Origin of the sequence: Janthinobacterium aestuarii, assembly GCF_046113285.1 — a bacterium.
GTDB lineage: Bacteria > Pseudomonadota > Gammaproteobacteria > Burkholderiales > Burkholderiaceae_D > Janthinobacterium.
Window position 1 is genome coordinate 2,631,639 of the sequence record NZ_CP142524.1, and the last position, 57,671, is coordinate 2,689,309.

General features: G+C 64.2%; 39 protein-coding genes (2 of these 39 cut by a window edge). 17 read left to right on the plus strand and 22 right to left on the minus strand.

What is annotated here, in order from left to right; translation table 11 throughout:
• The 3 genes in view from OX462_RS11855 to OX462_RS11865 are tightly spaced (at most 46 nt apart) and all read left to right on the plus strand, a layout consistent with a single transcriptional unit that may run on beyond the window.
• A protein-coding gene (locus OX462_RS11855) for a hypothetical protein (protein ID WP_409028478.1) crosses the window boundary here: on the plus strand, nucleotides 1-114 show its 3' portion. The gene continues 717 nt to the left of window position 1, outside the view; only the last 114 of its 831 coding nucleotides appear in the window; its start codon lies beyond the left edge, outside the window; it ends in the stop codon at nucleotides 112-114.
• 46 nt (nucleotides 115-160) lie between these two features.
• Complete coding sequence (locus OX462_RS11860; RefSeq protein ID WP_409028479.1) at nucleotides 161-811, plus strand: hypothetical protein; 651 nt, start codon at nucleotides 161-163, stop codon at nucleotides 809-811.
• A 16-nt stretch (nucleotides 812-827) separates the two neighbouring features.
• Nucleotides 828-1,562, plus strand: a complete 735-nt coding sequence (locus OX462_RS11865; protein ID WP_409028480.1) for an amidohydrolase family protein — start codon at nucleotides 828-830, stop codon at nucleotides 1,560-1,562.
• Nucleotides 1,563-1,568: 6 nt separating this feature from the next.
• Here the strand turns inward: OX462_RS11865 and OX462_RS11870 are convergent, their stop codons facing one another.
• From OX462_RS11870 to OX462_RS11885, 4 genes are all read right to left on the minus strand, one after another.
• Entirely contained in the window at nucleotides 1,569-2,957 is a 1,389-nt protein-coding gene (locus tag OX462_RS11870) for a sigma-54-dependent transcriptional regulator (protein ID WP_409028481.1), read from the minus strand.
• A gap of 297 nt (nucleotides 2,958-3,254) precedes the next feature.
• Nucleotides 3,255-5,507 (minus strand): arginine/lysine/ornithine decarboxylase, encoded by a 2,253-nt coding sequence (locus OX462_RS11875; RefSeq protein WP_070224452.1) that lies wholly within the window; start codon nucleotides 5,505-5,507, stop codon nucleotides 3,255-3,257.
• Nucleotides 5,508-5,745: 238 nt separating this feature from the next.
• Nucleotides 5,746-6,231 (minus strand): dihydrofolate reductase, encoded by a 486-nt coding sequence (locus tag OX462_RS11880; protein ID WP_070224451.1) that lies wholly within the window; start codon nucleotides 6,229-6,231, stop codon nucleotides 5,746-5,748.
• Between the two features lie 8 nt (nucleotides 6,232-6,239).
• A complete protein-coding gene (locus tag OX462_RS11885) occupies nucleotides 6,240-7,025 on the minus strand; it encodes an alpha/beta fold hydrolase (RefSeq protein ID WP_070224450.1) in 786 nt (261 codons plus the stop codon).
• Nucleotides 7,026-7,229: 204 nt separating this feature from the next.
• Here OX462_RS11885 and OX462_RS11890 point away from each other — a divergent pair, with 204 nt between their 5' ends.
• The 6 genes from OX462_RS11890 to OX462_RS11915 all read left to right on the plus strand — a co-directional run bounded on the left by OX462_RS11890 (nucleotide 7,230) and on the right by OX462_RS11915 (nucleotide 21,545).
• Nucleotides 7,230-7,805 (plus strand): TerD family protein, encoded by a 576-nt coding sequence (locus OX462_RS11890; protein WP_070291613.1) that lies wholly within the window; start codon nucleotides 7,230-7,232, stop codon nucleotides 7,803-7,805.
• Nucleotides 7,806-8,056: 251 nt separating this feature from the next.
• Nucleotides 8,057-9,310, plus strand: a complete 1,254-nt coding sequence (locus tag OX462_RS11895; protein WP_409028482.1) for a TerD family protein — start codon at nucleotides 8,057-8,059, stop codon at nucleotides 9,308-9,310.
• A 9-nt stretch (nucleotides 9,311-9,319) separates the two neighbouring features.
• On the plus strand, nucleotides 9,320-10,657 hold the full coding sequence (locus OX462_RS11900; RefSeq protein ID WP_409028483.1) for a VWA domain-containing protein: 1,338 nt from the start codon (nucleotides 9,320-9,322) through the stop codon (nucleotides 10,655-10,657).
• Between the two features lie 318 nt (nucleotides 10,658-10,975).
• A complete protein-coding gene (locus tag OX462_RS11905; RefSeq protein ID WP_409028484.1) occupies nucleotides 10,976-17,332 on the plus strand; it encodes a YDG domain-containing protein in 6,357 nt (2,118 codons plus the stop codon).
• A 23-nt stretch (nucleotides 17,333-17,355) separates the two neighbouring features.
• Nucleotides 17,356-19,011 (plus strand): ShlB/FhaC/HecB family hemolysin secretion/activation protein, encoded by a 1,656-nt coding sequence (locus OX462_RS11910; protein WP_409028485.1) that lies wholly within the window; start codon nucleotides 17,356-17,358, stop codon nucleotides 19,009-19,011.
• 263 nt (nucleotides 19,012-19,274) lie between these two features.
• Complete coding sequence (locus tag OX462_RS11915; protein WP_070224446.1) at nucleotides 19,275-21,545, plus strand: outer membrane beta-barrel family protein; 2,271 nt, start codon at nucleotides 19,275-19,277, stop codon at nucleotides 21,543-21,545.
• Here OX462_RS11915 and OX462_RS11920 read toward each other — a convergent pair.
• Both OX462_RS11920 and OX462_RS11925 read right to left on the minus strand, forming a co-directional pair.
• Nucleotides 21,542-22,582, minus strand: coding sequence for an SMI1/KNR4 family protein (locus tag OX462_RS11920; protein WP_409028486.1), 1,041 nt, complete (start codon nucleotides 22,580-22,582; stop codon nucleotides 21,542-21,544). The two genes, OX462_RS11915 and OX462_RS11920, sit on opposite strands and share 4 nt — an antisense overlap.
• Entirely contained in the window at nucleotides 22,582-23,556 is a 975-nt protein-coding gene (locus tag OX462_RS11925) for a thymidylate synthase (RefSeq protein ID WP_070224444.1), read from the minus strand. Before OX462_RS11925 ends, OX462_RS11920 begins: the two co-directional genes overlap by 1 nt.
• Nucleotides 23,557-23,761: 205 nt before the next feature.
• Here OX462_RS11925 and OX462_RS11930 point away from each other — a divergent pair, with 205 nt between their 5' ends.
• Complete coding sequence (locus OX462_RS11930) at nucleotides 23,762-26,470, plus strand: bifunctional diguanylate cyclase/phosphodiesterase (RefSeq protein ID WP_409028487.1); 2,709 nt, start codon at nucleotides 23,762-23,764, stop codon at nucleotides 26,468-26,470.
• A 198-nt stretch (nucleotides 26,471-26,668) separates the two neighbouring features.
• Nucleotides 26,669-28,111, plus strand: a complete 1,443-nt coding sequence (locus OX462_RS11935) for an OmpP1/FadL family transporter (protein ID WP_070224443.1) — start codon at nucleotides 26,669-26,671, stop codon at nucleotides 28,109-28,111.
• Nucleotides 28,112-28,323: 212 nt separating this feature from the next.
• On the opposite strand, the gene OX462_RS11940 is transcribed toward OX462_RS11935, so the two are convergent.
• The 9 genes from OX462_RS11940 to wrbA all read right to left on the minus strand — a co-directional run bounded on the left by OX462_RS11940 (nucleotide 28,324) and on the right by wrbA (nucleotide 38,584).
• The gene (locus OX462_RS11940) at nucleotides 28,324-29,424 is read right to left on the minus strand and encodes a threonine aldolase family protein (RefSeq protein WP_409028488.1); all 1,101 of its coding nucleotides are present in this window, start codon (nucleotides 29,422-29,424) and stop codon (nucleotides 28,324-28,326) included.
• 10 nt (nucleotides 29,425-29,434) lie between these two features.
• Nucleotides 29,435-30,109 (minus strand): leucine efflux protein LeuE, encoded by a 675-nt coding sequence (leuE, locus tag OX462_RS11945; RefSeq protein ID WP_070224441.1) that lies wholly within the window; start codon nucleotides 30,107-30,109, stop codon nucleotides 29,435-29,437.
• Between the two features lie 2 nt (nucleotides 30,110-30,111).
• On the minus strand, nucleotides 30,112-31,983 hold the full coding sequence (locus tag OX462_RS11950; RefSeq protein WP_409028489.1) for an ABC transporter transmembrane domain-containing protein: 1,872 nt from the start codon (nucleotides 31,981-31,983) through the stop codon (nucleotides 30,112-30,114).
• Between the two features lie 78 nt (nucleotides 31,984-32,061).
• The gene (locus OX462_RS11955) at nucleotides 32,062-33,138 is read right to left on the minus strand and encodes a lipocalin-like domain-containing protein (protein ID WP_070224439.1); all 1,077 of its coding nucleotides are present in this window, start codon (nucleotides 33,136-33,138) and stop codon (nucleotides 32,062-32,064) included.
• The gene (locus tag OX462_RS11960; RefSeq protein ID WP_409028490.1) at nucleotides 33,138-35,729 is read right to left on the minus strand and encodes an FtsX-like permease family protein; all 2,592 of its coding nucleotides are present in this window, start codon (nucleotides 35,727-35,729) and stop codon (nucleotides 33,138-33,140) included. The genes OX462_RS11955 and OX462_RS11960 overlap by 1 nt, the downstream gene beginning before the upstream one ends.
• Nucleotides 35,717-36,145, minus strand: a complete 429-nt coding sequence (locus tag OX462_RS11965) for a DUF4124 domain-containing protein (protein ID WP_083287885.1) — start codon at nucleotides 36,143-36,145, stop codon at nucleotides 35,717-35,719. Before OX462_RS11965 ends, OX462_RS11960 begins: the two co-directional genes overlap by 13 nt.
• Nucleotides 36,142-37,569, minus strand: coding sequence for an FAD-binding oxidoreductase (locus tag OX462_RS11970; RefSeq protein WP_409028491.1), 1,428 nt, complete (start codon nucleotides 37,567-37,569; stop codon nucleotides 36,142-36,144). The genes OX462_RS11965 and OX462_RS11970 overlap by 4 nt, the downstream gene beginning before the upstream one ends.
• Entirely contained in the window at nucleotides 37,566-37,976 is a 411-nt protein-coding gene (locus tag OX462_RS11975) for a DUF2069 domain-containing protein (protein ID WP_070224481.1), read from the minus strand. Before OX462_RS11975 ends, OX462_RS11970 begins: the two co-directional genes overlap by 4 nt.
• The gene (gene wrbA / locus OX462_RS11980; protein WP_099410250.1) at nucleotides 37,976-38,584 is read right to left on the minus strand and encodes an NAD(P)H:quinone oxidoreductase; all 609 of its coding nucleotides are present in this window, start codon (nucleotides 38,582-38,584) and stop codon (nucleotides 37,976-37,978) included. Before wrbA ends, OX462_RS11975 begins: the two co-directional genes overlap by 1 nt.
• A 67-nt stretch (nucleotides 38,585-38,651) precedes the next feature.
• Between wrbA and OX462_RS11985 the strand changes: the two genes are divergently transcribed.
• Both OX462_RS11985 and OX462_RS11990 read left to right on the plus strand, forming a co-directional pair.
• Nucleotides 38,652-40,028, plus strand: a complete 1,377-nt coding sequence (locus OX462_RS11985; protein WP_227741983.1) for a YihY family inner membrane protein — start codon at nucleotides 38,652-38,654, stop codon at nucleotides 40,026-40,028.
• Nucleotides 40,029-40,148: 120 nt separating this feature from the next.
• Nucleotides 40,149-41,546: an esterase-like activity of phytase family protein gene (locus OX462_RS11990; protein ID WP_409028492.1), complete on the plus strand. Its 1,398-nt coding sequence runs from the start codon at nucleotides 40,149-40,151 to the stop codon at nucleotides 41,544-41,546.
• A 73-nt stretch (nucleotides 41,547-41,619) separates the two neighbouring features.
• On the opposite strand, the gene OX462_RS11995 is transcribed toward OX462_RS11990, so the two are convergent.
• Genes OX462_RS11995 through OX462_RS12010 form a run of 4 tightly spaced genes read right to left on the minus strand, consistent with a single transcriptional unit; the run spans nucleotide 41,620 to nucleotide 47,203 of the window.
• Nucleotides 41,620-43,620 carry a DUF6630 family protein gene (locus OX462_RS11995; protein WP_409028493.1) on the minus strand — a complete coding sequence of 667 codons (2,001 nt, stop codon included), beginning with the start codon at nucleotides 43,618-43,620 and terminating at the stop codon, nucleotides 41,620-41,622.
• A gap of 30 nt (nucleotides 43,621-43,650) precedes the next feature.
• Nucleotides 43,651-45,054 (minus strand): PoNe immunity protein domain-containing protein, encoded by a 1,404-nt coding sequence (locus OX462_RS12000; RefSeq protein WP_409028494.1) that lies wholly within the window; start codon nucleotides 45,052-45,054, stop codon nucleotides 43,651-43,653.
• 24 nt (nucleotides 45,055-45,078) lie between these two features.
• Nucleotides 45,079-45,891 (minus strand): alpha/beta fold hydrolase, encoded by an 813-nt coding sequence (locus OX462_RS12005; RefSeq protein ID WP_409028495.1) that lies wholly within the window; start codon nucleotides 45,889-45,891, stop codon nucleotides 45,079-45,081.
• A 1-nt stretch (nucleotide 45,892) separates the two neighbouring features.
• On the minus strand, nucleotides 45,893-47,203 hold the full coding sequence (locus tag OX462_RS12010; RefSeq protein WP_409028496.1) for an O-acetylhomoserine aminocarboxypropyltransferase: 1,311 nt from the start codon (nucleotides 47,201-47,203) through the stop codon (nucleotides 45,893-45,895).
• A gap of 294 nt (nucleotides 47,204-47,497) precedes the next feature.
• On the opposite strand from OX462_RS12010, the gene OX462_RS12015 reads away from it, so the two are divergent.
• Together OX462_RS12015 and OX462_RS12020 are read left to right on the plus strand one after the other, a co-directional pair.
• Entirely contained in the window at nucleotides 47,498-48,121 is a 624-nt protein-coding gene (locus OX462_RS12015) for a 2OG-Fe(II) oxygenase (RefSeq protein ID WP_070313254.1), read from the plus strand.
• 129 nt (nucleotides 48,122-48,250) lie between these two features.
• Nucleotides 48,251-48,697 (plus strand): CBS domain-containing protein, encoded by a 447-nt coding sequence (locus OX462_RS12020; RefSeq protein WP_010398828.1) that lies wholly within the window; start codon nucleotides 48,251-48,253, stop codon nucleotides 48,695-48,697.
• Nucleotides 48,698-48,766: 69 nt separating this feature from the next.
• Here OX462_RS12020 and OX462_RS12025 read toward each other — a convergent pair whose 3' ends face one another.
• Nucleotides 48,767-51,028: a putative bifunctional diguanylate cyclase/phosphodiesterase gene (locus OX462_RS12025; RefSeq protein ID WP_070291631.1), complete on the minus strand. Its 2,262-nt coding sequence runs from the start codon at nucleotides 51,026-51,028 to the stop codon at nucleotides 48,767-48,769.
• A 560-nt stretch (nucleotides 51,029-51,588) separates the two neighbouring features.
• Between OX462_RS12025 and aroC the strand changes: the two genes are divergently transcribed.
• On the plus strand, nucleotides 51,589-52,683 hold the full coding sequence (aroC, locus tag OX462_RS12030) for a chorismate synthase (protein ID WP_070224428.1): 1,095 nt from the start codon (nucleotides 51,589-51,591) through the stop codon (nucleotides 52,681-52,683).
• 112 nt (nucleotides 52,684-52,795) lie between these two features.
• On the opposite strand, the gene OX462_RS12035 is transcribed toward aroC, so the two are convergent.
• On the minus strand, nucleotides 52,796-54,292 hold the full coding sequence (locus OX462_RS12035) for an HDOD domain-containing protein (protein ID WP_409028497.1): 1,497 nt from the start codon (nucleotides 54,290-54,292) through the stop codon (nucleotides 52,796-52,798).
• Nucleotides 54,289-56,028: a putative bifunctional diguanylate cyclase/phosphodiesterase gene (locus tag OX462_RS12040; RefSeq protein WP_409028498.1), complete on the minus strand. Its 1,740-nt coding sequence runs from the start codon at nucleotides 56,026-56,028 to the stop codon at nucleotides 54,289-54,291. Before OX462_RS12040 ends, OX462_RS12035 begins: the two co-directional genes overlap by 4 nt.
• A 397-nt stretch (nucleotides 56,029-56,425) precedes the next feature.
• On the opposite strand from OX462_RS12040, the gene OX462_RS12045 reads away from it, so the two are divergent.
• A protein-coding gene (locus OX462_RS12045; protein WP_409028499.1) for an isovaleryl-CoA dehydrogenase crosses the window boundary here: on the plus strand, nucleotides 56,426-57,671 show its 5' portion. It continues 437 nt past the right edge of the window; the window shows 1,246 of its 1,683 coding nt (coding positions 1-1,246); it begins with the start codon at nucleotides 56,426-56,428; the stop codon falls past the right edge of the window.

The following is a 57,671-nucleotide window of genomic DNA, read 5'->3' on the forward strand; positions in this document are numbered from 1 at the left end:
CGGCGCCGCATCGAGCAGCGCATCCACGACGACATGTTCGCCAACCAGCGCGGCGTGCTGACCAACCAGCGGCGCGAACTGGAACTGGCCGTGCTCGGTGAAATGTGGAGCTGAATGTGGACCTGGCGTCCACGCCTTGATCATTGCGAAGGAGAGCATCATGCACCAACTCGAATGCGCATGCGCGCAATGCCGGCAGCGGGCCGGCGCCGCGTTTGAAGTGCTGGAATTCGGCCCGGACTGGCCCGGCAAGGGGGCGGCGCCGGCCGTCTTGAGCGAAGAGGAGGAACTGCAGCTGGCCATGGAATTGCTGGAAGTGACCAGCGAAGAGGAGCTGGAGCAGTTTCTCGGCAATGTCTTCAAGAGCGTGTGGAAGGGCGTCAAGAAAGTGGGCTCGACTATCGCCAAGGTGACCAAGCCCCTGGGCGGCGCCTTGAAGGCCGTGGCCAAGACGGCCTTGCCCTTCGTCGGCGGCGCTCTCGGTTCGATGATACCGATACCGGGCGTGGGTACGGCGCTCGGTTCGGCCCTGGGGCGCGCGGCCAGCGATGCGCTGGAGCTGGAAATGGAAGCCGAGGCGCCGGCCGACCGCAAACTGCAGATGGCGCGCCGCTTCGTGCGCATCGCGGGGCAGGCGGCCCGTCTGGCGGCCGACGGCGATGGCAGTGCGCGCGCCATCGAGAGTGCGCTGACGCGGGCCTTGCATCAGCAATTGCCGCATTTCCGCTCGCCTGCGCCGCAGCAGGAAGAGGAAAGCGGGCGCTGGCGCCGGCGCGGCAACCGCATCGTCGTCATGGGCGATTGGAACTGAGCGCAGGGAGGCGGGCATGGCGCTGGTCATCGACTGTCACTGCCATGCGGGACCGGGCGACGGCTTGAACGGGCCGTGGGACAGCGATGCGCCGCTTGATGCTTATTTGCGCCGCGCCCGGGCGGCCGGCATCGCCCGCAGCGTGCTGTTCGCCGCCTTCCACTCCGATTATGCGATTGCCAACCACGGCGTGGCGCGCCTGGCCGCTTCCGATCCGCAGCGTTTTTATGGCTTTGCCTTCGTGCATGCGCGGCGCGACCGGGGCCGCATCATGGACCTGGTGCGCACGGCCGTCGAACGCTATGGTTTTGTCGGCATCAAGGCGCACCGCTTTGACGCGCGTATCAGCGGCGAAGTGTGCGACGCGGCCCGTTTCTTCGGTCTGCCCGTGCTGTACGACCCGGCCGGCGAGGTGGCCGTGGCCGAACTGCTGGCGCAGCAGTATCCCGACGTCAATTTCATCCTGCCCCACCTGGGCAGTTTCGGCGACGACTGGGCGGCCCAGCTGGCGCTGATCGACCATCTGGTACGCCACCGCAACATCCATACGGACAGCTCGGGCGTGCGCCGCTTTGATTTGCTGAAACAGGCCGTGCGCCGTGCCGGGCCGCACAAGGTCTTGTTCGGCTCGGATGGCCCCTGGTTGCATCCGGGGCTGGAATTGCACAAGATTCACTTGCTGGGCTTGCCGCCGCTGGATGCGGCGCTGATCACGGGCGGCAATTTTTTGCGGCTGGCGGGGCTGGCGTGAGACAGATCACAGGGCGGCTGGCGTGGCCAGCGGTGACGCGGCAGTAGCGGCTTGCGCCGTGCAGGCGGCCGCCTTGCGGCGTATCTGCAGGGCGCGGTCCGTCACGCCCAGGCGGGCGGCGGCGCGCTGGTTGTTGCCGTGTTCCTCGGCCAGCACCAGGCGGATGGCCACGTCGGCGGCGCAGCGTGTGATGTGCGACAGCTTGCAGCCTTGGGCCAGGGCCCGCCGCACGGCCGCCTCGAAATGCTGGTCGGGCCAGGCCGGCGCCAGCAGCCGTTCCTCGGGCGGCAGGGCGCCGATGGTGATGGGGCCGGGGCCGCAATGGCGGTGCCAGATGCGCGTGACGGTCTGGCGCAGTTCGCGCACATTGCCCGGATAATCGCGCAGCAGCAGATATTCGAGCACGGCGGCGTCCAGCGGCGGCGGCTCTTGTTGCGCCAGTTCGGCGAGGAAATGCCGGGCCAGCGGCAGGATGTCGTCCTGGCGCTCGCGCAGGGGCGGCGTCTGGCAACGCCAGCCGGCGATGCGGTAATACAGGTCGGCGCGAAAGGCGCCGCGCGCCACTTCGTCTTCCAGTTCGCGGTTGGTGGCGCAGACGAGGCGAAACTGGGTTGGCTGCCAGGTATTGCCGCCCACGCGCTTGTATTTGCGCTCCTGGATGGCGCGCAGCAGCTGCGCCTGCAGCGGCAGCGGCAATTCACCCACTTCATCGAGGAAGAGCACGCCGCCGTCCGCCAGGGCAAAAGCGCCGTCGCGCGCGGCCGCCGCGCCCGTAAAGGCGCCCCGTTCATGGCCGAACAGTTCGCTGCCCGCCAGTTCCGGCGACAGGGTGGTGCAGTCGAGGACGATGAAGCCGCCGCTGCAGTTGCCGAGGCGGTGGACCAGCTGCGCCAGTAAATCCTTGCCCGTGCCCGTTTCACCCGTGATCAGCATCGACGCCTGGCTGAAGGCGGCCATTTCCACCACCTGCAGCAGCAGGGCGCTCCAGGCGGCGCTGTCGCCCACCAGTTGCCGGCGCACGGCGCTGGAGGCCAGCAGCTGCGCCACGGCTTGCCAGCGCTGCAGGCGCGCCAGCACCGGGCCCGCATCGACGCTGCCCGCCGGCCACAGCAGCACGTCGAGCACGCCGGCGGCCATCAGCGCGCGCTGTTGCGCGCAGCTGGGTGGCTGGCCGCAGGCGGCAATGGCCAGCACGCGGGCATGGCAGCACAGTGCCGGCAGTGCTTGCAGCAGCGCGGCATCGGCCTCGGCAAACAACACGATGCCCGCTGCATCTTCCTCACCTTCGTGCCGCCGGGCTATAGTTACCTGAGCCTGCTTCAAGGCCGTCATCAGCAAGGCGCCACTGCCAGCCGCCGCCTGCTGCACGATTTCCAGCCACACCTTGAGCATCATATGCCAGCCATCACAGGGCACGAGTCGCCCATCTTAGAAGCCCGATACCCCAGCCGTTTGATCTGGCACAAGCGTGCGCGGAAGGCGCACAATGAAAAACGCCGCCTGACTCACATCAGGCGGCGCTATTGAATGACGTACAACAAACGTCAGAATTAACCGTTTTTAACGAACGTGACGACGGTGCATCCAATCGTAGCGAGCGGAAGCGAATTGTGGCCGAGAAGCGCAACCGTACTGAAGTACGGTGAGCATCGCAGGCCGCAAGTCGCGACGCGCAGCAGATTGGATGAACCGTTACTGACGGACGCAGTCGACGAAGTAACCGCGCTTGCCATCGACTTCGCGTTTCACCAGACCATGCACATCCGTCTCGAAGCCCGGGAAGCGCTCGTTGAAGTCGCGCGCGAAGCGCAGGTAGTCGACGATGGTCTTGTTGAAGCGCTCGCCCGGGATCAAGAGCGGGATGCCTGGTGGATACGGCGTCAGCAGGATGGACGTGATGCGGCCTTCCAGTTCGTCGATGGCCACGCGTTCGATTTCGCGGTGCGCCATCTTGGCGAACGCGTCCGAGGGCTTCATGGCGGGGATCATGTCCGACAGATACATTTCCGTCGTCAAGCGCGCCACGTCGTACGCCTTGTAGAAATCGTGGATTTGCTGGCACAGGTCGCGCAAGCCCATTTTTTCATAGCGCGGGTTGGCCGCCGCGAATTCCGGCAGGATGCGCCACATCGGCTGGTTCTTGTCGTAGTCGTCCTTGAATTGTTGCAACGCCGTCAGCAGGGTATTCCAGCGGCCCTTGGTGATGCCGATGGTAAACATGATGAAGAACGAGTACAGGCCGCATTTTTCAATGATGACGCCGTGCTCGGCCAGGTATTTGGTGACGATGGACGCGGGAATGCCCGTGTCGCCGAACTGACCGTCCAGCGACAGGCCCGGGTTGACGATGGTCGCCTTGATCGGGTCGAGCATGTTGAAGCCGGGAGCGAGGTCGCCGAAACCGTGCCAGTCATCCTCGGCGCGTATCATCCAGTCTTCCTGCTGGCCCATGCCTTCGTCGTTGAAGGTGGACGGACCCCACACCTGGAACCACCAGTCCTGGCCCCATTCCTGGTCGATCTTCTTCATGGCGCGGCGGAAATCGAGCGCTTCCATGATCGACTCTTCCACCAGGGCCGTACCGCCCGGCGCTTCCATCATGGCCGCGGCCACGTCGCACGAGGCGATGATGGAATACTGCGGCGAGGTCGAGGTGTGCATCAGGTAAGCCTCGTTGAAGGCATCCTGGTCCAGCTTGACCGTGTCCGATTCGCGCACGAGGATTTGCGAGGCCTGCGACAGGCCGGCCAGCAATTTGTGCGTGGACTGGGTCGAGAAGATCATCGATTCCTTGGCGCGCGGACGGTCCTTGCCGATGGCGTGCATATTCTTGTAGAAATCGTGGAAGGTGGCGTGCGGCAGCCATGCTTCATCGAAGTGCAGGGTGTCGATCTTGCCGTCCAGCATTTCGCGCAGGGTTTCCACATTGTAGATCACGCCATCGTAGGTCGATTGCGTGATGGTGAGAATGCGCGGCTTCTTGTTCTTCGCTTCGCGCGCGAACGGGTTCGCCTCGATCTTGCGGGCAATGCTTTCCGGCGTGAATTCATGCAGCGGGATGGGGCCGATGATGCCCAGATGATTGCGCGTCGGCATCAGGAACACGGGAATGGCACCGCACATGATGATCGAATGCAAGATTGATTTGTGGCAATTGCGGTCGACGACGACGATGTCGCCCGGTGCCACGGTCGAGTGCCACACCATCTTGTTCGAGGTCGAGGTACCGTTGGTGACAAAATAGCAATGATCGGCATTGAAGATGCGCGCCGCATTGCGCTCGGACGCGGCGACAGGACCCGTATGGTCGAGCAGCTGGCCCAGTTCCTCGACGGCGTTGCAGACGTCGGCGCGCAGCATGTTTTCACCGAAGAACTGGTGGAACATCTGGCCGATCGGCGACTTCAGGAAGGCCACGCCGCCCGAGTGGCCGGGGCAGTGCCACGAGTAGGAACCGTCGTTGGCGTAGTGCACCAGCGCGCGGAAGAACGGCGGCGACAGGCCGTCCAGGTAGGATTTCGCTTCGCGGATGATGTGGCGCGCGACGAATTCCGGCGTATCTTCGAACATGTGGATGAAACCATGCAGTTCGCGCAGGATATCGTTGGGGATGTGGCGCGAAGTGCGCGTCTCGCCGTACAGATAGATCGGGATATCGGCGTTCTTGTAGCGGATTTCCTCGACGAAGGCGCGCAGCGATTTCAAGGCATGGTCGGTTTCCTCGATGGAACCGCCGCCGAATTCTTCATCGTCGATCGACAGCACGAAGGCTGACGCGCGCGATTGTTGCTGGGCAAATTGCGACAAATCGCCGTAGCTGGTCACGCCCAGCACTTCCATGCCTTCTTTTTCCATTGCGGCGGCAAGGGCGCGAATACCCAGGCCGGACGTATTTTCAGAACGGAAATCCTCGTCAATGATGACGATGGGGAAACGAAATTTCATGCATGTCTCCAAAAAAGCAAGCCGCCCCTGACAGATGTGAAGGGGCGGACTAGGGCGCGACGGTCAGGCGGTCGTACAACCCGGCAGCCGCAGAAAAAAAATAAGAACGGGATTCTCGCAGAAATGCGGCGTCTGCGGGAAAAAAATATCGCATCAAAGCGTCACAAGCGTACGCTAGCGTGACGCATGGGTGTGACAGGGGTATTACAGCAACATGCTGGCGATCGACATCACCTTATCAGGCTTTGCGTTCCAGCGTGACAAAGGCGTAAGGCAGGCCGGATTTCTCCGAAACATGGGCCTCGCGCGCTGTTTCTTGCCATACGGCATGGTCCACTGCGGGGAAAAACGCGTCGCAATCAAAGGTCTGGCCGATTTCCGTGATGATCAAGCGCTGGGCCAGGGCCAGTGACTGCCGGTAAATCTCGGCGCCGCCGATGACATAGCCTTCCGCGCCGTCGAGCAGGGCGATGGCCGCTTCCACCGACGAGACCGCTTCCACGCCCTCATGGCCCCAGTCGGCATTGCGCGTGATGACGATGTTGCGGCGGTTCGGCAGCGGCCGGCCGATGGAATCGAAGGTCTTGCGGCCCATGAGGATGGGGTGGCCCGTCGTCAGGCGCTTGAAATGCGCCAGGTCTTCCGGCAGTTTCCACGGCAAGGTGTTGTTGATGCCGATGCCGCCTTGCTGGTCGGTGGCGACGATGATGGTCAAATGGCTCATTGCTTCTGTCAAAGTGGTGGGGGCATGGCCCGATGCCCGTCATTATCGTTGAAATTGCCGGCAGCCTCCAGATGCGCACGCATGGCTTGCGCCAGCTCGCTTGGTGCTTCCAGCGGAATCATGTGGCCGGTGTTGTCTTTTAGTAAGTGCAAGGTGGCTTGCGGCAGGCGGGCCGCCATGGCGCGCAAATCGTCGGGATGGACGAGCTTGTCGTCTTCGGCGCCCACGATCAGCACGGGGAAATCGAGTTCAGGCAGGCGCGCCATCAGGTCAGGACGGTCGATGGTGGTGAGAAATTGCGCCAGCAGCACGTCCTTGCCCAGGTCCAGGCCCATTTGCCGGATCAGGCCCGTGATGGCGGCATCGTCCAGGTGCGACGGGTGCAGCAGTTCACGCAGGCGCTGGCGCGTGATGCCCGCATAGGCATTGCGCTCGAGCATGGCGACGATGCGCTGGCGCGCTTCGATTTCCGCCGGCAGCAAACCTTTGGCGGAATTGGCGATCAAAGTCAAGGATTGCACGCGTTGCGGGTGGGCCAGTGCGTGTTCGAGCGCCAGGTAGGCGCCCAGCGAAAAGCCCACCAGGTGGGCTTGCGGCGCACTGTGGCTGGCGATCAGCTCCTGCATTTGTGGGCGCGTGCGTGCCTGGTGCAGGGGCACGTGCCGTAGATCGAAGGCGTCGCCCAGGGCAGGCGCCAGGCGTGACCACAGGCGTTCATCGCACAGGGTGCCGGGGATACAGTCGAGTTGTATCTTCTTATTGTGCAAAGACAAGCCCGGGTTCAAGTCGCTCATGAGGGTGAAAATTTTCGTCGAGCGGCATTATCCGTCATTTTGCGTATTGGGGCAGCCGTACGGCATTTTCCGCATGGCATTATTTTCAATAGTGCGCCGCTGACAAGCAGGAACTTTATGGTAGGCTCATGGCTCATCAAGCCGGGGTACCGGCGACGTGACCTGAAACACCGAATGCAACCCACACATTAAAGAGGAAACACCATGGCGATCAGTTTGCAAAAAGGCGGCAATGTCAACTTGAGCAAGGAAGCTCCTGGCTTGAAGAAAATCGTGATTGGCCTGGGCTGGGACCCGCGCGCCACCGATGGCGCCGCTTTCGACCTGGACGGCAGCGCCTTCCTGCTGAAAACGGATGGCAAGGCCCGTTCCGACGCTGATTTCATTTTTTATAACAATCTGAAGTCGGCTGACGGCTCCATCGTCCACGCGGGCGACAACACCACGGGCGGCGGTGACGGCGACGACGAGAAAATCGCCGTCGACCTGGCCAACGTGCCGGCCGACATCGACAAGATCGCCGTGGCCGTCACCATCCACGATGCGGAAAACCGCAAGCAGAACTTCGGCATGGTCGGCAAGGCCTACATCCGTTGCCTGAACGGCGACAACGGCACGGAAATCGCCCGCTACGACTTGTCGGAAGACGGCTCGACGGAAGCGGCCATGATCTTCGGCGAAATCTACCGCGCCGGCAGCGAATGGAAATTCAAGGCCATCGGCCAGGGTTTCAAAGGCGGCCTGGGCCCCTTGGCACGTTCTTTCGGCATCAACGCCTAATAACAACTGTCAAAACCTACTGCGCGTCGCGATTTGCGGCCTCCGATGCTCACTGTGCTAAAGCACAGCTCCGCGTCTCGGCCACAACTCGTTGCCGCTCGCTACGGTTTTGTCAGGCGTTGCAATGTAAAAAAGCGGCCCATGGCGGCGTTGCGCCGCCATGCACGTTCCGTACTATTCGTACTGTCTTCGGACGACGCGCCTTGCCCTGGGCCGTTGTCCGAAGCTCCCACACCTGAATACATCATCCCATGGAAAACCTGATCAAGGGGCAGCGCCTGGCGCTGTCCGGCCTCGTCACGGGCAATGTCGTGCAACTGGGGCTCGCCAGCGCCGGCGTGCCGCTGGATTTCGCCTGTTTCGGCCTCGATGCCGCTGGCAAATTGTCCGACGACCGCTACATGACTTTCTTTAACCAGCCGCGCACGCCGTGCGGCGGCGTGGAAACATCGGCGCCGTCCGGCGATGCGGCAGGCTTCAGCTATCAGCTGGACCGATTGCCTGCTTCCATCGACCGCCTCGTCGTCACGGCCGCCATTGATGGCGCGGCCACCATGGCGCAGCTCGGCAGCAGCTACCTGCGCCTGCTCGACGGCGGGCGCGAACTGGCCCGCTTCGCCTTTGCCGGGTCTGATTTTGCGCAAGAAAAAGCCGTCATGCTGGGCGAGTTCTACCGCAAGGACGGGGGCTGGCGCTTCATGGCCGTGGGCCAGGGTTTCAATGGCGGCCTGGACGCACTGGTCGCGAATTTCGGCGGCGAAGTGGCGCAGGCGGACGCGGCACCGGTGCCGGCGCCCAAGATTTCCTTGTCGAAAATTTCGCTGACCAAGGCGGGGCAGACGCACAAGGTGTCGCTGGAGAAGGGCGCGGGCGCGCCGAGCAAACTGACCGTCAAGGCCACCTGGGTCGATAACGGCGATGGCGATGACGATAACGACGATCTCGACTTGCGCGTCGGTATCCTCTTGCCGAACGGCCAGATGCGCTTCATCCAGGCACCGGACGCGGCCGGCAACTTCGACAGCATGCCTTTCGTGCGCCACCTGGGCGACGTGGCGGGCGCATCGGGCAAGGAACCGGCCACGGAAACGGTGGAAGTCAATCCTGCGCTGGCGCAACACTATGGCGGCACGGTGGGCCTTGTCTTCAGCGTGTATTCGGCAGTGGCTAATGGCGCCGTGTCGGTAGCCTCCATGCGGCCGAAGATGGTCATGCAGTATGGCCAGCAGATCGTCGAGTGCGACTTCGATTTCCGCCTGTCCAAGGCGGCCGACGACGATTCCGTCTACACCTATGTGATCGGCATGGCGCGCGTCACGCCCGACAGCATCATCCTTGAACCGTCGGGCAAGACGTCGGAGCCCGGCAGCGAAGCGACGCCGTGGCTGAGCTGGCAGGGCGAGAGCCTGCAACTGGCCTTCAACGGTCCCGTCGTCTTCAAGGGCGAGGACAAGGAAGATGAAGATGATTGCAATGCGGACAATCCACGCCGCTACATTGCCTAGGAGACACTGATGGAAACCTTGTCCAAGGGTCAGCGCTTGCCGCTGGCCAATCTCGTTCCCGATGGCGTCTTGCAGGTCGGCGTCGCCGCGCAGGGCTTGGCGCTCGACGTGGCCTGTTTCGGCCTCGATGCGGCCGGCAAGCTGTCCGACGAGCGCTACATGACTTTTTTCAACCAGCCGCGCACGCCGTGCGGCGGCGTGGAAGCGCGCGCCGGCAGCGGTGGCGACATGGCCGAGTTTGCCTTGCAGCTGGCGCGCTTGCCGGCCGGAATTGACCGCCTCGTCGTGACGGCGTCCATCGATGGCGGTGGCGTGATGTCGCAGCTGCAATCGGGCCACGTGCGCCTGCAGGCGGGTGGGCGCGAGCTGGCACGCTTTGCCTTTGCCGGGTCTGATTTTGCGCAAGAAAAAGCCGTCATGCTGGCAGAAATTTACCGCAAGGATGGCGGCTGGCGCTGCATGGCCGTGGGGCAAGGTTTCAATGGGGGACTCGATGCGCTGGTGCAGCATTTCGGCGGTGAAGTCGACCAGACAACCCCTGCCGCTCCTGCCGCGGCGGCTTCGGCCGTCATGCAGGCGAAGATCAACCTGGAAAAGCGCGTCGAACGCGAGGCGCCGCAACTGGTCAGCCTGGTCAAGCAGGCGGGCGTGTCTTTGCAAAAAGTGGGCCTGTCCGAGCACCGCGCCAAGGTCTGCTTATGCCTCGATATTTCCGGCTCCATGGGACGGCTGTACAAAGAGGGGCTGGTGCAGCGCTTTGCCGAGCGCATCCTGGCGCTGGGCTGCAAGTTCGACGACGATGGCGAGATCGACGTTTTCCTGTTCGGCAAGAACGTCCACCATCCGGCACCGATGGCCTTGAGTAACTGCAATACCTACGTAGGCCAGGCCATACAGCGTCATCCGCTCGAAGGCGACACGCGCTATGGCGCCGCCATGCAGGCGATCCGCGCGTTTTATTTCCCAGACAAGGCCGGCGGCGAGCGCACGCGGCCCGTCGCGGCCGAGCTGCCCGTGTACGTGATGTTCGTCACCGATGGCGGCACCAGCGACCAGGCGACGACGGAGAAACAGTTGCGCTGGGCCAGTAACGAGCCCATCTTCTGGCAATTCATGGGCATCGGCAAGGGGCGCAAGTCGAAAAGCAAGTTCCTCGCCGCCTTTGCCGATTCCGATTTCCCGTTTCTGGAAAAGCTCGACGAACTGCAGGGCCGCCTGGTCGACAACGCCAATTACTTTTCCGTCAGCTCGCCCGACGAGCACAGCGACGCAGAACTGTATGATTTATTGATGACGGAATATCCGGGCTGGCTGAAACTGGCGCGCGGCCATGGCTTGCTGAGCTAGCGAAGGAGCAGGAGCGTCGCATAGGTGTTGCGCAGATACCGCATCTGACTTGATACCAATCATAAAAGATTGCTCTGAGGCAGCAATTTATGCGATGCTTGAGCATATCGCACCATCCAAAAAGAAGCTGTCATAGACGACAGCCTTCCACATCCGCCCAGACCCGCAGTTGTGCCTGTACGTGTTTTGTCTGCTATTGCCTGGAACTCCCGCCCACATACGTCGAGAGAACTGCGCAAGGCCGCGACAAACTCCTACTATTTTCCGTGTCGCCTCGCTTGGTGGCACGCTGACAAAGCACATTGAATAGAGGTTTGTATGAACCATATCTATCGCGTTGTTTGGAATGCCACGACCGGTTTGTGGCAGGCGGTTTCGGAATTCGCTTCCGGGCGGACAAAATCGACTACGTCGCGCACGCGCCGTCGTCAGACGGCAATTGCGCTGCTGGCAGGTGCCGCAAGTGGTATCGCCGCCGCCGCTGGTCCCTTGCCCACGAACGGGCAGCTTGTAACAGGCCAGGCATCGGTGGCTTACACAGGAAAGACGATGACGGTCAACCAGTCCAGCCAGAAAGCAGCGCTTGACTGGACATCCTTTTCCATTGGACAAGGTCATACAGTCAACTTCGTGCAGCCTTCCGCCTCATCGGTCGCACTGAACCGCGTGGTGGGCGCCGACCCATCGATTATCCAGGGTGCACTGAATGCGAATGGCCATGTGTTTTTGGTCAATCCCAACGGCGTGCTGTTCAGTCCAACGGCACAAGTTAACGTAGGTGGCCTGCTGGCATCCACATTGTCGATGGGCACCGATGATTTTATGGCGGGCCGCTACCAGCTCGCGGGCAAGAGCACTGGCACGGTCGCGAACCAGGGCACCATTAATGCCACTGCCGGCGGCAACATCGTGCTAGTGGCGGCCCGGGTACAAAATAGCGGACAGATCGGAGCCGAACGCGGCAATGTCCTGTTCGGCGCCGGCAGCGAAGTGCTGGTCGATTTTGGCGGCCCCGTCAAGTTGCAGGTGCAGAAGGGCGCAGTTGACGCGCTGGTCGAAAACGGCGGCGCGATCCGTGCAGACGGAGGCAAGGTGCTCATGACGGCCAAGTCCGCCGGCGAGCTCACTGGCTCGGTGATCAACAACAGCGGCATTATCCAGGCGCGCACGCTCGCGACGGGCAAGCGCGGCGAGATTTTGCTGCTGGGCGACATGCAGTCCGGTACCTTGCATGCCGGTGGACTGCTGGACGCCAGCGCGCCGCATGGCGGTAACGGCGGCGATATCGAGACTTCGGCGGCCCATGTCAATACAGCACCGGATCTCGTTGTCAACGCCGGCGCGGCCGCAGGCAAGGGTGGCGACTGGCTCGTCGATCCCTACGATTACATGATCAACCTGGCCGCGGCTACCACCATTACCGGCGCGTTGAACCAGGGCACGAACGTCACCATAACGACCCAGGCACCGGGCGGCACGGGCGTGACGGGCAGCGGCAGCGGCGATATCACGGTATCCAGCCCGATCGCCAAGACCGCTGGCGGCGATGCCAGCCTGACCTTGCGTGCCGACCGCAACATCGTCGTGGGTGCCGACGTCACGTCGACATCGGGGCGGTTGAACCTGACACTGTCGGCAGGCAATGCAGCGGGCGCCACGACGGGCGGCGTCAACGTTGCCGGCAACTTGTCCTCCAATGGCGGCAATATCCTCGTCGGAGGCGCCAACGGCAGCGCGAATGGCAACATCGCCTATGCGCTCAACACCAGTTCCAGCACCCCCGCCATTATTATCGGCACCGGCAAAGCCATCGATTCTGGCGGCGGGGATATCACGATCAACGGTCGCTCGCTCGTCGGCTCAAACAATGGCAGCTACGGCGGCGCGACGGCCGGCGTGTACATCCAGTCGAATGCCACGATCCGGTCGGGCAGCGGCAATCTGCTCATTAACGGCGAGAGCACCGGAGGCATCAAGACGTTTGGCCTGGCATTCCAGGGCGGTTCGAACACGGTGACCACGCTGGCCTCGTCCACTACAGGCGGCACGATGCTGCTGAACGCGGTCAACGCCACGCCAGGCAACTATACGTCTGCCGACCTCAATGCGGGAGCCATTGGACTGGTCTCATATGGAAGCCGTGCCCAAGTCGTATTCCAGGGCCCGTCGGTCGCCGGCTGGCTGGTCTATGTCAACGGCGCGCCCCAGTTGTCGGCCTACACGCAGGCGCCTCAGCTGTCCACCTGTTCGGCACAGCTGCCCAATTGCGGGACGATGGTCGTTCCGGGTTCCAACAACAGCTACCTCTACGCGACGTATCAAGCCGTCGACATGGCCACGCGCGCGCTGTTCATTACCCAAGCCGGTTCCGGCAGCAAGATCTACGATGGCAATACAGCGACCTCCGGCCTGACGTATTCGGCCACCACCGACATTGCTAACTTTTCGGTGTCGAATCTGGTTCCGGCGCCTGCCTTCGCTACCACCAGCAAGAACGTCGGCACGTATACCAAGCTCGTGGCTGCATCGGCCAACCCCACCAATTACACGACGGGCGGCACGACGTATGCGGTCGGGTATTTCAACACCGGCAGCTTTTCCATAACGCAAAAACAGCTGACGCCCAGCGCCGCCGACAAGGTTTATGACGGCAACACGACGGCTGCCGTGTCAGTGGCCGGCGCGATCGCAGGCGATGTCGTCACGGCCAGCGGCACAGGTACTTTCGGTGCCAAGAACGTGGGCACGTACTCCGTCAATATCTCGGGCATTACGCTCGGCGGCGCGGACATGGGCAACTACAGCCTGGCAGCTAACTCCGCCAGCGCTACGGCGCAAATCACTGCGCGCACGGTCACACTTGGCGGCACCAGGACGTACGATGGATCGGCTGCTTTCTCGAGCGTCATCCTCGGCAATCTGGTCGCCGGCGAAGACCTCGGCGTGAGCGGCGCGACCGCCAACAGCGCCAACGCCGCTTCAGCGCGCTGGATCACGACGGCGTCGCTGCTCAACGGCGTGGGCGGCCTGGCCAGCAACTATCAGCTGCCCGGCCTGGGCGCGGCCAGCGCAAGCAATGCCGTGTTCATTACGCCCAAGGCGCTCACCGTCAGCGGTATCAGCGCAACAAACAAGGTCTATGACGGCACCACGGCGGCCACGCTGTCGGGGGGGGCGCTATCCGGCATGGTCGGTAGCGAGACGCTGAACCTGGGCGCTATTGCCGGTGCGTTTGCCAGCAAGGATGTCGGCACGGGCAAGGCGGTGAGCTTGTCGACAATATCGCTAACGGATGGCACGGGTTCGGCCTCGAATTACACGTTCTCGCAGCCTGCAGGCGTCACGGCCGACATCACGCCGAAGGCGCTGACGGTGTCCGGCATCACCGCCGCCAGCAAGGTCTATGACGGCAGCACGGCTGCCACGGTCAATGCATCGAACGTCGTGCTCACGGGCCTGGTCGCCGGCGATGCGGTAACGGTCGGCGCGACTGGCGCCTTTGCCGACAAGAACGCCGGCAACGGCAAGACGGTGATACTGACCAGCTCGCATGGCGGCGCGGACGCGGGCAACTATGCGATCACGGACCAGGCGAGCGGCACGGCCAGCATCACGACGAAAGCGCTGAGCATCACGGGCGTGTCGGCCGCGAATAAAATCTATGACGGCAGCACGGCGGCCACGCTGACTGGCGGCACGCTGTCGGGGCTGGTCGGCAACGAAACGCTCGCCTTGGGCGCATTAACGGGTGCGTTTGCCGACAAGAATGCCGGCAGCGGCAAAACCGTGACCGTCAGCGGCGGCCAGCTGGGCGACGGCACGGGTCTGGCGGCGAATTACAGCGTGAGCGCGCCGGCCAGCGTGACGGCGGCGATTACGCCGAAGGCGCTCAGCATCACGGGCGTGTCGGCCGCGAATAAAATCTATGACGGCGGCACGGCGGCCACGCTGAGCGGCGGCACGCTGTCGGGCCTGGTCGGCAACGAAACCGTGACGCTGGGCGCACTGACAGGCGCATTTGCCGACAAGAATGCCGGCAACGGCAAAACCGTGACCGTGAGCGGCGTCCAGCTGGGCGATGGCACGGGCCTGGCGGCGAATTACAGCGTGAGCGCGCCGGCCGGCGTGACGGCGGCCATTACGCCGAAGGCGCTCAGTATCACGGGCGTGTCGGCCGCGAATAAAATCTATGACGGCGGCACGGCGGCCACGCTGACCGGCGGTGCGCTGTCGGGCCTCGTCGGCAACGAAACGCTCGCCTTGGGCGCATTGACGGGTGCGTTTGCCGACAAGAATGCCGGCAGCGGCAAAACCGTGACCGTCAGCGACGGCCAGCTGGGCGACGGCACGGGCCTGGCGGCCAACTACAGCGTGATTGCGCCGGCCGGCGTGACGGCGGCCATTACGCCGAAAGCGCTCAGTATCACGGGCGTGTCGGCCGCGAATAAAATCTATGATGGCGGCACGGCGGCCACGCTGAGCGGCGGTGCGCTGTCGGGGCTGGTCGGCAACGAAACCCTGGCACTGGGCGCACTGACAGGCGCATTTGCCGACAAGAATGCCGGCAACGGCAAAACCGTGACCGTCAGCGGCGGCCAGTTGGGCGACGGCACGGGCCTGGCGGCCAACTACAGTGTCACTGCGCCGGCCAGCGTGACGGCGGCCATTACGACGAAGGCGCTCAGTATCACGGGTGTGTCGGCCGCGAATAAAATCTATGACGGCGGCACGGCGGCCACGCTGACCGGCGGCACGCTGTCGGGCCTGGTCGGCAACGAGACGCTCGCCTTGGCTGCATTGACCGGTGCGTTTGCCGACAAGAATGCCGGCAGCAGCAAAACCGTGACTGTCAGCGGCGGCCAGCTGGGCGACGGCACGGGCCTGGCGGCCAACTACAGCGTCACTGCGCCGGCCAGCGTGACGGCGGCCATTACGACGAAGGCGCTCAGTATCACGGGTGTGTCGGCCGCGAATAAAATCTATGACGGCGGCACGGCGGCAACGCTGGCCGGCGGCACGCTGTCGGGCCTGGTCGGCAACGAAACCCTGGCACTGGGCGCACTGATGGGTGCATTTGCCGACAAGAATGCCGGCAGCGGCAAAACCGTGACCGTGAGCGGCGCCCAGCTGGGCGACGGCACGGGCCTGGCGGCCAACTACAGCGTGAGCGCGCCGGCCAGCGTGACGGCGGCCATTACGCCGAAAGCGCTCAGTATCACGGGCGTGTCGGCCGCGAATAAAATCTATGACGGCGGCACGGCGGCCACGCTGAGCGGCGGTGCGCTGTCGGGGCTGGTCGGCAACGAAACCCTGGCACTGGGCGCACTGACAGGCGCATTTGCCGACAAGAATGCCGGCAACGGCAAAACCGTGACCGTCAGCGGCGGCCAGCTGGGCGACGGTAGTGGCCTGGCGGCGAACTACAGCGTGAGCGCGCCGGCCAGCGTGACGGCGGCCATTACGCCGAAAGCGCTCAGTATCACGGGCGTGTCGGCTGCGAATAAAATCTATGATGGCGGCACGGCAGCCACGCTGAGCGGCGGTGCGCTGTCGGGGCTGGTCGGCAACGAAACCCTGGCACTGGGCGCACTGACAGGCGCATTTGCCGACAAGAATGCCGGCAGCGGCAAAACCGTGACCGTCAGCGGCGGCCAGCTGGGCGACGGCACGGGCCTGGCGGCCAACTACAGTGTCACTGCACCGGCCAGCGTGACGGCGGCCATTACGCCGAAAGCGCTCAGTATCACGGGCGTGTCGGCTGCGAATAAAATCTATGACGGCGGCACGGCGGCCACGCTGAGCGGCGGCACGCTGTCGGGCCTGGTCGGCAATGAAACCCTGGCACTGGGTGCATTGACGGGTGCGTTTGCCGACAAGAATGCCGGCAGCGGCAAAACCGTGACCGTCAGCGGCGGCCAGCTGGGCGACGCCAGCGGCCTGGCGGCGAACTACAGCGTGACCGCGCCGGCCAGCGTGACGGCGGCCATTACGCCGAAACTTGTTACCGTCAGCGGTCTCGCCGTTGCCGACAAGACGGCTGACGGCACGACGACGGCAATGATTGCAACGCCAGCAACGCTTACAGGGCTCGTCGCCAACGATACCGTTAAGCTCGATGCCAATTCGGCCTCAGCGAAATTCGCACAGGCATCTGCCGGTATTGCCATTCCGGTCAGCGTCACCGGCCTCACTTTGAGCGGTGCAGATGCCGGCAATTACCTTATCCCTGCGTCAAGTTCAAGCACAGGCAGGATACTGACGGCACCAGCCCGGGCAAACTCGACGGCAACGGCAACGGCAACGGCAACGGCAACGGCAACGGCAACGGCAACGGCAACGGCAACGGCAACGGCAGCCGCGGCGACGATTACGCCGCAGGCGGCGGGTATTACGTCGTCGTTTGCCGCGCCCGCGGTCGGCGGGCTGGCCTATGTCGCCGTGGCTGAAAGCGTGACTGCGCCGCAGTCGGGGACAGCACAGACTGCCATGAGCGAGGGGACGGGCGCTAATGCGGCACCGGCCAGCACCACGCAGCGGCGCCAGTCGTCGACCCAAGGCGCTGGTGCCAACCGCGATGCCAAATATCTCGATGTGATGGTCGTATCTGGCGGCATCCGCATGCCTGCCAGCGCAAGCAGCGATACCTCCAACGCCCCGGCGCCGAATAATCTCTGACACCTTCAGGACATGGGTATTCTATGAAGCATCCATCCACTGTTTTGCCGATGACGCTGTTCGTCACGGCCTGCATGCCCGCGCTTGCCCAGCAATTACCTGAGGCGGGTACGCTGCTGCAGGAAAATGCGCGTACGCTGCCGCAACCGACCAGTCGTGCGGCACCCACGCTGCGCGTGCTGCCTGCGCCTCAAACGGCGGCACAGGTTTCCGGTGGCGTGCAAATAACGCTGCAGCGCGTGACGATAAGCGGCAACACGCAGATCCCGAGTACGGAACTGCTGGCCGACCTTGGCCCGGTCACAGGCAAGACATATGACTTCGCGGGACTGTCCGCGCTTGCCGCACACATTACCTCCCGTTATCAGCAAGCCGGCTATCCTTTCGCGCGTGCTTACCTGCCACAACAGGATCTGTCCGCTGGCGAATTACGCATCGAGATCCTCGAAGGTCGTTATGGCCTGGTGCAGGCGACGGGCGATGGCGCATTGACGTCAGGGGCGCAAGGCTTCCTGTCGGCACTGCCGAAGGGCGCCTTGATCGAGGCGCACCTGTTGGAGCGCACGACCCTTTTATTGAACGATCAGCCCGGCGTGATCACGGCGCCGCTGATGCGCCCTGGAAAGGAGGTCGGCACTGGCGACCTGATCGTCGATGTGCAAAGGGATCATCGTTACAAGGGGGAAGCGGGGATCGACAATTTTGGCACGCGGGCGACCGGCCGCACGCGTCTTCACGCGAGCCTGGATGCCGACAGTCCATTCATGCTCGGTGATCAACTCTCGCTGCAGGCGCTCTATACGGATGCCCAAATGTGGTTTGGATCGGTGGCGTATGCGGCACCCATCGGTTACAGCGGCTTGCGCGGACGCGCCAGTTACACGCATTCATACTACGAACTTGCAGGCAGTTTCGCGTCCCTCGGCGCGCGCGGCACGGCGGACGTGGCGAGCGTCGGGATGAGCTATCCGATCGTCCGCTCGCAGTCGCGCAACCTGATCGTCTCGGCCAGCATCGATCACAAGTCCCTGCAGGACCGCCAAGGGGCGACTTCGTCGTCAAGTGACAAGCGAAGTACAGTCGTGCCGGTCAATTTGTCCTTTGACGTGCGCGATCAGTTCATTTACGCCGGCATCACCTACGGTGTCGTCTCGTGGGTGCATGGGCGCCTCGGACTGGATAAGGCAAGCGAGACCATCGACAGCGCGAGCGCCCGCACGGCCGGTGCGTTCTCCAAGCTGAACATCGATCTGGCGCGCGTTCAGTCCCTCAATAGCAAGATTGACCTCTATGGTCGCCTGTCCGCGCAGCGCGCGGGGAATAACCTCGACCCGTCCGAAAAGCTGGGCCTTGGGGGCGTGAACGGTGTGCGGGCGTATCCTAACGGCGAGGCGTATGGTGACAATGGCTGGCTGGCACAGGCCGAGGTGCGCTACACAATCGGTGCGGCGGTGCCGTTCGTCTTCTACGATATGGGACGAGTTGACATCAACAAGGACGCCTTGGCGAGTACGGGAAACCGGCGCACGCTGGCCGGCAGTGGCGTCGGCGTCCGCTATGCAGGCGCAGCATGGAGCGCAGGCATGACGCTGGCCTGGCGTACCCGCGGGGGAGCTTCGCTGACTGAGTCTGCGTCCCATAATCCGACCTTGCTGGCTAGCCTGGCGTACCGTTTTTGAGGCCGGCGAAAACTACGTGCGCGACGCGGGTGCCGGCCATGGCAACACGGCGCTCGCGACGCTTGCGGGCATCGGAGATATCCCGGGCAGCGCGAGCTGCATGGCATGAGGCTGGAATGCCACAAGCACCGGAGATTTGTAAATTGAAGTAAATAACAATGGTTCGCATTTGCTTTGCTCCTTGCAATCGTGGCATGCTTGGCATGTGCTCTCACGCTGCGGCGTAGTGCCTCATCCGTAGCGTCTCGATTATTTTTAGCCAAATGCATAAACTTCTTTTCCATTGCCTGGCGGGCGGCAGCCTGCTCGTCTCCGGCGCCGCTGTTCAGGCGCAAACCGTCACCGGTGATACCATCGTCAAGCCGCCTGCCAAGACGCCCGCCGTGGATGCGCCGCCGTCCGTCAGCGTGACGGCCGAACGTCCCACGGGCCGCATCGACCGGCAAGTCTACGACGTCAAGTCCGACGTCGGCAGCACCAATGGCACGGCGGCCGATGCCTTGAACAATGTGCCGTCGGTGGCCGTCGATCCCGATGGGGCCGTCTCCCTGCGCGGCAGCAGCAATGTGCAGATCTTGATCGATGGCAAGCCGTCGGCCATGCTGCAGGGCGATTCGCGCGGCGCCACCCTGAACGCCATGGCCGCCGACGATATCGAATCCGTGGAAGTGATCAACAATCCCGGCGCCCAGTTCGGCAACGAGGCCGGTGGCGGCCCGATCCTGAACCTGGTGATGCGGCGCAACCGCAAGCCGGGCGGTTTTGCCACCGTCAACGCGAATGCGGGCATTGCCGGACGCTACAACAGCTCCGTCTCCGGCACCTATAACGAGGGGCCGTGGGGCTACCAGGGCGGCATCAATGTGCGTCATGACGGCCGCAATTCCGTGGCCGAGGTCAGCCGCGAGCGCCTGGAGCGTGGCACGGGCGCGTTCGCCCCCAGCAGTCAGCAGTCCACCAGCAATGGCTTGAACGACTCGCTGGGCTTGCATGGCACCGTCAATTACAACCTGAACGCCAACGACACCCTTGCCGCCAGCGTGTCGTATAACGGGCGCAGCAACGACCAGCGCTCGCTCGACCGCTACCTCAATGGCGACAGCACGGGCAGCACCATCGGCGACTATGTGCGCAGTACCGTGCGCAACGGCGACAGCCGCAACTACAGCTGGGGCGCGCGCTACGACCACAAGGGCGAGTTGCCGGGGGAAACTCTCAAGATCGATTTGCGCGTGTCGTCGTCGACCAACGAGAGCGACAGCGATTACGCCAATACCTATGCGGTGGCGCCCGTGAATGCCTTCGACAGCCGCGCGCGCCAGCACAGCGAGACGGGCAACCGCATCGTCGACTTCAGCGGCGACTACGAGCGTCCGCTGGCGGGCGGCACGGCCAAGCTCGGCTACAAGGTGGCCGACAACAAGAGCAGCTTCGACACCCTGTACACGGACATCAACCCGGCCAGTCTGCTTGCCACCGTCAACCCCATGCGCAGCAACCGTTTCGAGCTCGACGAACGCACCATTGCGCTGTACGGCTCCTACCAGATGCGCCTGAGCGAGCGCTGGGGTGCGCTGGCCGGCTTGCGCGCCGAATACACGGACTTGAACGTGCGCCAGATCACCAGCGGCGTCGAGGCCGGCAACAATTACATCAACTACATTCCCAGCCTGTTCGCCACGTATAAGGTCAGCGACGAGAGCAACCTGCGCTTCAGCTATGCGCACCGCCTGCGCCGCCCGAGCGCGGGCGACCTGAACCCGTACGTGATCTACCGCGATGAGTTCAATGTGTCGGCCGGCAACCCGAAGCTGAAACCCACGCAGACGGATTCGTTCGAGATCGGCTATGAAACCAAATTGTTTGGCCTGGAAAGCAGCTTGCGTGCCTACCACCGGCGCGACACGGATGCCATCGTCGATTACCGCTATTTCATCAGTGACAATGTGCTGCTGACAACGCGGGAAAACGGCGAGGGCAGCCATTCGAGCGGCCTGGAGTTCAGCGTCAGCGGCAAGCTCACGCCATCGTTGACCCTGAACACGAGCGGCAACCTGGCGCGCAGCCAGCAGACGAGTTCCGACGACCTGGGCAACCGCAGCACGCGCACGGCGAATGCCCTGAGCGGCCGCGCGCGCCTCAATTACCAGATCAACCCGGCCAACCAGCTGCAGCTGGCCCTGCAAATGCAGGGCAAGATGCTGTCGGGACAGGGCTACCGTTCGCCGAACAACACCTTGAACGTGAGCTGGCGCCACACGGTGACGCCGCAGCTGAGCCTGGTCATGAATGTGACCGATGTGTTCAGCAGCAACAAGATGGAAACCGTCATCAACAGCGCTTCCTTGCGCGAGACGAGCACGCGGCGCTTCGATGGACGCATGATTTACGTGGGGCTGTCGTACCGCCTGGGCGGCGCCACGTCGGCGGCGAAAGAGGGCGAACGGGAACCGCGCTTCGGTCCGCCGGGCGGACGGGGGCCGGGCGGCCCAGGCGGTCCCGGCCCGGGCGGACCGGGAGGCGAAGCAGGCTAGGCCGCCGCCGCGATCTCGTTCAGGAAGTCGATGAAACTGTCCGCATGGCGCTCGAAGCGCCATGCGCCCATGCCGTGTTCTGCCGTGTACACGGGCGCATCGCCGCCGGCAATGGCGCCCAAGTCCAGGCAATACGGATCGGCGCCCGCGTCGGCGATCACCAGGTATTGTTCCGGCCAGCCGGCGATGGCGGCGCCGCTGACGGCATCCCAGGCGTAACCGGACTGGGCCTTGACCAGCCCGGCCGCGCCGTACAGGCTCAAGCCCTGGAAATATTGTTGGCTGTCGATCAACACCCGCAGCGGCGAATGGCAAGCGAGGAAGCGCCGGTACTGCTCCGGCAAGGCCCAGCGCTGCGCGATGCCGGCCATGTCGGCGGCGCTGGCGATGGTCAGCCAGTTCGATGGCTGCGCAAGGTCCTGCTCCTTTTTGCGCCGGGCCGCCAGTTTTTTCTCCAGCCTGGCGGCAGCCTTTTCCAGCGGCGTGCGCGGATCCTCGAGCGCCGCGTGAGTGGCGGGCGCCGCATGGCCTGCGCCATCCGGGTAGCCATCGCGCTGCCAGGCCTGTACAGCCTCCAGTCGCAGCTGCTCTTCCTTCCAATGGCCGGGATCGTACGGCAAACCGGCATCGAAAGGCTGGCGGCTGAAGACGGCCAAGCTTTTCACGGCCTTGGCGCGCACGCTCAGCTTGGCATTTTCCGCAGTGGCCAAGGCCACGAGCGGAGCATACGCCTCCTTGCCCATGCTTTTGAGCATGCCATCCACGCCCCAGTAGGCGAGGCCGTCCATATCAAGGCTCCAGCTGAAAAAATCGCCGTATTCTCCCGGTTCGGCCAGGGCGACGATATCCGTCATCAGGAAGGCGCGCCAGTGCAGCAACTGGCCTTCCCTGGCGTAGGCGGTCAGGATAGCGAGCACGGCTTGCCGCTCGTCGGCCGCATGCTTTTTCAGCAACCGGTCTTTCAGCTTGGAAAACTTAACGCCGTCCGTTTCGTCAAACAGCTTGCGGTGCAGGGCTGCCAGCGGTGCGACCGCCATCAGACGGCCATCGCCGCCTTGATCGGCGCATGGTGTTCATAACCTTCCAGCGAGAAATCCGACGGTTCGATCTTTTCCAGCCATTCCGGTTCGTATTTGCCCGTCTTCGCGTAATCGGGCACGCGGTCGGAAATGACAAACTTGGGCGCCGGGAACGGCGTGCGCTTCAATTGTTCTTCCACCATGTCGAGGTGGTTTTCATAGATGTGCGCGTCGCCGATGAAGTAGGTGAACCAGCGCGGCGTGTAGCCCGTCAGGCGCGCCACCAGGTGCAGCAGGGCCGCGCCTTCGGCGATGTTGAACGGCGTGCCCAGGCCGATATCGTTGCTGCGCACATATAAACACAGCGAAATTTCGCGCGTGCTGGCGTTCGGGATGAACTGGTACAGCAAGTGGCAGGCGGGCAGGGCGACGGCATCAAGCACGGCCGGGTTCCAGCCGTGGAACAGGATGCGGCGGCTGCCGGGATTGTGCATGATGGTGTCCAGGCATTCGCGCAACTGGTCGACGGCCTTGTACAGCAGCACTTTTTGCACGCCGTCCTCGACGATGGGGGCAACCAGGGTAAAACCGTTCGCTTGCGCGTCGGCGATTTGCGCGGGCTGGTCGGCGTCGAGCAGCTTGTACGCAGGCCATTGACGCCATTGCACGCCATACACGGGACCGAGGTCATCCTCGCCTTCGCGGTAGGGGTTGGCCAGCCATTGCGCATTTTCATTGGCGTTCTGGTCCCACACCTTGCAGCCCAGCGCGCGGAACTCGGCCGCGTTGCGCGAGGCGCGCAGGAAGGCGCACAATTCGCCGATCACGGATTTGAAAGCCAGTTTCTTGGTCGTGACGGCAGGGAAGTTGCCGTTGGCCAAGTCGAAACGCATCATGGCGCCCGGCACGCTCAGGGTGCGGATGCCCGTGCGGTTGTCTTGCCAGCTGCCCGTTTCGAGCACGGTCTTGATCAAATCTTGATATTGCTGCATGTATTTCTCCAACGGTAAGGATGGTGATTGTAACGCAGGCGCGACAGGCGGTCTGCGGGCCGCATACATAATTACGCGGCCGGCTTACCTGTAAACATGACTCTGTGGTAATTTGTGTGTCCTTGAAGAAATACACAGAAACGGCAGACGCTGCACCATGTTCTTGCGACAATTTGTAAATAATAATAACGGCGCCGTAGTGGAGATGAGCAGGGCCGATTTTTTCAAGGCCAATCTGCGCCTGATCCTGGCTTGGCCCTTGCTGGGGCTGGTCCTGTGCGCGGTGCTGTGGACGGCCACCTTGCTGCAGCTGGAGGCGGAAAAAAAGGTGGCGCAGCAGCAGGCGCTCGACAGCGTTTCCTCGTTGTCGAAAGCCTACAGCCAGTATCTGCTGCGCACCCTGGAGCAGATGGACCAGCTGACCTTGCAGCTCAAGTATGAATGGGAAAATTCGCGCGGCCAGTTGCGTCTCGACCAATTGAAGACGCAGGGCATGTATGCCTTGCCGCAATTTGCCATCGTCGCCATTCTCGACCGCAAGGGTCATCCCGTGACGGCCACGGCGCCGCTGCAGCGCCTGCGCGTCAACGAGCGCAGCGATTTCCTGCTGCGCCACTGGCGCAGCAATTCCAGCGCGCTGCGCATCGCGCTGGGAAAGGCCAATGCCGCCAGCGAAGCGGCGGCACCCCCGGGCGCCGACGAAAGCCTCGTGCATTTCACGCGCCGGCTGGAAGACGTGGATGGCAATTTCGACGGCGTGCTGCTGATCTCCATCCACTCCAGCTATTTTTCCGAATTCTACAACAGTGTCAATTTCGGCAAGTTCGGCATGTCCGCCATGGTGGGGGAAGAGGGCGAGCTGTTCAGCACGCGTCTCGGTGCGCGCGTGTTGCCGGCCCAGAGCGCACAGGGTACGCCATTCCTCGACACCAGTTTCCTGGAAACGGAGAGCGGCGCCCTGCATTCGGGCGGCCGGATCGCTTTTTCCGACAAGCAAAGCCGTTATGTGGGCTGGCAGGCGCTGAAAGCCTATCCGTTTGCGGCCGTGGTCGGCCTGTCGGACGGCGAAATGCTGCACCCCTACGAGGAAACGCGCACCATCTATATCGGCATCGCGCGGGCCGTCACCGTGCTGCTGCTGGCCTTTGCCGCCGTCGCCACGGTGCTGTCGCTGCGCCTGGCGTGGCGCCACCACCAGTCCGAAGGCGTGCGCAATGCCTACCGCATGGCCACCGAAGGCACGAGCGACGGCTTTTATATCATCGCCGCCCTGCGCGGCGCCGATGGCAGCATCCTCGATTTCGAGATGGTCGACTGCAACGAGCCGGGCGCCGGCTACTTCGGCGTGCGGCGCGAACAATTGCTGGGCATGCGCCTGCAGTCGCGCGCCCATGAGCCGTATTTCCGCGACCTGATCCACAATTACCGGGCCGCCATGGAGTCCGGCTTCTCCGAGGAAGAGATCGAGCTGCCGGAAGGCAATCCTTTCAAGCTGCGCTGGATACGCCGGCGCCTGGTGCGCAGCGGCGACCGCCTGGCCGTCACTCTGCAAGACATCAGCACGGCCAAGGAGCACGAGCGCGACTTGCGCCGCCTGGCCAACGAGGACGGCTTGACGGGCTTGCCCAACCGATACTGGCTGCAGCAATTCCTGCCCGGCGCCCTGGGCCGCGCCGCCATCGCGCGGCGCATGCTGGCGCTGCTGTTCATCGACCTGGACGGCTTCAAGGATATCAACGATACGCAGGGCCACGCCGAGGGAGATAAAGTGCTGCGCGCCGCCTCCCTGCGCCTGAAGGCCGTGCTGCGGCCGGGCGACCACGTCGTGCGCCTGGGCGGCGACGAATTCGTTGTCGTGCTCGACCCCGTGGAGGACGACAGCCGCGCCGAGCAGGTGGCGCAGCGCATCGCCATCGCCTTTGACGAACCGTTTTACCTGGGCAGCGAACGCCACAAGATGGGGGCCTCGATCGGCATCAGCCTGTATCCGCGCGATGGGGCCGAGACGGAAGTGCTGCTGAAGAACGCCGATATCGCCATGTACGCCGTGAAAGTGGCGGGCAAGGGCCATCACCGCTTCTTCCAGCCCGAATTGTTCGAAACCATCCGCAACCGCCGCGAACTGGAGCAAAGCCTGGTGGCGGCGCTGGAGCAGGACCAGTTCCTCGTCGTCTACCAGCCGCGCGTCGACGCCATGAGCGGACAGCTGTGCAGCATGGAGGCGTTGGTGCGCTGGCACCATCCGCAGCATGGCATGGTGCCGCCGCTGGAATTCATCCCCGTGGCCGAGAGCAGCGGCCTCATTTCGCAGCTGGGCGAAGTCGTCATCGAGAAGGTATGCCTGCAGATGGCGCGCTGGCAGGCCAGCGGGCTGGAACTGGTGCCCGTGTCGATCAACGTGTCGGCGCGCCAGTTCGGCCGCGGCGACGTGCACCAGGTGCTGGCGTCCGCGCTGACGCGCCACCGCATCGACGCGCGCCTGATCGAGGTGGAGATCACGGAATCGGCCATGATGGATGAGCAGAACCGCGCCGTGGAGCAGCTGTCGGCCATCCGCGCGCTGGGCGTGCGCCTGCTGGTCGACGATTTCGGCACCGGCTATTCCTCGCTGTCGCAGCTGCAGAAGTTCGCCATGGATGGCTTGAAGATCGACCGCGCCTTCACCATGGAGCTGGGCCGCTCGGAGCAGGGCGAGGTCTTCGTGCGCGCCATCCTGTCGATGGCCCATGCGCTGGGCATGAGCGTGGTGGCCGAAGGCGTGGAGACGCGCGAGCAGCTCGACATCCTGCGCGCGCTGCAATGCAATGAAGTGCAGGGCTATTTCATCTCGCGTCCCGTGCCGGCCGAACAGATGCTGGCACTGATGCATCAGCGCTTCCTGATACCGCTTCCAGCCCCGGCGCCGGCGCTGTAGTGCGTCGTGATTGGCATGGAAAACAACGCTGTTTCATAAAAAGAGCGAACGTTCGCTTTTTTCTAAAAAATATTATATGCTTCGCTCATGCCGTCAGTGAATTGGAGTTCACGGCGGCAAGAACAGTGCAGGACGGGTGAGGTTGAGCTACCCGGGACAATGTGACGAAGACACTTCATATAATAAAGAGAGACTAACTTGAAACATAAATATCTGCCCCTCCTCATCGCCGTCGCATGCGCCGGCTTCGCTTCCACCGCCCAGGCATCGGGCTACCGTTTCGGCTCGCAAAGCGTTTCCGCCCAGGGCACGGCCGATGCCAGCGGCGCCGAAGCGGCCGACGCGTCGACCATTTTCTATAACCCGGCCGGCATGGCGCGCCTGGAAGGCACGCAATTCGTGGGCGGCGGCACCCTGGTGGTACCGCATTCGACCTACACGGATTCGGGCTCCAAGCCTTTCTTCCCGGGCAACCGCACGCCTTACGCGGCAACCAAGGACTATGCGCCGGATGCCGTGTTCGCGCCAGCGCTGTATGCCAGCAAGAAAATCAATGAGCAGTGGACCGTCGGCGCTGGCCTGTTCGTGCCGTATGGCGCCAAGCTTGACTACGGCAACGACTGGTATGGCCGCTACGCGATCACCAATATCAAGCTCGAAGCCATCGCCCTGAATCCTTCCGTGTCGTTCAAGCTGGACCAGCACCACTCGTTCGGTTTCGGCGTGACGGCCGAATACATGAAGGCGGAACTGGGCCAGGGCGTGGACGTGCCGGGTTCGGTTGCTTTCCTGGGCAAGTTTGCCCCTAGCGCATCGCAGGCCTTCCTGGCCAATATCGCCAAGACGCAGGGTCTGGCTGCGGCGCAAGCTGCGGGCGCCGCGCTGCAGGGCCCGATCAAGGATGGCCATGCCTCGATGGATGGCCATGACTGGGGCTTCGGCTTCAACCTGGGCTACCTGTACCAGCTGAACGAAGGCACGCGTTTCGGTATCGCTTACCGCTCGTCGATTTCGCACAAGCTCAAGGGCAGCACCATCTGGGACTTCTCGCAAGTGACGAGCAATCCGGCCGTGAACGCCTTCATCGCCAAGGCATCGAACAAGGTCAATTCGGAAGCGCTGGTGGAATTGCGCACGCCGGAAACCCTGTCGGTCAACGCCTTCCATCAGATGGATGATAAATGGGCCTTGATGGGCGACGTCACCTGGACCCGCACTTCGCGCCTGCAGAACCTGGATATCCAGTTCCCGCCGACGGCCGAAGGCGCCGAGCGCATTCGCCAGAACTGGAAAGACACCTACCGCGTGTCGCTGGGCACCAACTACAAGTACAGCGAAAGCCTGATGCTGCGCGCCGGTATCGCCCACGACCAGGCGCCGGTCCGCAGCGCCGAATTGCGCCACCCGGCCTTGCCGGACAGCGACCGCATGCAGTATTCGATCGGCGCGAACTGGAAGCTGAACGCCAATTCCTCGATCGACCTGGCTTACAGCTATATCGACTTCAAGGATGCTGACGTCAACTACACAAACGACTGCTCGCCGGTCAAGACGGGCTGCACCGGCAACGGTGAAACCACCAAGGGCCTGTTCAAGACCCGCATGCAGTTGATCGGTCTCGCTTATAACTACAAGTTCTAAGCAGGTAGTGGCGGCCGACCCGGCCGCCATGAATGAAAAAAGCGCCTTCGGGCGCTTTTTTTTTGGCAGACCCCAGCGGTGGTGCGCTGTTGGGCGCGGTAGGGGGTAGGTCGGATTAGCGTGGCGAAGCCGCGCGTAATCCGACGGTATTGTTGGCTGTGGCTGTGGTCTTGTCGGGTTACGCGCTGTGCGCTAACCCGACCTACCCCGACCTACGCCGATGGTGCCTTGTTACGCATGGCCTGATCCAGCAGGGTCAAGGCCAGCCGTACGGTGTCGTCGGGCAGTTCCAGCAAGTTGTCGCCCACATACCACTCCACCACGCTGTGCCCGGGCAGGGCCGCGTGGCTGGCGCGGCCGAACAGCCAGATGCCGTGGTCTTCGGCCACCTGGTTGCGGATGGCGATGACCCGTTCGCGCGATACGGGCAGGTGCAGGTGCAGCATGTTGGCCTGCGGCTGGGCGGGGTTGACGGCGATCGATGGAAAATCGCGCAGCAGCGCGTACAGCCACTGCGTGCGCGCAAAATAGCGGGGCATGGCGGCGAGGCGCGCGTCGAACTGCATGGCGGCGGCCACCACGTAGGGCGTGCGGTGCACGATGTTGCCGCCCTGGCGGTGGAACCACGCGCGCGCACGCTCGACAAACGGGCGGCTGCCGGCCAGCATGGCGCCGCCGAGGCCGCCGATGCCCTTGTACAGCGACACGTAGACGGAATCAAAACCGTCGCAGATGGCGGGCAGGGACTGGCCAAAACCGGCTTGCGCTTCCCACAGGCGCGCGCCATCCATGTGCAGATGGATATTGCGTTCGCGGCAGTGCCGTTTGATCTGGCTCAACTCTTCCCACGACGGGCACTGGCCGCCGATCTCGCGCATCGGCAGTTCGACCTGCGCGGCGCCCAGCGCATCGGGCACGGCGCGCAGGTCGTCCGCCGTCCACGGGCGGTGCGGGTCGCCCAGCATCAAGCCCTTGAAGTGGTCGAGCAATTCATGGTTGCCCCGTTCGTGGCGCAGGATGTGCGATGTCGGGTGCAGCGCGACGAGGCGCGAGCCCCGGTCCTGGCAGGCCAGGCGCAGGGCCGTGACTTGCGTCATGGTGCCCGTGATGCAGAATACGGCCGCCTCGAAGCCGAGCAGGCCGGCGATCTTGTTCTCGAACTGTTCGATCAGCGCGCCTTCGCCATAGGTATCGTGTGCAACATCGTTGGCATCGCACCAGGCGGCCATGGCGGCGAAGGTGGCCGCTGGCGTGGGCTGGCGGTGGCCCGGCAGGATGGTATGGCAGCGCTGGCGCAGTTCAAGCTCGTTCACGGTGTTTTCCTTACAGGGTGGCCGTGGCCAGTTTCGCGCCAAAGCCGATGAACATGGCGCCCACGCCGCCGCCCATGCCGGCCGACAGGCGGCGACGGCGGCGGAAGGTCTCGGCCAGCCGCGCGCCGACAAAGATGATGGCCGTCAGGTAGGTAAAGCTGATCACCTGGCAGATCAGGCCCAGGCCGATGAAGGACAGCACGGGCTTTGCAAAGGCCGGGTCGACGAACTGGATGAAAAACGAGATGAAGAACAAAATCGCTTTCGGGTTCATCAGGCTGATGATCAGCGCCTTGCGGAACGGGTCGCTTTCCTTGACGGGGGGCGGCACGGCTGCCGCTTCGCCTTCAGCGGGCGCGGGGGCGCGCAGCTTGCGCCAGCAGCCTATCAGCATCTGCAGGCCGATCCAGCCCAGGTAGGCCGCGCCGATGTATTTCACGACGTAGAACAGGGCCGGGCTGGCTTTCAGCAGCGAAGCGACGCCGCAGGCCGACAGCACCATCAGAATCAGGTCGCCGGCGAAGATGCCGAAGGCGCCCTGGTAGGCGGGCCGCACGCCGCGCTGGGCGGCGACCGACAGCACGTACATGGAGTTGGGACCGGGCAGGATGACGATGAAGATGGTCCCCAGCAAAAAGGTCCAGAAATCGGTGATGCCCAGGTTGGCGTGGAAAAGTGCGTTCATGATTATTCCGCTGGATTGAGCTGTACGTGATGGAATTGCAGTGCGGCAAGATTCGCGTAGATGCCTCCGAGCGCCACCAGCGACGCATGCGTGCCCGTCTCGACGATCCTGCCGTCTTCCATGACGATGATGCGGTCGGCCCGCTGCACGGTGGCCAGGCGGTGCGCGATGATGACGGTGGTGCGGCCCACCATGGCCGCCTCCAGCGCCTTTTGCACCAGGCGTTCCGATTCCGCGTCGAGCGCGCTGGTCGCTTCGTCGAGCAGCAGCAGCGGCGGGTTTTTCAGCAGGGCGCGGGCGATGGCGATGCGCTGGCGCTGGCCGCCGGACAGGCGCACGCCCCGTTCGCCGAGGAAGGATTTGTAGCCGTTCGGCAGGCGTTCGATGAATTCGTGGGCGGCCGCCATCTTCGCGGCGGCGATGACGTCGTCGTCGCTGGCGCCGGCGCGGCCATAGCGGATGTTTTCCATGGCGTCGGCCGAGAAGATCACCGTATCCTGCGGCACGATGCCGATGGCGTCGCGCAGGGTGTGCAGATCGAGCTGCTTGATGTCGACGCCGTCGAGGCGGATGCTGCCGCTTTGCGGGTCATAGAAGCGCAGGAACAGCTGGAACAGCGTGGTCTTGCCGGCGCCCGACGGGCCAACGACGGCCACCGTTTCGCCGGCGCGGATGTCGAGGCTGACGTGGTTCAGGGCGTGGGTATCGGGGCGCGACGGATACGAGAACATGACGTCGTCCAGCGACAGCGAAGCGCCGTTCGCGGCGCGCGCCGGCAGCGGCAGCGGCGTGGCAGGCGACTCGATTTCCGATTTGACGGCCATCAGTTCCAGCAGGCGCTCGGTGGCACCGGCGGCGCGCTGCGCTTCGCCCATGACTTCGGACAGGGCGCCGATGGCGCCGGCCACGATGGAAGCGTACAGGATGAACTGGCCCAGGTCGCCGCCCGTCATCGCGCCTTCCAGCACGGCGCGCGCGCCCAGCCACAGGACGAACACGATGGTGCCGAAGACCAGCAAAATTGCGATCATGGTCAAGAGGGCGCGGGCGCGGATGCGGCGCATGGCCGTCATGAAGGCGCCTTCGACGGAGTCGCCAAAGCGTTTCGATTCGATTTTCTCGTGCGTAAACGCCTGCACGGTGGGCATGGCGTTGAGGATTTCGCCGGCCATGGCCGACGCGTCGGCGATGCGGTCCTGCGAATCGCGCGACAGCTTGCGCACCTTGCGGCCAAACACGATGATGGGCACGACGACGAGAATCAAGAGGCCGATGATGATGCCGGCCAGCTTGGCGCTGGTGACGAACAGCATCACCAGGCCGCCCAGGAACAGCAGCACATTGCGCAGCGCCATCGAGATGCTGGTGCCGACGACGGCCTGGATCAAGGTCGTGTCGGTGGTGATGCGCGACAGGACTTCGCCCGTCTGCGTGGTCTCAAAGAATTCCGGGCTTTGCGTGACGACGTGGCGGTACACGGCGCTGCGGATGTCGGCCGTGACGCGCTCGCCCAGCCACGACACCGTGTAAAAGCGCGCCGCCGTGGCCAGCGCCAGGATGGACGCCACGCCGAACAGGGCGAGGAAGACCAGGTCGACGTGCTGGATGCTTTTCGAGCCGGCCGCGCCGCCGAAACCGAGGTCGATCATCTGCTTGAAGGCGGCTGGAATGGCCAGGGTCGAGGCGGCGGCCACCACCAGCGCGATACCGGCCAGGAAGAACTGCTTGCGGTACGGCGTCAGAAAGGGCATCAAGCCCTTGAAGGCGGCCAGGCTGCCTTTTTTCAGTTCGCGGCTGCTGCCGGTGTCGGGAGTCGGTGCGGTACTTGCGGCGGTTGCTTTGCTGGTGCTGCCTGTTTCTGTGCTGGTTGTCATTGTTTTTCGCTTTGATTTACTTTTTTGCTTGTCCGGGGTCAGACCCGATGGGTCTGACCCCGGCATTTTATGCATTGCTTACAACTTCATCGGCTGGACATAGCCCGTCATTTCCAGGTAGGCGCGGCCCACGGGCTGGCCGTCGCGCTCCACCGTCACGGCGCCTTCCCAGTACACGGCCCCCGTCGAGCGGCGCGAATCGAGCTCCTGGTCGGCTTGCAAGGGCTTGATCTGCCAGCGCGTGGCGCCCGTGCGGATCTCGGTGGCGACCGGGTATTCGGCCTGCGTGCGGGGCGAGCGCCACAGCTGCGTAGGCGTGAAATCGACGTCGCCGGGCGCGTACTGCGTCATCTTACCGGACGCATCGCGCCATGTCGCGTGCGCCCATAGTTTAGCACCTGTCTTGCTGCGGATCTGGAAGGCCATCAGGGCGCCGCCGTCAGCGAGGTTGGCGCCTATCCAGTTCCAGCCGCTGGCGTCCGCATCAAGCACCTGGCTCGACCACTCGTGATCGAGCCAGGTGGCGCCCGTCACCGCTTCCGGCTTGCCGCCCGCGCGGGCGATGGTGCCCGTGGTACGCAGCTGCGGCTCGCTGTAGTAGTAACTCGATTGCGCGGGCCGCGCGCCCTTGCGCGAATAGCCGCCAACGCCCTGCAGCAGCACGGGCTGCGTGGGCGCCAGGACCAGCTGCAAATTAAAATCGCGCGCGGCCAGGCTGACCTGGTAAGTGCCGTCCGCTTGCCGCCGCATGCGCCAGTCGTCGAGTTTGACGTCCGTGTCGCCGACCTTGGCGTAGGCCAGGCCAAAACCCTCGCGCGCGCTTTTCTCGTCGTGCAGCAGCTTGCCCACTTTCGGGTCGGACAGGGCCGCATGGCCGATGATCAGCTGTTTCGGCGCGAAGGCGCTGGGGTTGTCCGCGTCGGCGGACGTGGCGCTGCGAAAGAAGGTCACCTGGTAGCCCAGCTGCTCGCCGCCGGCGGTTTTTACCCATCCCGTGGCGTACCACCATTCCGTTTTATAGGCGGGATGGGCGCCGAAATCGTGCGGCATGCGCAGGGTCTGGCCGGCCGGCAGCGGCGTGACGGGGGCAAAGGCGGGCGGCGCGGCGATGGCGGCGGCGCTGCAAAACAACAATAAACAAGTCAAACGGCGCATTACCAGTCCTCCCTGACGGCGCGGATGGGGCCAGCGGACAGCGCCTGGCGCCCCGCGATGAGGGCAGTGAGGGCGGCGGCCGTCAGCAGGGCGCCGGCCACAGTGGCGATCAAGGACCACGGCAGGTGCAGCTGCATGGTCCAGTGGAACGATTGCGGATTGACGATGAAGACCAGCACAAAGCTGATCAACAGGCCCAACACAAAACCGGTGGCGATGCCCAGCGCCGTCAGCGCGCCGCCCTCGAGCGCCAGGATGGACAGGATCTGGCCGCGCGTCACGCCCACGTGGCGCAGCATGCCGAATTCGCGCGCGCGCGCCAGGGTCTGGGCCGAGAACGTGGCGGCCACGCCGAACAGGCCGATGACGATGGCGATGGCTTCCAATAAATACGTGACGGCGAAGCTGCGGTCAAATATCTGCAGGCTCAGGGCGCGGATGGCCGACGGGTTCGACACTTCGAGGCTGGCGCCGAAAGGCAGGGCTTTCAGGCGCTGCTGCAACTGCTCGCCCGTGGTGTTTTTGGCCAGCCACAGGGCCGCATCGCTGACGTCCATGTCGCCCGTCAGGGCGCGGTAGTCATCGAGCGGCATGTGGATGGCGCCGGACGAGCGTGCATAGTCGCGCCAGATGCCGGCGACGAAGAACTTGTGCAGGCCGCCCGCCAGCGGCAGCGCGATCTGCTGGCCAGGCTTGACGTTGTACAGGTCGGCCGCCGCTTCGGACAGCCACACGGGCCGGCTGCCTGCCGGCACGGGCAGGGTGTCGCCCACCAGTACCATGCTCTTGCCAGGGTCCCGCAAGTTGATGGGGCGCGCCAGCAGCATGACATTCGGGCGGTCCGGCGCCAGCGACAGCGAGCGCAGGCGTTGGAAATCCACCCTGGCCACGCCGGGCAGGGCGAGGATGGCGGCCTGCTCGCGCGGGCTCAGGCCCGCCGTGCCGCCGCTGGCCGCCGGGCGCGTGTACACGTCGGCCGGCAGGATCTGCAGCAGCCAGTCGTCGACGGAAACGCGGAAACTCGACACCATGATCGCCATCGCCACCATCAGGCTAAAGCTCGACAGCACGCCGCCGAGCGCAATGCCGGCCTGGCCCGAGGCGTTCGCCAGGCGGGCCACGGTCAGGCTGCGCACGGGCGCATGCTTGCTCGTTTCCGTGCGCAGCCAGGCGGCTTGCAGGGCGCGGAAGACGACGGCCGCCAGCTGCGGCATCAGGGCGATGGCGCCGATCAGCAGCAGGGCGATGGACAGGTAGCCGAACAGGGGCAGTTCGAACACGGGCGGCAAAAACGTCAAGGCGCCGGCCAGCAGCAGACACGCCAGCGCTGGCCAGGTCTTGGCCAGGCGCGTCGTCACGACTTCCTCGCTGCCCGATTTCAAGGCGATGGCGGGGGCCGCGCGCGCCGCTTCCAGCGCGGGCGCCGCGCAGCCCAGCAAGGCCACACCGAGGCCCAGCGCGAAATACACGAAAGCGGCGACGGGCGTGAACTGCACCTGCGGCTGCACGCCCGCGAAATAGCCGGCACCCAGGTCGCCGCCGAAAAAGCGCAGGGCCACGGCGGCCATGGCATAGCCGCCGGCGATGCCCAGCGCCGCGCCGACGATACCGAGGCTGGCGCCTTCCAGCAGCACCTGGCGCAGCAATGGCCTGCGCTCCATGCCCAGCACGCGCAGCAGCGCGAACTGGCCGCGGCGGCGGATGACGGACAGGGCCTGCGTGGAAAACACGAGGAACGCGCCCGTAAACAGGGCGACCAGGGCCAGCACCGTCAGGTTGACGCGGTAGGCGCGGCTGAGGTTATTGTTGCGGCTATTCTGGTTCTCGTCGTTGGGCTGGCCCACGTGGAAGCGCCCCGGGTACTGCGCTTCCAGCGCGCTGCTCAACGCAGCCTGGAAGGCGTCGCGGTTGACGCCCTGGCGCAGTTTCAGGTCGATGCGCGACAGCTTGCCCAGCTTGTTGAAGCGCCATTGCGCCGCGCCGATATCCATCACGGCGATGCGCTGGCCGGCGCGCGCGCGCTGCAGCGAACCGGCCACGCGCAGGGACACCGTGCCCGTGCCCGATTGCAGCGCGACCTGGCCGCCTTCGGCGACGTCGAGCCAGCGCAAGGCGGCAGGCGATAAAAAGATGGCGTCGTCGGCCAGGGTGTCGAAAGGCTGGCCTTCGGCCGGCGCGCCGATCAGGTCGGGCGAGATGAAGCCGGCGCGGAAGACGTCGAGCGCCAGGATGTGCAGCGGGCCGCCGTCCTTCTTGCCACTCACGCCGGCTTGCAGTTCCAGCACGGGGGAGGCAACGGCCACGCCGTCGCGCTGCGCCAGCCACGGGTAGACGGCTTCGTCGAACAGCGCTTCGCGCCCGGCCACTTGCACGTCGGCCTGGCCGGACAGGCTTTTGACGGCCGTGGAAAATTCATTGAAGGCGGCCGCGTTGATCAAATGGATGGCAAAGCCCAGCGACACGCCGATGGCGATGGCGAGGATGGCGACGAAGGCGCGCACGGGATGCGCGCGCCATTCGCCCAGCAGCAGCCAGCGCGACAACAGGCGCATACCTGCGGGATTGGCTGCCGGCGCACTCAATTCAGACATTCAACGGCCAGGCGCTCGCCGGCGCGCCGCGCTTTCAGTTGCGCCGCATTGCGGGTTTTATCACCCGCGCCGACGGCGTCCTGCGCCGCCCATTTTTGTTCCAGCCGTAGCTGGGCGCAATGCTTCTCGTGCATTTCCTTCTGTTTGGCGGCCCGTTCGCGCGCCTGGTCTTCCAGGTTTTCGCGCTTCTTGCGCGCCGCTTCCATCTGGCTGGCCACCCGTTCCTGACGCGTGGCCGCGCCCTTGTCGACGGCGGGCGGAGGCGAGGGAACTTCCAGGATCTGCAGCTGGCCGCCCGTGCAGGGCGTGGCGCTATAGCTGGTCTGGCCATCCTGCACGCATTTGTAGACGTCCTGCGCGCTGGCGGAACCGGCCAGCAAGGCCATGGCGCAGAGCAGGAGAGACGATGGCTTCACAATATCTTCCCCGGATTCATGATGTTTTGCGGGTCCAGCGCCTGCTTCACGGCGCGCATCAGCTGCAGTTCCAGCGGCGACTTGTAGTGCGCCAGATCCGCCTTTTTCAGTGCGCCGATGCCGTGCTCGGCCGATATCGAGCCGCCAAAGCCGTGGACCTGGTCGTGCACGATGCGGTTGATGGCATCCTGGTTGGCCAGGAAATCCCGGTCCGTCATGCCGGCTGGCGGCGCCACGTTGTAATGCAGGTTGCCGTCGCCCAGGTGGCCGAAGCACACGAGCTGGCAGCCGGGGAAGGCTGACGCAAGGGCCGCATCCGTGACGGCGATGAAGTCGGCGATGCAGGAAATGGGCAGCGAGATATCGTGTTTGATGTTCTTGCCCGCCTGCGCCTGCGCCAGCGGAATATGTTCGCGCAGCTGCCACAGGCCTTCGGACTGCGCCACGGAGCTGGCGACGACGGCGTCTTCGATCAACTCGTCTTCCAGGGCCGCGCCGATGCTCGCTTCGAGCAATTCCACGGCATGCGCCTCGGACTGGCTGCTGGACAGTTCCAGCAACACATATTGCCCATGCGACTGCCCGTGCGCGTCAGCGAAAGGCCGCGGCAGCTGGGGGAACTGCTGCGCCACCAGTTGCAAACAGTATTGCGACATCAGCTCAAAACCCGTCAGGCTGGCGCCGCAATGGTCCTGCATCAGGCTTAACAAGCGCAGGGCGTGGGCGGGCGAGGGCATGGCGGCCAGCGCCGTGATGCAGGCCTTCGGCTGCGGATACAGTTTCATGACCGCGCCGGTAATGACCCCCAGGGTGCCCTCGGCGCCGATGTACAGGTCGCGCAAATCGTAGCCGGTATTGTCCTTGCGCAGGCCGCGCAAGCCGCTCCAGATCTCGCCCTGCGGCGTGACCACTTCCAGGCCCAGGCACAGCTCGCGCGTGTTCCCGTAGCGCAGCACCGCCGTGCCGCCCGCGTTGGTGGCCAGATTCCCCCCGATGGTGCAGCTGCCTTCGGCCGCCAGCGACAGGGGGAACAGACAGCCGGCGGCACTGGCCGCTTCCTGGATGGTTTGCAGGATGCAGCCGGCATCGACCGTGATGGTGCGGTTGACGGGGTCGAGCGCGCGGATGGCGTTCAGGCGCGCCAGCGACAGCACGACGGCCGTGCCGGCGGCGTCGGGAATGCTGCCCAGCACCAGGCCCGTATTGCCGCCCTGCGGCACGACGGGCACCTGCCATTGCGCGCAGGCGCGCAGGATTGCGGCCACCTGCTCCACGGTGGCGGGGCGCAGCACGGCCAGGGCCTTGCCCGTAAAACGGTCGCGCCAGTCGGTGAGGAAGGGCGCCATGTCGGCGTCCAGGGTGAGTACATAGGCGTCGCCCAGCAGGTCGCGGCAGGCGGCGAGGAAATCGGTTTGACCAGTCATTTCTTGATGCTCACTTTATTCACTTTTTCCAGAAGCTCTTTGGCCATGCGCTTGGCCGCCTTTTTATACGGGCGCAGATACAGCACGGCGCAGACAAAATAGACGCAGACGATGGCCGCTTCGCCCCAGGCCATCAGGGCCGAGGTGGGGTTCGTGTCGCTGTACCCGCGCACCACGCCTTCCGTAAAGTACAGCAGGATCACCATCGACGACCATTGCAGGGTGTAGACGTCGCGCTTGATGACGCCGTACAGGGGAATGAGCAGGGGAGCCGCCTTCAGCACGACCCAGGAGCCGCCCGGCTGCAGCGGCGCGACGACGGTTTCCCACAGCAGACACCAGACGATCAGGGTGACGAGGCTGGCGATGGCGCCCCAGTGAAAATACTTGTGCAGTGTGCCGTGCATCATGCGCCTGCCAGTTTCGCGGCGTTTTCCGCCAGGCGCCGGCCCAGGGCGATGGCCAGGCGTTTTTCATCGTCGCTCAAGGCCTTGTCGCCGTCTATGCCCGACCAGTGCGTGGCGCCATACGGCGAGCCGCCCGTGGAGGTGGTCATCAGTTCCGGATGCGTGTAGGGCAAGCCCATGACCAGCATGCCGTGGTGGAAGAGGGGAATCATCATCGACAGCAGGGTCGATTCCTGGCCGCCGTGCAGACTGCCCGTGGACGTGAACACGCAGGCGGGCTTGCCGGACAGGCTGCCGGCCAGCCAGTCGCTGGCCGTGCCATCCCAGAAGTACTTCATGGCGGCGGCCATGTTGCCGAAGCGCGTGGGCGAGCCCAGGGCCAGGCCCGCGCATTCCTGCAAGTCGTCCAGTTCCACGTAGGGCGCGCCGTCCAGCGGCACCTCGGGCGCCGTCGCTTCCGTTACGGTGGAGACGGCGGGCACGGTGCGCAGGCGCGCATCGCAGCCAGGCACGCTTTCCACTCCCTGGGCTATCAGCTCGGCCAACTGGCGCGTGGCGCCATGGCGTGAATAAAACAATACGAGAATAATCAGATTGGTTGGCTTCATCATTGGTATTATAGGGCGCTTTACAGCCTGATACGACTGCTGTCATGGCGCCGTTCTGATTTTGCACATGTTTTCAAAATATATATTCCCGTTCTTCCAATACCTGTGGCGCACCCTGAGTATGGGGCTGGACGTCGTGCGCGGCCTGACGTGGTCCGAAACGCGCGACCTGCTGCAGTTCGCGCGCCGCCGCGTGCGCGAGGAAAGCCTGCCGCAAGTGGCCGGCAGCCTGACGTTCGCCACCGTGTTCGCGCTGGTGCCCCTGCTCACGCTGGCCCTGGCCATCTTCACCACCTTCCCCCTGTTTAATACCTTCCGCCACGCGCTGGAAGACTATTTCGTGCAAAGCGTGATGCCCAAGGGCATCTCGAACACCATCCTCGACTACCTGACGACGTTTGCCTCGAAGGCGACGCGATTGTCGGCCATCGGTGCGGGCGCCCTGATCGTCACCTCGGTGGGCATGATGGGCTTGATCGAGCGCGTCTTCAACCGCATCTGGCGCGTGCGCCAGGAGCGCCGCTGGACCAAGCGTTTGCTCGTCTACTGGGCCATCGTCACCCTGGGGCCGCTGCTGGTGGGCGTGTCGCTGACGGTGACCTCGCGCCTCTTCATGGCCACCAGCGGCGTGGTGGGCGCCGTGCCGTTCATCGGCGCCGTGTTTTACACGCTGGTGTCGATCGGCCTGACCATGCTGGCGTTTACCCTGCTGTACATCGCCGTGCCGAACCGCGACGTGGACTGGCGCGACGCGGCCTGGGGCGGCTTGCTGGCGGCGCTGGCGTTCGAGGTGGCCAAGCGCGGCTTCGGCGAATTCATCCAGGAATTTCCCACCTATTCGCGCATCTATGGCGCACTGGCCGCCTTGCCGCTGTTCCTCGTGTGGATATACCTGAGCTGGATGATCACCCTGGTGGGGGCCTTGCTGGTGGCCGCCTTGCCCGTCGTGAAATACGAGCGCTGGTGGTACGAGGCGGCGCCGGGCAGCGAATTCGTCGACGCCGTCGCCATCCTGAAAGTGCTGCACCAGGCGTGCCACTGCGCCGATTCGGCCCTGGTGGGCGCGGCCGAGATCCGCCGCAGCACGCGCCTGGGCTTCGAAGAGATGGAAACCCTGCTCGACAAGATGGTGCAGCAGGGCTGGGTGGGACGAGTCAACGTGGATGGCGCCGTGCGGGTACAGTGGGGCAAGCGCGTGGCCGACAGTTCCGACCACTGGGTCTTGCTGGGCAACGTCAACCGCATCAGCCTGGCCGACGTCTACCGCCTGTTCGTCTTCGGCGGCATGCGCGTGAACTCCGGCTACCCGGCCGGTTCCACCAACGAGCGCGACATCAAGGCGGCGGAAGAGGCAGCCGCGCTGGCCGCGCAGGTGGAAAACGCCGTGGAGCAGGGACTGGGCCTGAGTCTGGCGCAGCATTTCGGGGAAGTGCGCTGCAATTGACGGGCCCGGGCGGTGCGCTTCCTGCCGGCATCCGCCTCGCGCGCTAGGGACGCATGTCATAAACTGGTCACCGAAGGCCGGTAAGCTTTCCTCTCCATTCATCTTGTAGAGGAAGCAAATATGCGTTGTCATTTGAGCGGTTTGAATTTGTGCCGCGGCCTGGCCATCGTGATGGTCAGCGGCATGCTGGCCGCCTGCGGCGGCAGTTCCTCTGTGGCTCCCGACGCGGTGCCCAAGGAGGGGGAGGGACTGCCGCACCAGCTGGTCGGCTGGGCAGCGTTGCCTGACACGGCGCGCTGGCCGGCGCCGGTTTCCGGACAGTTCACGGCCGCGGCGCTTGGCGTCAGCCCGCCGTTTGCCAATGGCGTGCCGATTCCGGGCTTCTCCGCTCTGCTGAGGAATGACGACGGCAGCTGGACTGCCATGGCCGACAATGGCTACGGCGCCAAGGGCAATTCGGCCGATTTCGTGCTCGGCCTGTATAACGCCAGCATCAACTTCCGCACGGACGCAGACGCCAGCAAGACGCCGGGCAGCATCAAGATCAACAGTTTTCTCGCCTTCAACGACGCCAGGGGTTTCTTAAACGACGGCAAGGGCATCGACCTGAAAATCACGGCCGACTATGTCAACTACCCAAGCAACACCTCCGGCGGGCTGGTCTTTTCCGACAGCGGTATCGCCGTCGATGCGCGCATTCGCGCGGGCCGCCTGCTGACCGGTTTTGACTTCGACATTGAATCGCTCGCGCGCGCCGCCGATGGCACCTGGTTCGTGGGCGAGGAGTTCGGCCCGTATATCCTGCACTTCGACAAAAACGGCACGCTCATGGGCGATCCCGTTCCCCATCCCTTCCTGCGCAGCCCGGCCAATCCGGAAGTGCTGGGCAAGGGCGCCAGCATCACCCTGTCAGGCAGCCGCGGCTTCGAAAGCCTGGCCTATAACGCCGACCGCAGCCTGCTCTACGCGGTGCCGGAAGCGGCGCCAAGCGACCCGTCGCTGCGGCCCGTTGCCGCGGATGAACGCTACCTGAACATCTTCGAGTTCGACCCCGCCGCCATGCGCTATACGGGCAAGAACCTCGTGTACCGCAAGGATGGCGCGGCCAAGGATAATGGCGTCGTGATCGGCGACATGACCAATGTCGGCGGCAGCAAGTTCGTGCTGATCGAACGCGATGGCTTCTGGGGTGCCAAGGCCGTGATCAAGCGCCTGTACCTGGTCGACCTGAAGGAGAAAGATGCTGATGGCGCCCTCAAGAAAACGCTGCTGGTGGACTTGCTGAACATCTCCGACCCCAAAGGCATCGGCGGGCAGGCGAGCAATATGCCTGTGGGTAAGTTCAGCATGCCTTTCGACTCGGTGGAGAGCGTTGAAGTCCTCGATGCCCACACGCTAGTCGTGGCAATTGACACGAACTACCCCGGTGAAGACGGCCGCAAGCCAGGCAAGCCGGACGATACCGAAGTCATTACCCTGCGTTTTGACAAGACGCTGTTCGATCGTTCCGTCAAGTAAAGATGCACCCGGCCAGCAACGGCGCTCCATGTTGCCGACCGGGTGCGATATCAGCAGACGGGCCGGCAAGCCGTCACAGCAGCACGGGCCGCAAGACCGCCTGCAGCGCCACCTTGCTGAACGCGGCCGCATCCTGTGCGCGCACCACGCCCAGATAGTACGTGTCTTCGCCGCCGTGCAGGTTCACCAGGCGCAGCTGATGGGGCGCCAGGTGGGCGGCGATGGCGGCCAGGCCTTCGGCCATGGCGTCGCCGTCTTCGCGCTCCGTCCAGGAAAAATCGCGCAGCGCGCGTAGGCCGATATGCCGGGCGATGCGCGGCACTTCATCGACGGATTTCCAGTCCAGGGTGGTGCCGTGGCCCAGCGCATCGGCAGCCGTGGACCAGAGCAGGAAGAAACACGCCGCTTCGGGTGTATCGCCGTCGTATTCCTCTTCCGGGTCGTCTTCCGCCAGTTCTTCCAGCGTGATGTCCACGCAGCGCGCGGCCAGTGCCGCGTCGCCCAGCAGGAGCAGGGCGGCCAGGGCGCGCAACTGCTCGCGGTCGGCCTTCGCCAGGATCTGCGCCGGCGTGAAGCTGCGGCGCCTGGCGGGCTTTTTCTTGCCCAGGCCGATGGACTCGCTCAATTGCGCCGTGATGGCTGCCTTGAAGTTCTCCACGGTGTCGAACTGTTCCAGCAACTTGCCCGTGAAATCCATGCTCCAGGCCATGCCATCGTTGACGACATATAAAAAGTCGCTTTGCACAGCCACGCCGCGCAGATGGTGGGCGGGCGGATACAGCGGCGTAAACGCCTGCTTGCCGTCCAGCGTCAACATGCACGCGAGGCCCTGCGCATCGATGGCGAAGATCAGGTTCTTGCGCAGCTTGGGCGGCGACGAGGTGGTGGCGCTATCGATGGCCTCGTACTGGCATGGCGCCAGCAGTTCGCCCTGGCTATTGACCAGGCCAAACAGGAAGCGCCCGGCGATGCGCTGGCTGACGATGGCGATTTTTTTCTTCGTGCCGAAATCCTGCACGGAGCTGTAGGCCGGCGGCACCACCACCTTGCCCATCTTGTCGACCACGCCGTGCACATTTCGCTGGTCGTCATCGTCTGTCTGGTCTGTCTGGCGTTCGATGTCGATCAAGCCATCGTCGCGCTGGCACATATTGTCCACTCTGTCGATGAGCAGCGCGCCGTCGGGCAGGCGCAGCAGGCTGCTGGCGCCGTCCGGTGCGATTCTCTGTACCAGATGGGGGCTGATCACATACAGGGCGCCGGGGGAAGGCGGCAGGACCACCGTGCCGTTCAGGTCCAGCACGCCGTGCGCATCGGGGGCGTCCGCCGTGGCAAAGGTGATCCAGCCATCGTCCGCGTAGTAAACGCCCAGGTCGACATAGCGCTGCGACAGCGGCACGATCCAGCGGCCATAGGGCGTGACCAGGCCGGCGACGTCCGGTTCGCCGCCGGAGCTCACTTCATAGCACAGCGCGTCTTCCTCCCATCCCACCACTTCCAGGCCTTGCAGGAACGGTACATCTTCCGCATCGAGTTCCTCGACATCGGCCAGCTGCGCGCTGGCCGTGGCCGACCAGGAGCCGGTGGCGGGCGATGCGGCGCCGGCGGCCAGCAGGGGCGCCAGGGATTCCCTGTCGCCACGCAGCAGGGCAAGATGCAGGGCTTGCGCCTCGGCGCGCAGGGCGTCGAGCGCGGCGGCGTATTCCGGCGTGCCGATATCGTGCGCGATCAGCTGCACGCAATCGAGGATCAGCCATGGCTGGCCACCGGCCAGCAGGGCGCTGATGGCACTGCGCGCGACGATGGACGCGGCGTCGCGCGGCTTGTCCATCAGCGCGGACAACGCTTGCCAGCTGGCCTGCGCCTGCGCCATCGGCGCGGCCAGCACGCAGGCGCAATCCTCGCCATCGCCGTAGATGGGCCAGGCGACGGCTTGCGTGCCGGCGCCGATGAGCAGCTTGAACAGCGCAGGGACGTCCAGCCGCCATTCGGCCAGGCCCGTGATGGCGTCGGTGTCGAAACCGGCCTGGCCGGGTAAAAATGCGGTGCTGAACAGGGCTGCAGTGTTGATCATGAATGCTATCTGAAAGAATAAGGGGTGTGCTCAGGGTGTGGGCGGCATGAGCCAATGCGCCAGCGCGCTGCGTTCCAGGCCAAGGTGTTTGGCCACGGCGGCCGCCTCGAAGGACCACAGGCCGTAATAGCCGCCCAGTCCCTGCGCGCGCAAATGGCCATTGAACCAGTCTTCGTGCACCAGCGCGCCATGCCAGCTGGCCAGGTAGTGCCGCAGGTGTTCCAGCTGTTGCGCGGGATCGTCCGCGTCCAGGCACTCGAAAAGGGCCGAATAGGGCTCGGCGAAATACCATTCGTCGACGGCGGGTCGCGTCGGGTCGATGGTCGCCAGCAGCGCTTCGTACACGCCGTCTTCGCCGTCGAAGGCCGTCTGCAGGGCGGCCAGGCGGGCGGCCAGGTCGTGGCGGCCGAACAGCAGGGCGGCGCCCAGCAATTGCAGGGTACGCGCGTAATCCGTCAACTGTTCGAAATCAAAGGCGGGCAGGGCATCGTCATCGTAGGCGGCGGCCAGGGCCGCGCGCGCCGTTTCGCAGGCGGCAATGGCCGCTTCCAGCGCCGTTTCCACTGCCGGCAAGGGCAGGCCTGCCGTGTAGCGCAGCGAGAATGCCTGGTAAGCCGTGCTGGCGGCGGCGCATGCCCAGTAGGCGCTATCGCCGCCATCGATTTCCGCCTGCCCCTGCGCGCGTTCGTAGGCGGCCAGCAGGGTGTCAAGATAGGCCAGGTTGCGCGCAAAATCGAACGGGGTGCCGGAAGGCAGGGGCGGCGCCTGACGCGGCACGTGGGGCCAGGGCGCGGACGAAGGCGGGCAAGCGGCCGCGCAATCGCGCTGGATGGCCCAGTCGGCGAAGATCTGTTGCAGATATGTCGCCGTCTCGTCGTCGTGGGCGATAGCGCCGACGCCCACCATGGTCGTGCCCAGCAGGGTGTAGCCGGGGAAGCGGCTGCTTTCGTAGGCGATGGTGGTCACGCTCTGGATGGCCTTGCCGTCGCTCAGGTCGCGCACGCGGAAGTACACGTCGTCCCAGCCCGCCAGCGGAGGCGCTGGCGTTTCATTCGGCAGGATGGCCCAGCTGCCGTCGGCCTGCTCTTCATAGGCCTCGAGCAACTCGTCGAGGCTGCCGGGGCGGTCGATGCGGTTGTTGGCGTCGTATTGCAGGCCCAGTTCCGCCGCGAAGGCTGCCGCGTGGCGGCCCTCGAAGACCAGGTACAGGGCGCTCGTGGTGCCGACCAGCAGGTCCGTGTGCTGGCCCGCGACGACCAGCGCTTGCGGCAGCCGGCACCATTGGTAGTACGGAATGCCGGCCATCGGGCCGCCTTCTTCCGCTTGCGGGTTATTGAAACGCAGCTGCTCCAGCCATTTATAGCGTTCGTGCCGCTCCGCTTCCGTGCCGCTGCCGCGGCCAGTCAATTCATCGTGCAGGGTATTCAACAACATGTGCATCTATCCTAAAAAAAGCGTTCATGCCGCTGCCGTTTGGGCAAACGCAAACAGCGCATCGAGCACGGCGTCGGGCTGCTCGGCCATCAATTCGTGCCCGCTGTCGACCTGCACCACCTTGCCATGCGCGATGGCAGACGTCAGCAAGCGGGTCGATTTGGGCGGCGTCATCATGTCGCGCGCGCCGACAATGAATAAAGTGGGGCAGTGTACCGAAGCGGCGGCGATTTCGCCGTTCGCGTAGGCATTGCAGGCATAAAAATCCGTGTGAAACACGTGATCGGGGTTGAGGGCGGCGATGCGCTGTTTCAGGCGCCGCGCGCCGCCCATGGCGTAGAAGCCGGGGCCCGGGAACGACGGCTTTTGCGCGATCGACGAGTGCGACCAGATATTGACCATGTCGATGGCCGCCTGTTCATCGTTGAGCGACGTTTCCAGCAGCGCCGGCGAGACTTTCATCGGGTAGGTGGAGCCGAGCATGGCCAGGTGGCTGACGCGATCCGGCGCCAGGAATGCCGCTTCCAGCGCGATCAATGATCCCATGCTGTGGCCGATCAGCATGGCCCTGGGTGCGCCGGCGGCGTCCAGCACGGCGAGGATCCAGCGCGCCAGTTCCTCGACCTTGGTTTTCGCCGCGCCGCCGCTGCGGCCGTGGCCCGGCAAGTCGACGGCCAGCACGTTCCAGCCGTGGTGCGCAAAATAACGCGTCTGCAGGGCCCACACGGAATGGTCGTTTTGCGCGCCGTGGATGAAGACGGCCGTAGGTTGATCGGGGTCAAACGCTTTGCCGCCCGTGTAGCAGTAGGCGACGGTATTGTCGATGGTGAGCAGCATCTCAGGCGCCTTTCTGCGACAGTTTCAGGCCACGGGCCAGGTCTTCGATCAAATCGTCGGCGTCTTCCAGGCCCACCGACAGGCGCATGGTGCCCTGCGTGATGCCCGCCTGCGCCAGTTGATCGTCGGGCACGCGGAAGTGCGTGGTGGAGGCGGGGTGGATGACGAGCGACTTGGCGTCGCCCACGTTGGCCAGGTGCGAGAAGATCTTCAGGCTGTCGACAAAGCGCTGGCCCGCCGCGCGGTCGCCGCGCAGGCGGAAGGTGAAGACGCCGCCCGCGCCCTTCGGCAGCAGGGTTTTCGCCAGCTCGTAATCGGGATGCGACGGCAGTTCCGGGTAGGACACGGATTCCACGGCCGGATTGGCCAGCAGGAAATCGATGACCTTGCGCGTATTGGCCACGTGGCGGTCCATGCGCAAGCCGAGGGTTTCGATGCCCTGCAGGATGGCGAAGGCGTTGTGCGGGCTCATGACGGCGCCGAAGTCGCGCAAGCCTTCGCGCCGCGCGCGCAGGGCGAACGGCGCCACCGTCGATTCCTCGGCGAAGACCATGCCGTGAAAGCCGTCATATGGTTCGCACAATTCGGCGAAACGGCCCGTCTGGTCGTAGGCCGCCTGCCAATCAAAAGTGCCGCCGTCGACGAGCAAGCCGCCGATGGCCGTGCCATGGCCGCATAAAAACTTGGTGGCCGAGTGGAACACCAGGTCGGCGCCATGCTCGAAGGGGCGCAGCAAATACGGCGTGGTGAACGTCGAATCGAGCATCAGCGGCAGCTGGTGTTCGTGCGCCAGGGCGGCAATGGTCGGGATATCGAGCACGTCGAGGCCGGGATTGCCCAGGGTTTCCGCGAACAGCACTTTGGTATTCGGGCGGATGGCGGCGCGCCAGGCATCCACGTCGCGCGGGTCGACGAAGGTCGTCTCGATGCCGAAGCGTTTTAATGTATACGCCAGCAGGTTGTGCGAGCCGCCGTACAGGGCGCGCGAGGCAACGATGTGCGAGCCGGCGCCGGCGATGGTGGACAAACCCAGGTGCATGGCGGCCTGGCCGCTGGCCGTGGCGATGCCGGCCACGCCCCCTTCGAGGGCGGCGATGCGCTCTTCCAGCACGGCGTTGGTGGGATTCGAGATGCGCGAGTAGACGTGGCCGGCCCGTTCCATATTGAACAGCGAGGCCGCATGGTCCGAACTCTTGAAGGCAAACGAGGACGTGAAATGGATGGGCGTGGCGCGCGCGCCCGTGGCCGGGTCGGGCGCGGCGCCCGCATGCAGGGATAAGGTATCGAAACCGGGGTATTTCGGGCCGCTCATGGTGTCTCCGCCAAGTTTTATAGTGGCAAGATCGTAACCTGATTTGCAGCTGAGCAAAAGGGCTGCTGTGCAGGGCGCATGGCGCCGTGCTGGCGGACGGTCAGGCTCAGCTCGCGTGTAACCGGCAGTGTAAAAAAAGTGACCGGCGTGGTGCGGCGGTGGTACGATATCGTATCAGCGATATTCGGGCTGTCTTAGCTGTGCGCGTGCGCCGCGCCGCAGGGAAACAGTTGCAAGCGAACGAAATCCTGGGCTTCAGGCGCACTCTCATGCATGTCCACCAGGAAAGATTTTATGCCCGCAATATCGTTCGACGGCTCCCTTGCCGTACCCGGACCCTCTATCGTCGACGGCCTGTGCCAGGCAGGCTGGCTCATGCAAGAGCATTTCATCTCCCCTGAACTGAGCCGCCAGCTGGCCGCCGAATGCGTGCAATCCATGCTCAGCGGCAAGATGAAGGGCGCCGGCGTGGGCAGCGGCCATGCGCCGCTGCTGCAGCCGGACATCCGCGGCGACCATATTGAATGGCTGGAAACGGGTCGTTCAGAAGCGTGCGACCGCTACCTGGCACACATGGAAGCGCTGCGCCGCGTGCTCAACCGCGAGCTGTTCCTGGGGCTGGAAGAGTATGAAAGCCATTTCGCCCTGTATGCGCCGGGCGCCTTTTACCGGGCCCATCTGGACCGTTTCCGCGACGACGACAAGCGCACCGTGTCCGTCGTGCTGTACCTGAACGACGACTGGCTGCCCGAACATGGCGGCGCGCTGCGCCTGCACCCGCAGGATGGCGCTCAGGTGGATATCTTGCCGCAGGCGGGCCGCATGGCCATGTTCATGTCGGGCGAGATGCTGCACGAAGTGCTGCCGACGGCGCGCGAGCGCCTCTCGATTGCCGGGTGGTTCCGCCGCCGCGCGTAATGGAATGTGGCGCGCAATCCGCCCCGATTTGATTGCGCGCAAGGCTGGATTTTTCCGCAGGCATAGGCTACAGTCGCAGTAAGGGCTTAGAATAACTAAAATACCAATCACGCGGACAGGACGGCCAATATGAAAGTATCTGAAATTCTCCAAGTCAAGGGCAATATTCTCTACACGGTCACGCCTGACCAGCCCCTGCTTGACGCGGCCAATACCATGGCTGAAAAAGACATCGGTTCGCTGGTGGTCATGGAATTTGGCGACCTGGTCGGCATGCTGACCTTCCGTGAAGTGTTGAACGCCTTGCATGAAAACGCGGGCCAGATCGGCGGCGGCACCGTGCGCAAGCACATGGATGACCACCCGATCACCGTGACCCCGGATACGGAAGTCAACGAAGTGCGCCGCATCATGCTGGAAAAGCACGCGCGCTACCTGCCCGTCATGAATGCCAAGACCTTGCTGGGCGTCATTTCCTTCTACGACGTGGCGCGCGCCGTGCTCGAAGCGCAAAGCTTTGAAAACCAGATGCTGAAAGCGTACATTCGCGACTGGCCGGCCGAAACCACCGACTAAGCTTCACTCATGCAGTAAAAACAACGCCGGCAACTGCCGGCGTTTTGCATTGAGTATGCAAGGTGGCGCCTATGCGGCCCCCTGCAGCGCCTCGTTGTTCAGCCAGGTGCCCAGCGCCGTGGCCGTCATGGGGCGGGCGAACAGAAAGCCTTGCGCCATCGGGCAGCCCAGCGCCTGCAAGATTTGCGCTTGCCGCTCGTCTTCCACGCCTTCGGCGATCACGGCCAGGCCCAGGTTGCGGCCCAGCTGGATGACCATTTCCGCGATGCTGCTGCCGCGCGCCGATCCCGTGATCTCGGTGACGAAGGCGCGGTCGATCTTCAGGCGGTCGACCTGCAGGCGCTGCAAATAGGACAGCGAGGAAAAGCCCGTGCCGAAGTCGTCAATGGCGATGCTCACGCCCGTCTGCTTGATCTGCCACAGCATCTTGATCAATAAGTCCGGCTCTTCCATGGCCATCGATTCCGTGATTTCCAGCTCGATGAATTCGGGCGGCGCCTGCGTTTCTTCCAGCGCCGCGCGCAGCATTTCCAGGAACAGCGGGTGGCGGAACTGCACTTGCGACACGTTGACAGACATGACGAAGTTGCGGTGGCCCTGCTCGCGCAGCAGCACCAGTTCGCGGCACGCCGTGCGCAGCACCCATTCGCCGAGGTCTATGATGATGCCCGAATACTCGGCGATCGGGATGAAGCGGTCGGGCGAGATGAACTTGCCGTCCGGCGTCTGCCAGCGCAGCAACGCTTCGGCGCCCACGGGCCGGCGCGTGGTCAGGTCGATTTGCGGCTGGTACACGACAAACAGCTGGTCCTGGCTGAAAGCCGTGCGCAGTGCGTGCATCATGCGCACCCGTTCGCGGATTTCGATGCCCATGCTGCGCGAAAAATAGAAGTGCCCGGCGCGCTGCTGGCTTTTTGCCCGTTTCAGCGCGATGTCGGCATCCTTCAGTGCATCGGCGCCTGTGCCCGCATGTTCGCCCAGGCGCACCAGGCCCAGGGTGGCTGACAGCTGCACGTCCTGGCCATCGATGCAGAACGGCGGCTGGAACAGGGCCAGGATATTGCCTGGGTTGACTTGGGACGAGTCGCCCAGCACGCAAAAGATATCGCCGCCCAGGCGCGCCACCGTCAGCTGCGGCCCCAGCTGGGTTTGCAAGCGGCCCGCCACGGCGATCAGCAGCGTATCGCCGAACTGGTGTCCCAGCGCGTCGTTGGTTTCGGCAAAGTGGTCGAGGTCGACCAGCGACAACGTGGCGTCGTCGCGCGCGGGGCCGGCCAGGGTGGCGTCGAGAATTTCTACCAGGCGCGTGCGGTTCGGCAGCTTCGACAACTGGTCGTAGAAGGCGGCGTTGTGCAGGTGCGATACCAGCTCGACGTTGTCCAGGCCCACGGCGACGTTGCTGCAGAATACTTCCAGCAGGCTTTCATCGATGGCGGAAAGGGGGCGCGGCAGCATGAGGTAGGCGGCCGCGTCGCGGCCGGCCTTGCCCGCGAAGTACAGCGTGGCGTAGTCGTGTGCGTAGACATTGCGCCGCTGCGCCAGCGTGTGCTCGATGGCGGCCATCACGCGCGGGTTTTGCAGGCCGCACAGGGCGCTGTGCGGCAGGCTGGAAAAGCTGCCCGTGCAGGCCGAAACGAGCAGCTCCTTGCTGCCATTGTCCTGCAAGTCCTGCACGCACAGCACGCCGTCGGCGCGGGTGCCCAGCAGGTCGGCGATCTGCGCCAGCACGCCGGCCGAGAAATTCTGTACGCCATGCAGCGCCATCAGCTGCGTGCTGGCGTGGACGATACGGTCCAGGCCGCGCCGGCTGCTGTTGATTGAACGGATCTGCTCGTACGAGCGGATGGCCGCCGTCACCGTGGTAAACAGCTTGATGCGCGTCAGTTCGGACTTGGTCTTGTAGTCGTTGATGTCGAAATCGCGGATGGCGTCGATTTCCGGCGCATAGCCGGGCTGGCCCGTGCGCAGGATGATGCGCACGTCCGTCATTTTCAGCGTTTCGCGTATGTAGCGCACCAGGTGCAGGCCCGCGTCATCCTGTTCCATGACCACGTCGAGCAGGATGACGGCGATGTCGTCTTCATGCTTGAGCAGTTCGCGCGCCTGGCCGGCCGAATACGCATGCACGAATTCCAGCGGGCGGTGCTGCATTTCCAGATTGCCCAGGGCGAATGTGGTGGTGGAGTGGACGTCTTCATCGTCGTCGATGATCATCACCCGCCAGACGCTGCGCTGTGCGACGGCCAGCGACGCCGCTGGTTGCTCATCGAGGAATACCAGGTCGTCGTGATCGTCCTTGTTGGCGTCAAGGGGGATGATCGGTGCGGGCATGTATAGCTTCTCCAGGATGACTCAATACGGAACGTGAGCACATCAGAAATGTCCATGGCGTTGTTGTACTGCCTCGCCGTACTCGCGTACTGTCTTCGGCAGTACGCCTAGCCCTGGGCATTTCTGATGCACTCTGGAACAACGAAAAACAGCACTCAACTATCGTTGCGTTGCCTCGCCGTACTTGCGTACTGTCTTCGGCAACGACGCCTGGCCCTGGGCATTTTGTGACGTGCTCTCGGCGCAGCCTAAATCTGGGTTGGCGTTCAGTATTGTGTGCCGCGCTCTGATCCAAGTATATAGCTATTTAATAAGCAAAATGTTTTTTTAAGTCTATTCTGTAGGGCAATATTTCTTGCATTGCATGATTGCGACGCTTATTTGGTATTTTTTATGCGAAAAAATAACGCGGGATTTTAAAATGGCGGTTTGGGGCGGGGCGAAAGGCGCGGCGGGAGGGTGGGTGGCGGGTAAATATCGGGCAGTGGCCTGGCATTAGCGGCATGGCATGCCCCGCAGGCTGGTAGAATTGAGTTTTCCAGTCCTCACCACTTCCTACTATGTCCGGCAATTCTTTTGGCAAGCTGTTTACTGTTACCACTTTCGGCGAATCGCACGGTCCGGCCATCGGCTGCGTGATCGATGGCTGTCCGCCGGGCTTGATCCTGTCGGAAGCCGATATCCAGCCCGAGCTGGACCGCCGCAAGCCGGGCACTTCGCGCCACGTGACGCAGCGCCAGGAATCGGATACCGTGGAAATCCTCTCCGGCGTGTACCAGGGCGTGACGACGGGTACGCCCATCGCGCTGCTGATCCGCAATGAAGACCAGCGCAGCAAGGACTACGGCAATATCGCGGAAAGCTTCCGCCCCGGCCACGCCGACTACACCTACTGGCATAAATACGGCGTGCGCGATCCGCGCGGGGGCGGGCGCTCGTCGGCGCGCCTGACGGCACCTGTCGTGGGCGCGGCGGCGATTGCCAAGAAATGGCTGCTGCAGCAGTACGGCACCACGTTCAAGGGCTGCATGAGCCAGCTGGGCGATATTCCCGTGCCGTTCCAGTCGTGGGAGCACGTGCATGCGAACCCGTTCTTTGCCGCCAGCGGCGACGCGGACCTGATCGCGCGCATGGAGGCGGCGATGGACCAGTTGCGGCGCGACGGCGATTCCATCGGCGCGCGCATCGACGTGATCGCGCAAAACGTGCCGGTCGGCCTGGGCCAGCCCATCTACGACAAGCTCGACGCCGACATCGCCTATGCCATGATGGGCATCAATGCCGTCAAGGGCGTGGAAATCGGCGCCGGCTTCGATTCGGTGGCGCAAAAGGGTTCCGAGCACGGCGACGAACTGACGCCGGAAGGCTTTATCGGCAATAACGCCGGCGGCGTACTGGGCGGTATCTCGACGGGACAGGACATCAGTGTGTCGATCGCCATCAAGCCGACGTCGTCGATCCGCACGCCGCGCCGCTCGATCGATAAAGAGGGCAATCCCGTGATGGTGGAAACGTTCGGCCGCCACGACCCCTGCGTGGGCATCCGCGCCACGCCGATCGCCGAAGCCATGCTGGCGCTGGTGCTGATCGACCACGCCCTGATGCACCGCGCGCAATGCGGCGATGTCAGCGTGAATACGCCGAAGCTGAAGTAAATTGAATGTTGTCGGATGACGGGCCTGCGGCCCTGATCCGACCTACGGCCCATGCCATGTAGGTCGGATTAGCGCGCAGCGCGTAATCCGACACCATTGTCGGCGCCTCCTGTCACGCCACCTTGTTCGCCACCAATTCCAATTGATGGCGCATCTCCACCGACTGCACCAATAACGCCCGGATATCGTTGATCAGGTTGAATTCCGTCTGATTCAATTGGATCGGCGGGAAGCTGTCGTCCCAGTCGCCATATAAAAATCCCGTGGGGTGGCCGTTGGCCGACAGCGGCAGCACGACGAAGCTGCGCGCTTCCGACAGGGTCGTCTTCCACCATTGCGGCAGTTTGGCGGCGAATTTCGGGTCGCGCGCGTTGTCGATGAAGATCACGCGGTCGCTGTTGAGGGCCGCATGGAAGACGTTCGGCTCATACGCGTCGCCAAACACCATCAAATCCTGCAGGTCCGCCATGCCTTCGCCCAAGCTGATGCGCGCCGAATACAAATGGTCCCTGTGGTTGCGCACGAACGCCACCGAGCGCGAAAAATCGAAGCCCTGGTGCAGCGTTTCGAGCGCCATCGAGACCATCTGTCCCGGGCTGGCGCTGCCGATGGCGCCGCGCAGGTCGGCCAGGCCGCCGATCAACACGCGATTGCCTTCGGCGCGCATGCGCGTCGAGGCCAGCTGGCGCGCGCGCCGTTCGGCCGGTTTCGACAGCGGTGCGATCGACAGGTCGGCCGCCGCCATCGCCTTGGCCTTGTCCACCGCCATCACCAGGTCGGTCGCCGTGATGCCCAGGGTGCCCGCATAATCGTCGATCAGCGCATGCACCTGCGCCGCGCCGGCCGCATCGTCATGCCACAGCGAGTCGGCGCAGCGCGCCGCCATCGTCGACAGGCCCGCCATCCAGTCGGCGCCGCTGACGGGGGAGTTGTCCGGCGACGGGTCCATCGGACGCATGCCGTTGATCAGGTGCTGCGGCAAGCCCCAGTGGGCGGCCGTGGCATAGCCCACTTCGGGCAGCGACAGGCCGAGGATTTCGCGCGCGGCGGCAGCTTCGTTGCCGGGACCCGCATGCGCCTGCATGCGCGCCCAGAAATCCGTCATGTAGAACGTCACCATCATGCGGCCCAGGGTGTGCAGCATGGAGCAGACGACGGCTTGCTCCGCCTGCAGGCTGCCGGCGCTGGTGGCCACCTGCTGCGCCACCATCCCGGCCAGCACGGCTTTTTCCATTTCCACGTGGGCGCTGACGGAATCGGGCGAGGCCTGCGACAGCTCCTCGATCAGCTTCAGGCCCAGCGCCAGGTGGCCGATGGCGTCGATGCCGAGCACCAGCACGGCCTTCGAGACCGTGTTGACGCGCTGGCCGAAGGCCGAATACATGCCGCTGTTGGCCAGCCTGAGCACCTTGTGCGTGAGGACAGGGTCGGACAGCACCGTTTGCGTGATGTCGAATTCGTGGTCATCCTCGCCGCGCATGGCGCCCAGGATGGCGCTGATGGCTTTCGCGAAGCCGGGCATGTCGCCTTGCTGTCGCGTGCGCGCCCACAGCAGGTCCAGGGTGTTTTTGCCGAGCTGTGTCGGTACCGTGAAATGACCTGGATTCATTGCACCCCTCCGCGCGGTTCATTGGCAGACGGCACAGGCACCAGCGCCGCATAGGTTTTGTCGCTCAAGGCCGATAGCGCGGCATGGGCCGGCATCGGCTTGCCCGTCAGGTAGCCTTGCACGTACTGGCAGCCGCGCGACTCGATGAAGTGCATCTGCTCCTCGGTTTCCACGCCCTCGGCCACGACGGACAAATTCAAATGCTTGGCCAGGTCGAGAATGGTGTTGCAGATGGCCGCATCCTTGCTCGATTCGGGCAAGTCCTTGATGAAGGTGCGGTCGATCTTCAGCACGGAAATGGGGAAGCGCTTCAGATACGCGAGCGAGGAGTAGCCGGTGCCGAAATCGTCGATGGCGATGCGCGCGCGGCGCTCCGTCATCTTGACGAGGATGGTTTCCGCATGCACGGGGTCGATCATCAGCGTGCCTTCCGTGATTTCCAGCACCAGGTGTTCGCCGGAGAGTCCCGAAAACGCGATGGCTTCATCGAGCACGTCGAGGAATTTATCGTTGCGGAACTGGCGCGGGCTGATGTTGACGGAGATGTACAACGGCCGTTTGGCCACTTCCTGGAACTGCTTGAGCTGCACGCAGGCCGCCTTCAGCGCCCAGGCGCCGAGCAGGTTGATCAGGCCATTGGCTTCCGCAATCGGGATGAAGCGCACGGGCGGCACCAGGCCCAGGGTCGGATGCTTCCAGCGCATCAGGGTTTCGAAGCCCTGGATCTGGCGCGTGTGCGCGTCGACGATGGGCTGGTAAAACAGCAGGAATTCGCCTTCGCGCACGGCGTGGAACATGGCCGCTTCCAGCGAAATATCGTGTTCCGACGGGCCGTTCAGGCGCGGGCTGTAGACCAGGCAGCGGGCCTTGCCCGTTTCCTTGGCGCGCGACATGGCCGCATCGGCCAGCGCCACCAGGCGCACTTCATCCTCCGCGTGCAGCGGATAGATCGATACGCCGACGGAGGCGCCCACGTAGATCGTGTGGCCATCGACTTCGAACGGCGCCTGCAGGGTGGCCAGCAGGCGGCCCGTCACCAGCTTGATCTGGGCGTCGGTGGCGCTGCCAGGCAGCACGGCGACGAATTCGTCGCCGCCCACGCGCGCCAGGGTGTCGCTGTCGCGCAGGGTCTTGCGCAGGCGCGCGGCGGCCAGGCGCAGTACGGCGTCGCCGACGGGGTGGCCCAGGCCATCGTTGACCTTTTTAAAACCATCGAGGCCGATGGTGGCGACGGAAAAGCCCTGGCCCGAACGGGCGGCCTGGGCGATCACCATGCGGATGCGGTCCGACAGCAGCAGGCGGTTCGGCAGACCCGTGAGCGCATCGTGCGTTGCCATGTGGCGCAGCCGTTCTTCCGTGTTGTGCTGGGCCGACGTGTCGCGCCCGACCACCAGCAATTCGGCCACGCCGGCCGCGTTCATATAAGACGACAGGCGCAGCTCGAACCAGATTTCCTGGTCCGGCGCTTGCAGGCGCACTTCCAGGCGGCCCGGCTCTTCCAGCGCGTCTTCCAGCGCCGCCTGCAGCGCCGCGCGCGACGCTTCGGTGGCCAGCGGCAGCAGCAAATGGCCGGACAGGCCCGAGGGCGCGCCGAACAGGGTGGCCGCGCGCTTGCTGGCGAACAGGATCAGGCCGTCCGTATCGAGCCGGAACACGACGTCGCCTGCCTCTTCCATGAGGTTGTCCAACTCGTGGCGGGCCTCGCGGTGGGCGGCGGATGGGGTACTGGAAAACATCGTGCTGGCTTTTACCTTTTTATTATCAGTGCCGGCGCTCGCTGCAGGGCAGGGCGCCAACGGAAACAGTGCATCGTGCGTGACGCGCGCCATAGGGGCCGGAAGGGCGGCTATCGGAACGCGATCCACACGAAATGTATCATTGAAAAGCATTCGATTACATGAAATAAAGCAACATTGCTTCAGGTTTTGTAAATATTCCTGCCTTCCATGAAAAAAATCATGCCGCGCGACACACATGGGTATTTTCATTCCACGTGGAAACATTTATCTGCGCTTGCTTCCCCTGGCGCGCTTGCCCCGCCTTGCGCTTTGCGCTAGTCTGGCTGGCAGACGGTGTTGACGGCGCGCCCGCGGCAGACAAGGGCGCCATGATAACAAATCGCGGGAGACCCCCATGAATGCTTTTGATACGCATGAAGTTTTCAACCAGGCCACGCCGTTTGAAAACGTCAACCTGTTCGCCTGCGACCCGGCGCTGATCGAAGCGCTGCTGCGTGAAGGCGGCGGCGCGGCGCTGCAGGAGCTCGACGCGCTGGGCGACAAGCTGGGCCGGGCCGAGACGTACGCGCTGGCGCGTCTGGCCAATATCCACACGCCCGAACTGCAGCAGTTCGACCGGTCCGGCCGGCGCATCGACGAAGTGCTGTTCCATCCGGCCTGGCATGAACTGATGGCCATCCTCGTGGGCGCCGGCGCGCACGCGTCGCCCTGGGCCTCGCCCGGCCCCGGCGCCCAGGTAGCGCGCGCGGCCGCCTATCTATTAGTGGGGCAGGTGGAGAACGGCACGCAGTGTCCCGTGACGATGACGTATGCCTCGGTGCCGGCCCTGCGCCAGGCGCTGGATCTGCCGCAGATCGCGCAGCGCTGGCTGCCGAAAATCCTGTCGCGCGAATACGATCCCCGCTCCTTGCCCGTGGAACAAAAACGGGGCGCCCTGGTCGGCATGGGCATGACGGAAAAACAGGGCGGCTCGGACGTGCGCAGCAATACCACGCGCGCCGTGCCCGTGCCGCCGGACGAGGCGCAAGCCCTGTTCGGTGCAGAGGCAGGGGGCGCCTGGCGCATCGTCGGCCACAAATGGTTTTTCTCGGCGCCCCAGTGCGACGCGCATCTGATCCTGGCGCAGGCGGACGAGGGCGGCTTGTCGTGCTTCTTCCTGCCCCGCTACCTGCCCGACGGCAGCCGCAACGCCATCCGCGTGCAGCGCCTGAAAGATAAACTGGGCAACCGCTCGAACGCCTCGTCGGAGGTGGAGTTCACCAATGCCTATGGCTGGCTCGTGGGGCAGCCGGGGCGCGGCATTCCCACCATCCTGGAAATGGCCAGCCATACGCGCCTCGATTGCGTGCTGGGCAGCACCGGCATCATGCGCGCCGCCTTGACGCAGGCGCTGCACCATGCGCGCCAGCGGGCCGTGTTCGGCAAGCCGCTGGCCGAGCAGCCGCTGATGCAAAACGTGCTGGCCGACCTCGCGCTCGAGTCGGAAGCGGCCACGGCTTTTGCGCTGCGCCTGGCCCGCTGTTTCGATGAAAAGGTCGATGCGCAGCAGGCGATGCTGGCGCGCGTGCTCACGCCGGCCGGAAAGTACTGGATCTGCAAACGGGGGCCCGGCTTCGGCGCGGAAGCCATGGAAGTGCTGG

What these genes read in the sequence shown, in the direction of transcription:
- OX462_RS11860 (WP_409028479.1), top strand. Translation starts at nt 161, where the DNA reads ATGCACCAACTCGAATGCGCATGCGCGCAATGCCGGCAGCGGGCCGGC.
- OX462_RS11865 (WP_409028480.1), top strand. Translation starts at nt 828, where the DNA reads ATGGCGCTGGTCATCGACTGTCACTGCCATGCGGGACCGGGCGACGGC.
- OX462_RS11870 (WP_409028481.1), bottom strand. Translation starts at nt 2,957, where the DNA reads ATGATGCTCAAGGTGTGGCTGGAAATCGTGCAGCAGGCGGCGGCTGGC.
- OX462_RS11875 (WP_070224452.1), bottom strand. Translation starts at nt 5,507, where the DNA reads ATGAAATTTCGTTTCCCCATCGTCATCATTGACGAGGATTTCCGTTCT.
- OX462_RS11880 (WP_070224451.1), bottom strand. Translation starts at nt 6,231, where the DNA reads ATGAGCCATTTGACCATCATCGTCGCCACCGACCAGCAAGGCGGCATC.
- OX462_RS11885 (WP_070224450.1), bottom strand. Translation starts at nt 7,025, where the DNA reads ATGAGCGACTTGAACCCGGGCTTGTCTTTGCACAATAAGAAGATACAA.
- OX462_RS11890 (WP_070291613.1), top strand. Translation starts at nt 7,230, where the DNA reads ATGGCGATCAGTTTGCAAAAAGGCGGCAATGTCAACTTGAGCAAGGAA.
- OX462_RS11895 (WP_409028482.1), top strand. Translation starts at nt 8,057, where the DNA reads ATGGAAAACCTGATCAAGGGGCAGCGCCTGGCGCTGTCCGGCCTCGTC.
- OX462_RS11900 (WP_409028483.1), top strand. Translation starts at nt 9,320, where the DNA reads ATGGAAACCTTGTCCAAGGGTCAGCGCTTGCCGCTGGCCAATCTCGTT.
- OX462_RS11905 (WP_409028484.1), top strand. Translation starts at nt 10,976, where the DNA reads ATGAACCATATCTATCGCGTTGTTTGGAATGCCACGACCGGTTTGTGG.
- OX462_RS11910 (WP_409028485.1), top strand. Translation starts at nt 17,356, where the DNA reads ATGAAGCATCCATCCACTGTTTTGCCGATGACGCTGTTCGTCACGGCC.
- OX462_RS11915 (WP_070224446.1), top strand. Translation starts at nt 19,275, where the DNA reads ATGCATAAACTTCTTTTCCATTGCCTGGCGGGCGGCAGCCTGCTCGTC.
- OX462_RS11920 (WP_409028486.1), bottom strand. Translation starts at nt 22,582, where the DNA reads ATGGCGGTCGCACCGCTGGCAGCCCTGCACCGCAAGCTGTTTGACGAA.
- OX462_RS11925 (WP_070224444.1), bottom strand. Translation starts at nt 23,556, where the DNA reads ATGCAGCAATATCAAGATTTGATCAAGACCGTGCTCGAAACGGGCAGC.
- OX462_RS11930 (WP_409028487.1), top strand. Translation starts at nt 23,762, where the DNA reads ATGAGCAGGGCCGATTTTTTCAAGGCCAATCTGCGCCTGATCCTGGCT.
- leuE (WP_070224441.1), bottom strand. Translation starts at nt 30,109, where the DNA reads ATGAACGCACTTTTCCACGCCAACCTGGGCATCACCGATTTCTGGACC.
- OX462_RS11950 (WP_409028489.1), bottom strand. Translation starts at nt 31,983, where the DNA reads ATGACAACCAGCACAGAAACAGGCAGCACCAGCAAAGCAACCGCCGCA.
- OX462_RS11955 (WP_070224439.1), bottom strand. Translation starts at nt 33,138, where the DNA reads ATGCGCCGTTTGACTTGTTTATTGTTGTTTTGCAGCGCCGCCGCCATC.
- OX462_RS11960 (WP_409028490.1), bottom strand. Translation starts at nt 35,729, where the DNA reads ATGTCTGAATTGAGTGCGCCGGCAGCCAATCCCGCAGGTATGCGCCTG.
- OX462_RS11970 (WP_409028491.1), bottom strand. Translation starts at nt 37,569, where the DNA reads ATGACTGGTCAAACCGATTTCCTCGCCGCCTGCCGCGACCTGCTGGGC.
- OX462_RS11975 (WP_070224481.1), bottom strand. Translation starts at nt 37,976, where the DNA reads ATGCACGGCACACTGCACAAGTATTTTCACTGGGGCGCCATCGCCAGC.
- wrbA (WP_099410250.1), bottom strand. Translation starts at nt 38,584, where the DNA reads ATGAAGCCAACCAATCTGATTATTCTCGTATTGTTTTATTCACGCCAT.
- OX462_RS11985 (WP_227741983.1), top strand. Translation starts at nt 38,652, where the DNA reads ATGTTTTCAAAATATATATTCCCGTTCTTCCAATACCTGTGGCGCACC.
- OX462_RS11990 (WP_409028492.1), top strand. Translation starts at nt 40,149, where the DNA reads ATGCGTTGTCATTTGAGCGGTTTGAATTTGTGCCGCGGCCTGGCCATC.
- OX462_RS11995 (WP_409028493.1), bottom strand. Translation starts at nt 43,620, where the DNA reads ATGATCAACACTGCAGCCCTGTTCAGCACCGCATTTTTACCCGGCCAG.
- OX462_RS12000 (WP_409028494.1), bottom strand. Translation starts at nt 45,054, where the DNA reads ATGTTGTTGAATACCCTGCACGATGAATTGACTGGCCGCGGCAGCGGC.
- OX462_RS12005 (WP_409028495.1), bottom strand. Translation starts at nt 45,891, where the DNA reads ATGCTGCTCACCATCGACAATACCGTCGCCTACTGCTACACGGGCGGC.
- OX462_RS12010 (WP_409028496.1), bottom strand. Translation starts at nt 47,203, where the DNA reads ATGAGCGGCCCGAAATACCCCGGTTTCGATACCTTATCCCTGCATGCG.
- OX462_RS12015 (WP_070313254.1), top strand. Translation starts at nt 47,498, where the DNA reads ATGCCCGCAATATCGTTCGACGGCTCCCTTGCCGTACCCGGACCCTCT.
- OX462_RS12020 (WP_010398828.1), top strand. Translation starts at nt 48,251, where the DNA reads ATGAAAGTATCTGAAATTCTCCAAGTCAAGGGCAATATTCTCTACACG.
- OX462_RS12025 (WP_070291631.1), bottom strand. Translation starts at nt 51,028, where the DNA reads ATGCCCGCACCGATCATCCCCCTTGACGCCAACAAGGACGATCACGAC.
- aroC (WP_070224428.1), top strand. Translation starts at nt 51,589, where the DNA reads ATGTCCGGCAATTCTTTTGGCAAGCTGTTTACTGTTACCACTTTCGGC.
- OX462_RS12035 (WP_409028497.1), bottom strand. Translation starts at nt 54,292, where the DNA reads ATGAATCCAGGTCATTTCACGGTACCGACACAGCTCGGCAAAAACACC.
- OX462_RS12040 (WP_409028498.1), bottom strand. Translation starts at nt 56,028, where the DNA reads ATGTTTTCCAGTACCCCATCCGCCGCCCACCGCGAGGCCCGCCACGAG.